This window comes from Gemmiger formicilis, from assembly GCF_900167555.1.
GTDB lineage: Bacteria > Bacillota > Clostridia > Oscillospirales > Ruminococcaceae > Gemmiger > Gemmiger formicilis.
The window spans coordinates 1-45,995 of record NZ_FUYF01000017.1 but is presented as its reverse complement, the minus strand read 5'-3'; the positions used below and the strand labels follow the sequence as shown (position 1 = coordinate 45,995).

The following is a 45,995-nucleotide window of genomic DNA, read 5'->3' as shown; positions in this document are numbered from 1 at the left end:
ATCCGGCTCATGCAGAGGCAGGCCGCGAAACGACAGATTAACCAGAAAATCAGCAAATCCGACAGGGTTATAAACTTGGGTACAGCCTGCAAGTCGGAGATACTCATCGCTGGTCCCAGCAAAGAGTGAAGGCCGTAGTCGCGCAGAACCTGCCATAGATGAGGCAAAACAGTTCCGAAAGCTATTACTGCCGCAACCGCGGTGCTTTGCCACAGCTTTGCTTTCACAGTGTATTTCCGGCCCAAAGGGGTGGATGCCAGAATTTCATCCATGCCGCCCTTGCGCTCCATTGCAAATAGACCGCTGAAGCATAGGGCGCACAGCAATCCTGCTAAAAGTGTATCTTGCACATCACTTGTGCCGGTAAAGCCGAACAGCTTCTTGTAGCCGGTCTCATAAACAAGCCACGCACCGGGATTCTCCTTTAGATAGTAGATGTCTCAATTGTTACTGCGCGGCAGTTTGCTTCCCAGTTGCCGTTCGTCCATGCCACATCACTTTCATGGACATACTGTCCGATATTCGTTTCAGAAACACCGTAGTGGGACGATCCTTTTCGACCTTCGCGCTGCCAAAGTGCGCCCAACGCCTCAATCGTCAGAATACTGGCACAATGGTGAATCGTGATTTCGGAAATAGTGCCGCCCTGCGCTTTGCGATTTTTAGTATAGTTATCCTTGTAGGCCGGGATAAATTTGGTAACCAACTTTGAGTCAGACGCGTCAGAGCCAGCGTCACTATCGCTACCATCGCTGCTGGTTCCGGGTTCAAGAATTGTAAACATCTGTTCTTTTTCGCCCGTGTAGGCCGCCCATTTCAGTGCTGTACCGTCCGCTGTTAAATAGGTATCCCGATCCCGCAGTTTAAGATAGTAGGTATCAGTCAGACTCTCTACCTGTACCGCAGTTATAACCGTGTCGATATCGTCTGCCGTGTTCAGATGCCAAACAATACAGTTGGCATTGCGCGTGTTGTAATTCAGCGCGTACCAGCCTTCACCACGCTGCAAAACGATTCGGACATTGCCATTACCGCCGTAATTTTCCAGCGCCCAGCGCTGATCGGGATTGTTGGTGCGGTTAAACAGGTTGACTGTTTCACCATTTTTTACAGTACCATCTTCGTGATTGCCCAGAACATTCACATACTTACCTGTTGCCACATTCTGCAGCTCATAGTAGTGGTTAAATTCGTATGCCATTTGTGATTCTCCTTTTTCACTTTTTGAGCGGCCGCTCAAAAAGTAAAGAGAGCAAATCGTGCAAAATGTAAATTGAGTTTACATTTTGCGGAATTTGCTCTCTTTTGATAATAAATCTTATAAAAGGAGAATCCGAAGAATATGCAAACAGATTCTATTGAAAAGGCCGTTGGTATCGGCGCAATCGGCCTATGGGCCGCATTGCATGGATGGCTTGGCTGGCTTGTTGTTCTCTATGCCGTCTGCATGATGCTGGATTGGGTAACCGGCACTGTTCTTGCTATAAAAAATGGTGTTTGGAGTTCCCATAAAGCTAGGCAGGGGTTGTGGCATAAATGCGGAAGTATTATAATGATTTTTGTCAGTGTCTTGACAGATATCCTGCTTGGATTGACATTAAATCATATTTCCGGGCTCACGCTTCCGTTTAATTATGATATGCTGCTCACACCAATTGCTTTGTTTTGGTATATTGTATCCGAATTAGGCAGTATCCTTGAAAATGCCGAAAAGATGGGTGCTCCTATTCCTCCACTACTTAAAAATGTTCTTGAAAAGATGCGTGACAGTAACGATGATAAGAATGCCTCCTCGCTATAGGCGTTCATTTTTTCTCATAAAACGCGCAAATGCCCATCGGCTTTTGAACCGATGGGCATTTGTGCGTTTTATGGCTTTCTATACAATGTACTTTATTTTTCTAGTTCGTGGTTTTATGGTTTGGTCAAAATTCTATTTCTCTGTTGTTTCTACAGTAACACCCGACTCAGACAAAAGATTCCCACATAACATGCCAGATAATAAACTTTTGCTTTGCGAGTAAAATCCCCTATTAAAAATACGTAGACAAAAATTCCATAGCACAGTAACACTATACCGTGAACTGGCAACAATTTTAGTGAACCATCTCCCAGAAACATTTCCGCAACAAAGGCAATAAACATCGGCGGAAGCATTGTCGCACTTATATCAATCAATTCGTGAATCTCAAACTTTTGATTTTTGAAGGATATCTGTTGTAGAATAACATACGCCATAATTCCCATCAAACTTCCCAATGTGTTTACAATAAAATCATCTATATCTACGACACCGGTTTTTAGAATGAACTGCGCACTTTCTATGAAGAATGTTGTCAAGCATGACATTCCAACTGCCTTATATACGCGAAAATGCTTCTGGTAATAGCAGTAAATTATTCCAAACGGTACAAACATTACCATATTATAAAGCATATCCCATGAAATAGGATTGCGACCATATTGCAAGTTCTCTCTAACACTATGGAACGGCAGTAGATTAATTTCTTCCACCCGTGTTAGTTGACCACCCATAATTGTCATAATCACGTTAAAACGAGATACACACATACTAAATACTATCATAAAATATAGTATAGTCATAAACTGGAAGCCATGCTTTCTTCTGCTTTTCATGATCGGTTGCCTCTCCAATCGTTTTAATTTATCATAGCTTTCTTTAAATTTGTTTATCTTTACTGCTGGGCATCATATAGTTCCTTATAGATTCTACATGTATCATATAGTCTATCATGTTTTCCGCGAGAAATCAACTTTCCATCGTCAAATACACAAATTTCTTCGTTTCCTCCAATGAAGTTCACAAAATGTTGTAATAACATCACACATACTTTTCTGTTTGCTTGAGCATTAATTTCATTGTACAACATTCTAAATGTGATTGCATCTAACGCCGCATTTGGTTCATCTAGCAAGAGGATTTCATTATCTCTTGCCATTGTTCTGCAAATTGCAAGCCGTTGCCATTGTCCCCCCGATAACTGCACGCCATTCTCAAACCAATATCCAATTTGCTGCTTTGGGTTATCACAAATCGAATCTGGCATCTTGTACTTTTTCATAAGTATTTTTATTTCTTTTTCACTTTTTTTCGTTCCTGTTTGTCCGATATTTACATTTTCCATTCTCTTGCCCGTTCTGCATCTTCTTCACCAGAGCAGCAGCGGGGTGTGCGCGTGCAGCAACCGGGTCAGCGCGTCATCCACGGCATCGGTATAGCCGCCCTCAGCCAAGCGCTGGGTGCGCAGTTGGTTGAGGGCTGCTTTTGCCAGCCGATACTCTGCCGCCGACATCGTCAGCTTGCCGCCTGCGGGCAGATTGTTCACCCGCAGGATGAGCCGTCCCGTTTCTTCGGCACTGCCGCCGCGGGCGCGCTGGCCGTAGTAGACATCGCCCAGCGCCCGGAGCAGGATGCTTTTGTTGGCACGGTCGAGTTTAACTTTACGTTTCAATTCTTTCTTCAATGCCAATTATATATCGGCAAGCGCTTACGCTTCGCGTTAAAGGCTATTCAATTAAAGAAATTTCAGAAATGACAAAAACCAGTGAAGCCACCGTGAAAAGTCGAATTCACCGTGCGTGGAAGCTTCTGCTTGAATCATTTGATGAATAGCCTCTTGAAGTTCGAATACTTATGCTTTGCCATATAGTTAACGGCCTCGGTAAAATTCCAATTTTGCCTTGCTGAAATATTTCCTTGATCCTTTCAATGTCATTCCTGTATCCAGAAGGACCTTGTAATTAGACATTTGTAGAATATGATCGCCGTTTATAAGGTAACTTTTATGGATTCGTAAGAATGCAGATGAAGCAAATTCATGTTCCGCTTCGTCCAATGTAGCATAGAACGACGGAGAGCCTTCCGGCGTTTGGCGTATGCCATCCAAATGGACAAGGACACAATGGTTTTTGCTTTCCAAATAGATGATGTCACGTTCTTCCTTTTCGTAGTCCGCCAGTATCCCTCTGATGGCTCTCTTTACTTTTTCCTCCTTGCCAGGAATTGCCTTCAAGTACTGCGTCCAAAGGGAACGTGCCGTTTCCCAATAGAGAATATCCCGTACAATGAGAGTGTACCTCGGATCATGTTCAACAAGCGGGAACCGATTATATCCGCAGGATAAACTGCACACTACACTATTGTGGGAATTGCAGTAATTGGGAAAAACAATGCAGTCGAAAGAACTATCTCTGCTGGCATCCAGCAACTGTTCCATATTCCAAAACTCATAAATACGACTGATACGGTCTGAAAGTCCTTTATCATGGTACAATATCGTCTTTATCGCTTCGATAGCAATCCCTTTCGGGTCACAAACTGCGATTATCATAAAAATCCACCTTATCTTACAAATATTATCCGTAAGATAAGGTGGATTGGTTTCATAAATTTGTGGAGTTTTTTTGCTGCCTGCTGAGCATCAGCTTTCCGGCCGCAGCATTGGCGAGCGTTGCGGCAATGAGAAGCCCCAGCGTGTTCCATTTGGCGAGGACATCCTTGGCACAGGGGTTCAGGGAAAAGCCGGTTTCTATGGCTTTGCCCACTGCGGGCAGCAAGCCGCCCCAGTAGGAAAAGTCGCTCCACCGGGCGGGGGTGATCCAGGGCGGGAGCAACCGTAGCAGGGCGGGCAGGACGAGCGCAAGCAGAAAAGCGCCGCCCAAAACAAACCAGCACGTTTCCTTTGGGCACCCCCTGCGCACCCGGCCGCCCAGGGTGCGGGCGGCGGCCAGCAGCACCAGCCCCGCCGGGCAGAGGGCATAGGCCGTCAGGGCGGCCATCCAGGGGAAAGGGAAATAGAGGGTCACCTGCTGTGCGATCCCCGCCGCACGCAAAAGCTGCTGCACCGTCTCCACCGGCGGCGCAGCGTAGCCGCCCCAAAACTCGATGTTGGAAAAGCCATGGTCAAGGCTTTCCCCGCACAGGGCCAGGCTGGCGCTGCTGCGAAAGAGCCCGCACACGCGGTAGATGTCTCCTTCTATCTCCAATTCCTGCCCCAGCACGTCCTCGCTGCCCCAGAGCTGCCACGCGGCAGCGGTTGAGACCGCGCATTTGCCATTCTCCTGCGCAGCGGGGAACCGCCCCTCCAGAAGCACGGCAGGATACACCGCGTCATACTCGCCGCAATATAGAATGGCAGTGATCCCGCAGGTTTCCCAGCGGCTTTCCGCCGATCCCTCTGCCTGGCTCCAAAAAGCGGGAACAAGCGCGCTCGCCCCATCCTCCTGCCGCAAAGCAGACCGCAGCGCTTCCAGCTGCCGCCCCGTGACCGGCACGTCGGAGCGCACCGAAACCAGCGGATAGGCTGCCCACAGCCTCCCCGCAAACCAAACAGCGATCCCCCAGGAAACCGCGCATGCCAAAAGCAGCACCGCCTTTCGAATCTTCATCCCGCTGTACGCACACGTGCGCCCTCCTGCAAGCTCTTCGTTGTGGCGGCCACCACCGGCGCACCGGTCGTATAATTCCGCAGGGCCGCCAGCTCGTTGTTGCGCTCCACGACCTCCACATAAACCTTGCGCACGATGTTTTGCAGCCCCAAAATAGTGTTGCGCTCCTCCACCGAATAGACGAAATCCCCGCCGTTATCACTGTGAAGGGCGCTGACCGGCAGGCAGCAGTCATATTCCGTCTCGGAAAGCCGGATTGTGAGTTCCGCTTTTCCCACCTGCCAATCCGACCCGGTCAGCGCAGCGGAAAGCACCACGCCTCCATCCTGCTGAGAAACGGACGAATTGATTTTCACGCTTTCGGACTTTGCTCCCTGCATGACCGTCACCGTAACGCCGGCGGTATCCTGCACCGCGTCCTCGGCCTCCAGCGCAAATCGGATCTGATACCCTCTTTCGGGGTCGGAAATGCTCCCGCCCACCTGGCCGCTGGTCTGCCCCTGCATAAGCTGCAGAGATTCCACGGTACCCGTCTGCGGCGCACAGAAGACGCCCTCCTGCTCGTCCAATTTTTTCAGCGTCTCCACGCTACTTTCCATTTCCCGGATCTGTTCCGCCAGAACCGTGGCACTGGCCGCATTGGCGGCGGCTGTTTCACTGGCGGCTTCCACGCTTTTCTCGTAGGCGTGCCGGGCGTCGTTTCGGGCCTGCTCCGCCTGTTCGGCGGCCTGCGCAGCCGTGCGAGCCGCTTCTTCCCGTTGGCTTTGGACGCTTTCCAGCGCTGCGTCCGCCTCGTTGAGCCGGGCTTCCGCTTCGGCCAGTGCCTCCCGGTTTTGCGTTTCCTCTGCCGTAAGCTGCGTCAGCTCCGCTTCGATCCGGCTGATGATTTCCTCGTCCGGCGATTCTTCCTGCTGCAGCAACTCCCGCTGTGCCTGCTTCTCTGCGATCTCGCGGGCATATTGGGCGGCCTTTTCCTGCCGCTCGTTCAGTTCGCGCTGCAGGGCATCCCGCTCGCTGCCGGCATTCGCTTCTTTCTCCGCCCAGGCTGCCGCGCTGTTCTCCGCTGCCTGGTAGGCGGCCTGCAGGGCCTGCTGGGCTTTTTCCAGATCATAGCTGTCCGCCGCCACCGGTTTGGTAAGCCGGGCATATTCCGTCTGTTTCTGCGCAAGTTCTGCCTGAAGGCTCCGCAGTTTCTGTTCCACATCCTCCCGGCGGAGGGCCGCTATTTTGTCTCCTTCCTGTACAGCCTCCCCCTCCGAGACAAAAACCGCCTCCACCAGCAGCCCTTCGGGCAGATAGAACAGGCTGCCCGCCGCCCACTGAATGGTTCCTGTCGCCGTTAGGCTCTGGGTGATGGTATTGGGCGCCGGCGTGGAGAGCTGCACCTCTGGCAGCAGCGCGCCGGATGTTCCGCGGGCAAGCAGCGTAAAAGCCAGCATCCACAAAAAGAAAAGCGCGATCTGCCGGGGGCGAATCGAAAACCTGTTTTCCTCCGGCGATACGGCCTGCGGCTGCGCCGGTTCCTGACGAACGGCAGAATCCCTGACGATTTTCACAGAAAATGTCTCCTTCCTTATGCCTTGATGCCTCCGGCCTGGATGCCCAGTTCCAGATAGGTTTGCCCATACAGGAACACCAGCATCGCCGGAATCAGCGAGAGCAGGCTGGCCGCCATGGCGATCCCCAGGTTGTCTGTCACAATATCGTTCATATACATGGAAAGCGGCCAGTTGGATTGGGATTTCAGAAAGAGCAGCGGCTGCTCCACCGCGTTCCACCCTTCGATAAAATTCAGCACCAAGGCGGCAAAGATTCCGGCATATCCCAGCGGAACTCCGATCTTCCAAAAGATCTGCCAGGCCGTTGCGCCGTCCAGCTTGGCCGCCTCGAGGAGTTCATTGGGAACATCCTGAAAGCTGCGGGTCATGATAAAAACCGGGAACGCCGAAAACACCCCTGGCAGGATGACGGACAGCGGCGTATCGTAGATTCCAAGGCGTGTGGCGATCAGGTAGTTGGGTACCATCAGTACCTGAAAGGGCAGCACCATCAGCGCAATGTACCCGAGCAGCAGGAAACGCCTGCCCGCAAAGCGCAGCTTGGCAAACGCCCACGATGCGGGGGCGGCGACCACCAGCTGACCGGCGATCTGTGCAAAGGCCAGCAGGCAGGTGTTCCAGAAGACCGAAAAAAACTGCGGGGTGTCCAGCAGCAGCTCCGCCAGCGGTTGGAGCGTCGGCCAGGAAGGCAGAATCGTCCACACCGCATACCCGCCGTCTGCTGTGTCCAACAGGGCCGGCCCCAGGGCGGCTGTCAATTCGTCCGACGCCATCAGCGCACCGTCGACGGTAAACCACAGCGGCCAAAGGACGGTGAAGGCCAGCAGGCCAAGGATCAGCACCGGCAAAAGAGGCTCCTTTTTTCTCATTCCTGCCCACCACCCCAAAAGTGATACAGTAGATACACGACGCAGCCAAGCCCCAGCGCCAGCAGCACGGCGGCGGCAGACAGCTTGCCGATGTCCAGCGACAGGAACCAGTTGTTGAAGAGGTGCTGCAGCAGATATATGCTTTCCTGCGGGTAGTTGCCTGCCACCAAGTAGGCCTCCCGAAAGACCTTAAAGGAGTTGACCAGGCTCAGTATGGTGGTCAGCACCACCGTTGGCAGCAGATTGGGCAGCGTGATAAAGACAAAGGTCTGAAAAGGGGTGGCTCCATCCACCGCTGCCGCTTCATACAAGGGCCGGGGGATGGTCTCCAGACCCGCCAGCCACAGCAGCATATCGTACCCGTTGTTTCGCCAAAGGTAGGTGAAAATCAGCACCCAAAAGGCCGCGCTGCTGCCCATAAAGTCCACGGGCCGGCACCCCAGCCCCACCAGCAAGCCGTTGACCAGCCCCTTGCCGGAGAAAAGCGCCCTCCATAACACAACGATGCTGGCAACAGGGATCGCATAGGGGAGCAGGAGGACGCTTTTGAAAAAGACCGCCCGCCGTTTTGCCGCGCCAAGCAGCACCGCACAGAGCAGGCTGACGGCCAGCAGCGCCGGGATGCAGATGCAGAGAAAGCGGCAGGTGTTGCGGACAGCCAGACGGAACGCAGTATTTTGAAAGAGCGCCCGGTAGTTCCCCCACCCGACGGCCCGGCTGCGCAGCGGGTCCATAAAGCTGGCCCGAACCGTTTCGGCCAGTGGGAACAGATAGAACAGGCACAGCCCCAACAGGCTGGGCAGCAGAAAAGGCAGTGCCTGCCAGCTCTCCCTCCGGCGCAGGCCAGTGACCTTTGGCCGTTTCATCGCCTTCACCTCCCTGCCTACACTGTAGCACAGGGAACCTGAAAAAAACCTGAATACCTTTCTGCCAAAACAGCTTTTAGGTCTCATCCAATTGCGCCAAATGGTCGATTGGTTCGATCTGCGCTTTGATTAATTCTGAATAATACTTCCCAGCTTTCTGCAGTTCCTGATGGGAACCGGATTCGACTAATTCGCCATCTTTTAATACCAGAATGAAATCCGCCAATCGAAGGCTGGAGTATCGATGTGTTATAAAAATGGTAATAGACATTTTTGTTTTCAAGTTAAGCCGCTTAATAATGTGCTGCTCTGAAATAGCATCTAACGCCGAAAAAGGTTCATCAAACAGGTACACATCCATTTAATCCCCGGCGCAGTGTAGGTTCATCAACGATAATGCGATTGTTGATTTTAACCAAGTCGTCAAAGATCGAATGGTAATATATGTTTCTGGCTTTGTAGGCGTCAAGCCCGTCGGTTTCTGCCTTGCGCTGTTGCCATATCATAAGGGGGTTGCACATACCATGAAGAGCATACTTGGGATTGCCGGTGATTTTGTCGTAATACTCATCCAAGCCAGGACAAGTTCCATACGATGGATAAGTAATATTTACATGGCAGGTTGCCGGAAGCCAGTCCAGCGATTCGAAGTATGCATTTACCTGCTCCAACTTTTCAAATCCAAATGGAGGTGTCAACACAGCGTTTATATTAACCGGCATGTGGGAACCTGCGTAGGCATCCGCCAAAATTCGAAGACCGCCAATGCTGTCTTCAAACGTGGGGGCATCATTTGCGTACACACGATATGCGTCGTGGACAGTGCGTGGGCCGTCGATACTGGCCATAATATATAAGTTCGGAACTTGAGCCAGATAGGTGGCGATTTCGCGTGTCATGAGCGACATATTGGAAGTAAAGCTATAAACAATCTCTTTGTTCCCTCTCTTGGCCTGAGACCTCTCAATCACAGCTTTCATCAGCTTAAAGTTGAGCAACGGCTCGCCGCCGTAGAAAGTAATTGCCAGTTTAGCGCCGCTGTTTTCCAACGCCCAATCAATTGCCTTAAAGGCAATTTCTGTCGGCATCCGCCGATTCCCAAAATCACGGTTCCCTGAGAAATCCTCTGAGTAGACGCAGTATTTGCAGCGGAAATTACATTGCTCCGTCACTTCAAGAATGATTTGTTCAACTTTCTGCTCCGTATCGGTTACACCCGCCGCAATTTCTTTTCCCATGCTCAAAAGCGGCGGTCGCTGGAACAAGCGCTCTGCGTCAATTGTCTGTAGGAGGTTTTTCACTGCATTAGGATCGACTTTTGTCAGTGATATCAAAAATGTTTCGGCGCTCAACGTGGGGTCAAACAATACGCGGAAAATGTAGCTGGTATCATCGTCCAACACAATTACCTTTCCGGTGCCTGTATCATAGTAGTAGTTGTTTCTCTTGGTGGAAAACAGTACTCCTTCACGCAGAGCAGACTGCGTAGTTTTCATATCATAAAGTCGCTGCAATACCGGTCGAAGAGAAAGAGGAACCATTTCTAATTCTACTATCTGCATATTGGCGATTCACATCCTATTCCGTAAATTGCCCTTGTTATAGCACGGATTTCATATCAAAGTGCTCATTCGAGCGAAAACGCGCGTTTCTTTCATCGAAAATCGACGATGCCGACGAGTGATTTCTTGTTCGGTATGTACACAAAAAGTGCTGTGAGAAAACCAAAAGGCTCTCACAGCACTTTTTACAATGATGCGACAAACGGTTGTGGATTCTGCCAATATCACGCCTGTGGGATCGTGACCTGCAGCGTAGCGCCGCCGCCCGGCGTATCCCGGATCGTGATGCTGCCGTGATGCAGCGCCACAAGCTTCTGCGCGATGCTCAGGCCCAGACCCAGGCTGGCATCGCCGGTTTGCGGGTCTGCGCGATAAAACTTTTGGAAAGCTCGTTCCTTATCCGCAATGCCCGGCCCCGTATCGGCCACCGACAGGCAGACCGTTCGCCCCGCCGCCACGGCGGAAAGTTCGATCTGCGTACCGCTGGGGGTGTGCTGAACGGCGTTGGACAACAGAATGGCCATCACCTGCTTCAGCGCGTCCTCGTCTGCCCGAATGGGCGGCAGCGCGCCGTCCGGCAGGCGGAGGGTCAGCCGGTCACCGGCCTTTGCCGCCACCGGCTGCCATGTCTCGTAAACTTCCCAGAGAAAGGCCTCGGTGTCCAGCTTTGCCGGCATGATCTGACGGGCAGCGGTCTCCAGACGGGAAAGGGATAGAAGCTCCTGCACCAGCTGCGCCATCCGGTGCGCTTCTGACAGAATGTTGGCGCGGTATTTTGCCTCCTCGCCGCCGGAAGGCAGCAGTTCGGCGCTGGTGATGATCACTGCCAGCGGGCTTTTCAACTCGTGGCTGGCCGCCGCCAAAAACTCCCGCTCCATCCGCTCGGCCCGCCGGGCGGGCTGCATGGCCCAGCCGGTCAGCGCAAAGGCCAGCGCCCCCAAAGCCAGCACGCCGCCCGCCGCCACCGCTACGTACAACAGTTGCATCCTGCCCCATTCCTGCCGGAAGGTCGCGGCATCCTGAAACAGGTACATCTCGATCCAATTCCCACTGGCCGTGGGGATTGCACAGTATTCCGCAAACCAGAGGGCACTCCCGTCCCGCAGGGTGTATGCCTGCCGGACAACCGTTTTGGCCCACAGGCCGTTCTGCCCATCCACGCTTTGCCGCGCCTCTTCCAGCATTGGTTCGCTGAGAGTGAGCAGCGGTGCGGCATCATCGCCCTGCAGGTAGGGATTCTCGATGGGGGCTCCCTTCTCGAATAAGGCGGGCACCAGGCGGTTTTCCACCGCGCTGCTGTAGATTGCCTTATGGTCGATGGTCTGTGTCTCCAGGATCGGCTGTTCCAGGGCGGAACAGAGGGAGGCGAAGGCCAGCCTATGCTTCTCCTCCAGGGCGTTCTTTCCCTGCCGGGCGGCCACGAAACAGAGGGTAGCCACCACCATGGCGGCAAACAGGATGTTCACCGCTACGATCTTCCACCGCAGAACGTCCAACGGCGCGGCCGGTTCAGCGGCCTTCTTTTTCTTCCACAAGGGCATACCCAACACCTCGAACGGTCCGCAAGCTCATCTTGGAGTGGATCTGGGCCAGCCGCCGGCGGAAAAAGCCGATGTAATTGTCCAGAATGGCCTCCTCCACGTCGGCGTCCGCGCCCCATACGCGGGCAAACAGGGTGGCTCGTGCCAGCGCCTGACCCTTGCTTTTCATAAACAGTTCAATCATAAGGCCCAGCTTTTTGGAGACCGCGATCTCCTCCCGGCCACAGGCCAGCAGCAGCGCCTTGGTGTCGTACACCAGATCCCCGTACCGCAGCACCACCAGCTCCTCGATGGGGGCCTGCCGCCGCAGGTTGGCCCGGACACGGGCCAACAGCTCCCGGCTGTCAAAGGGTTTACCCAGATAGTCGTCGGCGCCGGCATCCAGGCAGGTCACCTTGTTTTCCACGGCGGTCAGCGCCGTCAGCATCACCACCGGCGTCATGATTCCCTTGCGGCGGCTTTCCCGCAGGATGTCCGGCCCGCTTTCGCCGGGGAGCATCCAGTCCACCAGCGCCAGGTCGTAGGCGTTCTGCTGCAGATAGTAAGCGCCTTCCTCCCCGTCGGTGCAGGCTTTCACCGTGTAGCCCTCTTTTTCAAGGATTTCGCACAGCATCCGGTTCAGTTTCCGGTCATCTTCGATCACTAGCAAGTTCATGTATTCTACCTCCCGGGGCATATCTCGCAGGCCGTATCAAAAGCGGCAGATTATTTAATTTATAGCACAAATTCTCCCGGAGCGCAACCAAGGCCGGAAAGAGCCGCAGGCGCATTCAGGATTTTTTCAGGTTTTGTGTGGTACAGTGGTATTACCAAAATTGCCAGGGCAGCGGCCGCCTGCGCCGCCGCCCCGTCAGGAGGAATTTGTATGAACCGAATTCGATCACGGCTTGCGCCGCTGGCCGCCCTCATGGCTTTGCTGCTGGCGCTGGCAGGGTGTTCCGCCGCTCCTTCAACCGAGGAGCCGGGAACGGCCTCCCAAACGAAGTACGCCACGGGAAAATACACCCAGACGGAGGTCACCCCCGCGGTGGACAGCGGCTTCGCTCCCGCCAAGCTACAGATGCTGGACGGCGTTCCCACGTTATCGCTGTATAATGACGCCCAAAACACCGCAGCGGCGTTTTCCTGGACGGGGGATGGCTGGGAAACCATCGATCCCTCCACCGTACAAGCCTTTCTGGACGGGCTGGACAAAACGCAGGTGGAAACGCTGACCGCCTGTTACGGCGGCAGCGGCCGGTGGTGGGTGGCCGCCGCCGAGACCGGCGGCGCGTTGACGCTCTACCGCGTCGATTCGCAGGGAAGCGTCCGCACAGTGTTGACGGATACGCCGCCTGCCGGCGGCACCGCGCCCTACATCACCGACTTTGCCGCCGCCCCGGGGTATGCGGTCGTCTGCCTGGCGGACGGCGCAGGAAGCTGTGTTCTGCAGATTGTGGACGGGCAGAGCGGGGATATTTCCGCCACGATCCGTCCCAGCGTTGTGGATTATACCTTTGCGGTATCGGGCAACCGGCTGTATCTGCGCAACCGGAATGCCGGAACGATGGATGTCTATGCGCTTCCTTCCGGTGAAAAGGCCGATTCCTTTGCGATTGTTCCTGAGGCACAGGAGGTGGCCGCCTATGCGGTGGACGGCGAGAACCAGCAGATCGTTTTCCTCACCATGGACGGAGTTTTTCAGGCGGGCTTTGGTTCCTCGGTCAAGCAGGCCATGGTGCAGGAAAAAGGCTTTGTCTACGCCGCACCGCAGACCACCGACTATGAGATTCTCCCGCTGGGGGATGCCGCCTTCCTGGTGTCCTGCCTGCAGAACGGCGCGCCGCTGACTGTCCTGATCCGGTTGGACGCCACCCTGCCCACACAGGCAGCGCAAAGCCTGTATATTTGGGCGCTGGAGGACAGCGATGTCATCCGCAGCGCCGCCGCGGTCTTTGCCAACCAGTACCCGGATTGTGACGTTCAGTTGGAATTTGGCCGCGATGCCACCAGCCAGGCCCTTTCCGACGAGGATATCATCAAGAATCTAAACACCCGTCTGCTGGCCGGTGAAGCGCCCGACGTGCTTTTTCTGGACGGCCTGCCCATCCGTTCGCTGATGGAGAAAGGTGTGCTGGCGTCGCTGGATGGTGTTGTTTCGATGGACGGATACTATGAAAACATCCTGACCGCCTACTCGCTGGACGGCAGGCCCTACGCCTATCCGTCGGTGTTCCGCGTGCCGGTTTTTGTAAGCGGCAGCAGCGAGATCAACGTGGATGACTACGCCTCGCTGGCGTCGCTGGCCGCGCTCTATCAGGAGCAAAGCCTGATTTTTAACACCTCCTACGAGGATATTTTTGATTCCTTCTATATTGCCTCCAGCGCCGGGCTCTTCCCGGAGGAGAAGCGCATTGACGAGGACGCGCTGCGCGCATTCCTGCAATCCACCAGAGAGATGATCGATGGCCAGCAGATCACCGCCCAAACCAACGAGTATGTGATGGCCAGCGGCAACGGACAGAGCGTGGCCCAGTCGGAGTTTGCCATGAGCCTGATCAAGGTGGCCGAGGGGAGTTACCCCTGCGGTACCGGCGTTGTAAGCAGCCGTTCCGACGCGCTGAAGCTGTTTTGGAGCTACCCCGCCGTTGCCATCCGGCCGCTGCCCGGCAGCGGCTTTGAGGCCAAAGAGATCGTTTCCATCCCGGCTAACGCCGCCAACCCCACACTGGCAAAAGCTTTTGTCCAAATCATGCTGACAGACCCCGTTGTGCAGTTGAATTCCCTCTACAAGGGCTTCTCGGTACAGCGGGATGTGGAAAACGCCTATCTGGCGCAGACCATCGCGGACGGGGAGCAGACCTACGCCGCCGACCCGCTGACCTGCGATTGGGATTCCCTGATCGAAGAGCTGGGCGCGCCGTCCGTCAGCTCTGCCACGATTTATGATGTAACGCATGAGGCTGCGTTTGACTACTACGGCAACGAGATCGACCTGGACACCGCCGTCCAGCGCATCGAGGAAAACCTGGGACTCTATTTTTCCGAGCAGCAATAAGCAAAGCAGTAGCAGCATCGCCGAATCATTCTACTTGGCATTATAGCGGCGTTGTGTGGATGCTTTTCAAATGGCGATTTTCAAAGTCTTACTGCTATAATTTAATTTCTTTTTTCTTACGTTTACAAACCGTCCGCTGTTTTCTCCTTACCCTTCGGGGTGATAGAAGAAAATGGTCCCGGAAATTTATCAAGGCATTGTTGCATACCAATCCGGTGATTCAACCGCAGCATGGACACTCGTTCAAAAATTCACACCGCTATTGAAGCACTACGCCTTTATTTTACATCGAGAAGATGGTTTTGAGGATTTGCAGTGCTACTTTTTATCATTACTCAAAACTCTATCCCTGGAACGGTTGTCTTCGACGAGTGACGGCGCTATTATAAAATACATTGCGATCTCTATGCACATCTTCGTATTTTCCCTACAAACGTCCTTTTTCCGTTTGTGGTTAGATATTATTGAAGGAGGATTTCGATTATGACTCAGAAAAGCACAAAAGCCATTCTTTCTATTGCATTATGCACTTGCTTACTGTCGGGATGCAGCATTTCTATTACACCTGCATCGTCCTCGGCATCATCCACTCCTTTATCAAATTCAGAAAACAATTCGGACACAAATTCGACGGATACATCCGCTTCAACACCCCCATCTCCAACTCCTGCTGCCACGGCTTCCGTTGATGAACCTGTCGAGTCGGCATCTGGTGATGTGCTTCCGGAGAGTACTCCCGCCCAAAATGAACAAATTTCCGTATTTCCTGATAATGAAGCGCAGAAATCCGATCTTGCTTTATATACCCAAACTTTGGGACGTTTTTTCCATTCCCCTATGCAAAGCACCAAAGATATTCCTTTAGATTATTCTTTGTCATTCTTTTTGCTATACCAGACTTTTGAAAGAAACGGCGAGGGTTCTTCTTATACACAGAATTCCAATTTTTTCTGGGAAATTCCCGAAAGCGATATTCTGCAAACCGCCGATTTATATTTAGGGCTTTCTGATCTTTCTATTTCGAGTATAACCGAGTGGCCCTTTGGTGATCCGCAAAACGGGACTTGCTATTACAGCCAAGAAACCTCTCTCCCCTACGGCGATATTACGGTAACAGATGTAACGTTCGATACGGCGGCTTCTGAAGCTCTAGTTTTTACAGAAACATCTGATAATCAATTTGAGGATTCCTCAAAACAAAAAAGCGCCTTAGTTTATCACTTCACTTACACTGATAATTCTGATGGGAATGTCGTTTATCAACTAGAGTCAATCACTTCCCAATGAATTTCCCATCATCAATCTTGTAAGACCGCTTTATCTTTTAACTGCCATCTAGCATAAGACAAGAGGCATCCCCCTTGTAGGAGAATGCCTCTTGTCTTATGCTAGGGCGTACTTTTCTCTATTAGAAGTACGCCATCGGGTTGATCCAATCACGATCAACATACCGATCAGTGCCCGTTTCAGGGTTCATATCGGTACTGTTAGCCTGCATAGCAAAGTGCAGATGAGCAGCCGAGGAATTGCCCGTATTCCCCATATAGCCAATGATCTGCCCCTTGGTGACATACTGTCCTACGCTTACGAGCGGTGCAGACTGCATGTGCATATAGATGGTTCGCAAATACGAGCCGCCATTGCTAGGTTTCGGGTTTGCGCTCTGGATAAAAACGCAGTTACCCATGGATGCGTTACCGGAGGTACCCTGAGAGGCATTCCAGTTAAATACGCGCTTAACCTTGCCAGAGCAGAATGCATAAATGGGATCACCTTCAACACCAGCAGTCACTGCACCGATATCAATACCGGTATGTCCAGAGGAATAGGACTGTGTGATACGCGTAGACTTCGTCGGCCACACATAATCGCCCGTACTGCCGCCACCGCTGGACTGGGACGCGCAAAGCTGCCAAATCTGATTGTCTGCATTGGATGCATTTTCCCACGTCAGAGCAGCACCGCTCGAATTGGATGCCGGAGTCAGGTACAGGTTTCATGACAGAAAACTTTGATTTAAGAGTCTTTGCTTACAAGGGAAACAAAGTAAGGATTAAACTATCATTAGAACGCACCAATTGCATGTTTGACCACAGATAGAGCAAAAATCGACAACTCAACTAACCATGCGGTTGCAATAGCAAAAATGAGCTTATCTGACAAACTAATAAAAATGATTGAAGGCTTCTTATTTATCTAAGGTAGGCGTTGGATTTACATTTTCTTGATTCAGAGACTCTTCAGCATCATCTGTGTGATCATGAGTCTCTATATACTTTTTGACAAATCGATTATCAGACGAATGTCTTCCGCGAAGGGTACATTGATTGTTTCTATAATATACTGCCATTATAGAATTGATTTCTGAAATAGTTAAGCCCTGCAGATGTGCGGTGAAGAAATTCATAAATCCATCAGCGGAATCAAAACCAGAAAAATTTGGAATCTTTTTGACCATCAAAAGAGAGAATTCGCCAAGATCAAAATCAGGAGAGTCCTTAACGGCATTATATAAAATTTCAGAATCTATAGATTGTTGTATGGCAGGGGCTTCCTTAAAGAATGTATAAACCGATTTTTCGCTTCTTGGATAAAATGTATGATAATATTTTAAATGATGTGGCACACTAAAAAATTGATCTACTATGTATGCAAAGATGTTTTGATTTTCTCTTACAATATCCATTATAATAGGATAATCCATAATAATTTTAATTAATGCATTTTTCCGTGGGGAAGAGTTTTCAAGTGAACTAACCGGGATTCGCAAAAAAGTGTCTAGTATCGAATCTTCTTTAAATACAGCCTGAAAACCGTGTCTTAGTATGTAACCAGTCATTACATAGGCAAACGCATATAAACCGTAGATGTTTTCAATACACTTTTCATCTTCGGATACAAATAGGAGCCGTATAAATGTTTTGTACGATTTCTTTAGTGAATCATACGTCATACGTTTTAGGTATTTATTCTCTATGTTGGCTTTTATAGACTCATCAAACTGGCTATCAGAAATATACGATATAGAATTTGTGTAGTTCTCTACATCTGCTTGAGCAATAGAAAACAGATCCATAATAAACGGGGCTTTAACAGATAAAATATGATCATACATTGAACATATTAACATTCTGGCATGATAGTCACTGGGAATATACAAAGTATTATCATCAACTTTAAGATGAGCACATTTGTTTCTACAAATTTTCAAATAATCTATATCCTCAATAAACCTATTAAAATATAAAGGACAATTATCCTTGAAAAATTGAATGATTTCGTTTTCAACCTTTGAGTACTTTTCGTCATCCGCTATCATCGCATTAATGTCTGTAAGCTTTTTATTAGCTTTGCTATCACCTTCATTTGCCATGGTTTGCAATTTCATAAACAGATCGTAGATAACAAAAGAGTATAACAAAACAATTGTTGCGCGGTAATTTTGACTATAATATGATTGCAGAATTTCTTTGAAATAAGAGCGAGAATCTGGGTTATCAAAGACGCTCAAGTCTTTTTCATCAAAAAGCATATTTTTACCTCATCAAATTATATTGTGTAAAAGAAGAATGGATAGTATGTCTAAAACGCTTATTCCTTAATCATACCATATCCGAATTAGTATCTATATATTACGCTACAAAAAAGGTAGGAAGTTATAAAGAAAAAGCAAGAAGCCACTTTTGAAAGCGGCACAAAAGGGTTCCCCTAATATCGTTCCATGAGTTCCATCTTAACCTTTACCCCTCCGTATATTCGCTTGGTGTCTTCCCATAAAATTCTTTGAACTTCCGCGAGAAGAAGTAGGGGTCATCAAAACCTACGGCGGCAGCTACTTCCTTGACATAGGCCTGCTTATTACTGCGGATCATCTCACCGGCGCGTTTCATGCGCACCTCGTTGATGTACTGGAACAGGCCGATGCCGGTCTCTTTGGAGAACAGGCGGCTCAGATATTCCCGGTTCAGCCCTACATAGTCGGCAATGCCGTCCAGCGTCAGCTTGTCCATATAATGCGCGTTTACATAGATGATGACGGCCTGCACCTCTTTTTTGAATTTGCTCAAGGCAATTTTGCTAAGTCCTATGCGCTCCTGCAAAATCAAGCAGAGCAGTTGTTCAAGAGCCTCCGCAGTGGGGGCTTTTTCTATTTCTTTAAAGGTTTGCTCCAGTGTCTCCTGCGGAATCATATTATCGCCGGGACGCTCCAGCAACAGATGGCAGGCTTCACGGACGCGCTGCGGCGGCATACAGAGTGCCGCACAATTCTGGAAGAAAGTATGAACAGCAATCTGCATCTGCAATTCATCGGCATTTTGCGCTGCTGCTGCGGTGGCCTTGGACAGTTCTGCCTGAGAGACATGGAAGGGTTGGGCGGTAACTGTGTGTGCCGTTGCCTTTATGGGAGCGCTGCACCCCACATAAAAGGCGAGCGCCTTAGAATCCTCACACAGCTGGTAGCCTTGGCGGAGTTCAGCCAGTGAAATGGGCTTGTCGTGGTAGATGATGACTGGCGCATCCAGAAAATATGTTGTGACCTGCCGTTGCAAGCGGGCAAGTTTCTTATCCAGAGTGCGCCCGGAGGCTACAAGGCTTTCATTGCTGATCAGCCCGCAGATTTCATCCTCATGGGTGTGCAGAAATACTTTGCCGCTGATTTCATCGAAAACCTCGGTAATTAAGTCGGTCACAGCATCCAGCGCGGGCATAGGATGAGTTTTTGCGGGAATTAAAGTGACGGTAAACAGCCGGATAGGAAAGGACAGCGGCTCCGGCAGCATGGAAAACGGATTAGAAGCAGGGGAGGGCTCAGCAGTGGACGTTACCCATTGGGCGCAGTGAATCAGGGCGTTCTCCTTTTTCTGCGCTTCAATGGCAAAGGATCGGTGGTCCTCCTCCGTCTGGCGCTGCTGCTGGACACGAAGCAAATCGGCCATCTTTTTCAGATGTTCACCGATGCTTTCCCCGTTCATATTGATTTTCAGGAAGTAGTCATAAGCGCCGTCCGTTAGGGCTGTGCGCACGGAATCGAAATCGGAATAGTTGCTCAATACCAAAATCGGGCCGGTAAAGCTGCGCTTTTTCAATTCATGAATGAGTGCAAGCCCATCCATACCGGGCATTTTCAAGTCCGTGATAACCGCATCAATGTGCTGTGTCTCTACAATGTGCAGCGCTTCCTGCCCATTACTGGCTGTTGCCGCCAGCAGGAATCCGTTCTTGCCCCACTCCACGGCGGACTGGAAAGCAACCTTAATCAGTGGCTCATCATCTACAAGCAATAAATTATACATTGTGTTACCTCAACGAATGGCTTCATTTGGAATACGGAGAATGCATTGTGTGCCGATGCCGGGGGCACTTTCAATCGTAAGACCGTATTCATTTCCGTAATGCAGACGCATACGCTCATCTACGTTGCTCAATCCAATGCCGGAGAAGCGCTCAGAATTTTTCTCCTTGATGGCACTGGGGTCAAAACCGCAGCCGGTATCGGAGATATGAATGCTAAGCAGGTTCTCGCTCACAGTGGCGCGGACGGTGATGGTGACAAAATCATCTTCATCCGCCGTGCCGTGCAGGATGGAGTTCTCTACAAGCGGCTGCAAAATAAAGCGCGGTACTGTCCAGTATCCGGCAGCATCTTCAATTTGGTATTCCATCTCAAAGCGCCCTGCGTAGCGCAGCTGCTGAATGTCGCAGTAGTTTTTCAGGTTGCGCAGTTCATCGTCAAACGGAATCAGTTCATCTTTTTTAATAAGGGTGCTTTGCAGCAGGGAAGAGAGGGCATCAATGCCGTGGCTGACCGGGGTGACGTGATTAAGTGTGGCGATCCACTTTAAGGTGTTCAGGGTATTGAACAGGAAGTGCGGGTTGATTTGATATTGCAGGGTCTGCAATTCCAACTCGCGCATTTTGCGCTGATCATCGCTCCAGCGCTGCGCCAGCAGACCAATTTCGTTGACCATGTTGTCGATGGTGCGCGCCAGAAATCCGAGCTCGTCGGGGCTGGTATCATTGATTTTCAGCCCGATTTTCTCATCGCTTTTCGCATTGCAGGCGGCAACCATGTTGTCAATAGGGTGCATAACGCTGCGATAGACAAGCAGTGTCAGGAACAAGCTGACAACGACCAGCACTGCGGCCAGCGCGATGAGCATCATATTGATGGTTTTTGTGCCGTTGGTAATGTAGGCCTGCGGAATTGTGGCTGCCAGATATACATTATAGGTCGTGTTGTATTTGAAAATCGTCAGCGTATCTACGCCGTTCAGCTCACATAAAAAGTTGTTTTCACCCGCCTGACGATGCGCCGTGATCTGCTGGAAAATCGGGTCATCGGCCAAATCTTCTCCCAGCAGTTCCGCGTTCTGAGAAGAAACCACATTGCCGACAGCATCGATCAGCAGGAAGTTGGATCCCTCGCCAAAGGAAACATCGGTAAATATGTAGCGGCTTAGCTGGGATTCGTCAATGTACAGCATGATATACCCCAGCGGCGTGCTGGTGTGGTGCATATCATAGATTTTACGGCCAATGACAATTTTATCGTTGGCGCGGTAAGTGTGGATGTATTGCAGACTATCCTGCGGAGAGGCGGCTTCAATATTATCCAGCAATTCATTAAAACGCTGGGGTGTAATATCGTCATAGCCCAAATCGTAGATGACTGTGCGGTCATTGGAAACGACGCGGATGTTTTTAAGGTGTGTGCTCTGAAAAGGAATTGTGACGATCATTTTACCAATGCCGCTTACAATATCACTCGTAAGGGGGTGCCCATTATTGACAGATGCGACACCATTCTGTACAGTATCAGATACGGAGATGGAACCTATGTAGTCGCTATAAATGCCAAGCTGGGTAGACATATTATTATTGAGTAGTTCGATAGATTGTAAGGCAGCCTGTTTGACCTTTTCGTTCATGGATTGGGTGTATGCATGGTAAGAAAAAATACCAATCGTGATGACGGGAACAAGAGAAATAATCAAAAATGTCACAAACAGACGGGTGCGAAGTTTGATTCGTCGCAACACATTGGGGAAAAACTCACGCGTTTTTTGTGCATTTAGTGACATATATAGGCCTCCGTTTGTGCAAAGTGACTACAATCTATCCATACATTACCTGAATTATAAGGGCAACGACAGAAAAAGTCAATAAAATCCATCTTTAAGTAAAGGGAATACATTTATCAAATCCGGCTTGCCCGATATAATAAGAGTGCAATCAGGGAACGACAGATGAGCCGCATCCCAAACAAAGAAGGAATAATTTTTAGGAGGAAAACTATGAAAAAAGCAATCAGCATGATGCTTGCCACTGCAATGGCAGCTACCTGTCTGGCAGGCTGCGGCAGCGCAGCATCTTCCAGCGCGGCAGCATCCAGTGAGGCCGCTTCTTCCGAAGCAACGTCCGCCGCTACCAGCGAAGCCTCTACCGGTGAGAAGACCTTTGAGAACAATGAACTGAACATCGCGGTGTTCGAGGGCGGCTACGGTTCCGAGTACTGGGACGAAATCATCAAACGCTTTGAGGCCGCTTATCCCGGCGTTACTGTCAATATGCAGATCAGCCCGAAGATCGGCGACATCATCCGCCCGCAGATCGTGGCAGGCAATGTTCCCGACTTCATCTCGATGAACGACAACGACTCCACCGGCCTGATTTCCTCTATGGTCAAGGAGCATGCGCTGATGGATCTGTCCGATGTCTTTGAAGAGGGCGGCATTGATGATGACACCCCGCTGAAGGATCAGGTTATCGATGGTCTGCTGGATTCTGCCAAGTGCTCTCCCTACGGCGATGGCAAAATCTACATTGCCCCGTTTGATGCCAGCCCGATGGGTCTGGTTTACAACAAGACCCTGTTCGAAGAGAACGGCTGGGAAACGCCTGTGACCTGGGATGACTTCTTTGAACTGGGCGAAAAGGCCAAGGAAAAGGGTATCGCGCTGTTTACCTATCAGGGCATCTACCCCGGCTACCTCGAAAGCATGCTGTGGCCCGCGCTGGCTTCTGCCACCGGCATCGACAACATGAAGGCAATCGCCTCCTACACGCCCGGCTCCCTCAGCTCTGATGAGGCCCTCAAGGTCTTCCAGAACATGGCAAAGATCGGCACCGATGGCTACCTGATGGATGGCACCGTTGCTCTGAACCATACCCAGAGCCAGACTGACATGATGATGAACAAGGCTCTGTTCATCCCCAACGGCAACTGGATGGAAGGCGAAATGGCCGATGCTCCCCGTGCTGACGGCTTTGAGTTTGGTCTGACCTGCGCACCCGTTCTGGATGACGGCGAGACCCGCTATGTTATGAGCTCCGTTGAGCAGTTTGAGATTCCTGCCAACGCCAAGAACCCCGAACTGGCAAAAGAGTTCCTGCGCTTCCTGTACACTGAGGATTCCGTTAAGCTGTTCGCAGAAAAAGCCAACGGCATCTACGCTCTGAAGAAGGCCAACGAGATGGTCAAGGGCATCGTTACCGATGGTGTCTACAACATGAACGACATCTATCAGGAAGGCACGTTCATGGTCTTCGGTTGGGATGCAATGCCCGACACCAGCAAGGTCGTTATCGCTGATTCCGTCTTCAATGTTGCCAGTGACGTTATGAATGGTGACATGACTGCCGAGCAGTGGCGTGACGGCATCGAGGCTGCTTTCAAGGAGATTGCTGCTTCCAAGTAAGCTGAATTGCTGAATTTCCACTGACCAAAGTAAGATTGACCCTGCCGAGTAAACGCCATGCGAACTTGGCAGGGTTCTTTTTAAGGGGGAAACTTGTTTGAAAAACCGCCAAAATCGCCAAAAAAAGGCGCAGCCACTTCCTGTACTGTTTGTCTGCATCAGCGTTCTGCCTGCCGTGATCCTAACTCTTATGTTCACGATCTGGCCTACGGCGCAGGCATTATATCTTTCTTTTACCAATGCGACCTCTCTGGGGCTTAACAACAAATTTGTGGGACTGGATAACTATATCTATATGTTCCACGACAAATCTTTCATTCAAGCACTTATAAACACAGCAAAGCTGATGGCGGTTGTTCCCGTTATCACAATTTTCTGTAGTCTGGTGCTGGCATTCGTTTTGAACCAGTGCAAGCTGAAAGAAATGGTCTTGTATCGCACGATTTTCTATTTCCCGAACATCGTTTCTCTGACCGTTGTAGGTATTATCTGGAGTTTTGTGTTCCACCCGAATGTGGGCATCGTCAATAAGATTCTCGGTGCTGTCGGGCTAGAGAGCTTGCAGCGTTCCTGGCTGGGCGACAGCAAGACCGCACTTTGGTGCATCGCGTTCACGCTGCTGTGGCAGGCTGCCGGCTATTACATGGTCATGCATATCGCGGCGATGGACGGCATTTCGCCGGAAATCTACGAGTCCGCAACGCTGGACGGTGCCAGCGCATGGCGCAAGCTCGTCAGTATTACGATGCCTCTGATGAAAGATATTATCGGCATCACCTTTGTTCTGGCGCTTTCCGGCACCATCAACCTGAGCTTTGTTCTCTCGCAGGTCATGACCGGCGGCGGTCCTAACGGTGCATCCAGCGTTCTGCTGCAATATATGTACACGCAGGGCTTTGTCAACGGCAACTTTGGCTATGCCATGGCCATCACGGTCTTTACGCTTGCTATCTCCGTGGCGCTGTCCATGCTGTCCCGCAAATTGACCGATGCTTCCGAAGGAGGTCAGTAATATGACACAAAATGAAAAAAGCAAAATCAGAGCAAAGGTCATCAAGTGGGTGACGCGCCTGTTCCTGATTTTGGTTGCCATTATCATGCTGTACCCTCTGGCGTGGAACGTCGTTTCTTCGTTCAAAACCAGCACTGAATTTCTGACGGATCCCTTTGCATGGCCGCAGGGCTTCGCGTGGGATAACTACGCCCGCGCTTATGAAAAGTCTAACCTTGCTGCCAATATCGGCAACTCGATTTATGTCGTGCTGGAAACGCTGGTCATTATTGTAGTCTGCGTTGTGCCGTGCTCCTACTGCCTTGTGCGGTATAAGTTCCCCGGCGCGAAGTTGATTTTGAACATCTACATGGCGGCCATCTTCATTCAGGCTACTTATATTATGATCCCGCTGTTCTTGCAGATGAACAAGCTGAACCTGCTCAACAGCCTGACGGCGCTGGGTGTGCTGTATGCAACCATGCAGTTCCCGTTCGCAATCTTCCTGTTGACCGGCTTCCTTCGCAGCATCCCGCGCGATTACGAGGAAGCTGCCATGATCGACGGCTGCGGTCCGTTCCGCATTCTGACGAGCATTATCATTCCTATGTGCAAACCCGGCATCGTGACGGTCTGCATGATCTCCGCTATGGCTGCATGGAACGAGTACCCGGTGGCTCTCGTTATGGTTACCGATCCGACCAAGGCTACGCTGCCTGTCGGCCTTGCCAACCTGTATGAGATCCAGCGCTACGCTACCGACTGGGGCGCGCTGTTCGCAGCCCTCGTGTTGGCACTGATTCCCACTGTCATCCTCTTCATCGTCGGCCAGAAGCAGCTCGTGCAGGGCTTGAGCGTCGGCGGCGTTAAGGGCTAAACAAAATCGAATAGGTTAGGAGAACCGATATGCTGCCCCCGAAACATTGCAACATCAATTTGACCGGCCCAATACCCCGCTGGGATGAAGCAATTCCACTGGGGAACGGCATACTCGGTTCTCTTTTTTGGGGGCCGATGGAGCACCTGCGCATTTCCGTGGACATTGCCGGACTGTGGCTGCGCCGCCGCCCGGAGGAAAAACTCGATAAAGAATTTACTTATGCAAAACTGGTAGAGCTTGCACGGAAAGGCGATGTGGCAGAAACACGCCGTATCTTTGATACGCCCTATGCCCGCCCGACACCTACAAAAATCCCCGCGGGACACTTGTTCTTGGATGGACTGCCGCAGGGCAGCTATCAGGCAAGCCTTGATTTGGGTACAGCGGTGGCATCCTTTTCGCAAAAGGGTACAACCATTCTGCGTGCTTTCCTCTGTATGGGGCGGCCTGTTGGGGTACTGATGCTGCCGGAGGCGTACCGGGATGCAGAGCTCACGGTGGAGCGCCTCTCTTTCGGGAATGGCACGCAGGCAGCCGAAGCGGGCAACAGCGTGTCTCCCGGCAGCTTGCAGCAGCTCGCCCTGCCGGATGCTATCCCCGAAACAGAGGATGGCATGATTGGCTTTTCCCAAAAGGTCGATGATCGGACTGCCTATACGCTGCTCTGCAAAAAATTCGGCACAACGCTGTATTATACCGCCGTGCAGGCAGAAAACGTAGAAAAAGCAAGCCGACTGGCGAAGCTGGAACTATGTGCAGCAGAAGATATGGGCGCCGAGAAGTTGCTGCAACAGCATAAACGCTGGTGGCAGCAATACTGGGGGAAAAGCAGTTTGCAGCTGTCGGATGAAACACTCGAACAGCTTTGGTACCGCGCCAATTACTTTTTGGCAGCTGGTTCCGAGCCGGGCAATGCCCCGATGCCGCTGCAAGGGGTATGGTGCGCGGATGACAATCAGCTCCCACCGTGGAAAGGGGATTACCACAACGACCTCAACACCCAATTCACCTACTGTCACTATCTGACTGCCAACCACCCGGAGCAGGGAAAGGTTTTTCTCGACTATCTCTGGTCGCTGCGCCCGCAGGCGGCAAAGTTTTCCCGTGCATTTTACGGCACAGCAGGGGAGTGCCTGCCCAGTGTCATGGACATTGACGGCGGAGCGCTCGGCGGCTGGCCGATGTATTCCCTGTCACCGACCAATCAAATCTGGCTCTGCCAGATGTTTTATGAATACTACCGCCTGACGGGGGATAAAGAGTTTCTGCGTACCCGCGTGGAGCCTTACTTTACCGCCACGGCAGCCTGCCTGGAAGAACTCCTCCAAGAAGGCCCGGACGGAAAGCTGGTTTTACCGGTCTCGTCCTCACCGGAAATTCACGATGATGAGGCAGCCTCATGGCTGACTCCTAACAGCAACTATGATCTAGCGCTGCTGCACTATCTGTTCCACACTCTGGTACAGATCGAGTACCAGCTTGGCAACCCCCGCGGCTATTGGCATGCAATGGAGGCCAAACTTGCTCCGTTGAGCGTAGATACAGAAACCGGGCTGATGCTTTCACCTGATGAAACCTTGCAGGAAACGCACCGCCATTTTTCTCACGCTATGGCAATCGAACCGCTGTGTATGCTGAGCTATGAAAACCCGCAGGATCGAAGCGTAATAGATGCAACGGTAGACCATCTTGTACATCTCGGCAGCGGGCAGTGGGTAGGATTCTCCTTCGGCTGGATGGCACTTTTGCAAATCGCCCGCAGCGATGGAAATGGTGCTTTGTATGAACTGCACCGCTTCGCAGAGCATTTCCTGAGCCCGAACGGATTCCATTTGAACGGCGACTACAAAAACAGCGGCGTTTGTGATTTCCACTATCGCCCCTTTACGCTGGAAGCGGATTTTCTGGCGGCACACGCCGTACAGAAAATGCTGTTGCGTTCCGAAAAGAATCATATCGAGGTTTTACCGGCCTGCCCGCAGGGCTGGAAAAATGAACCTGTTGCATTTCAGAATTTGCGGGCAGAAAATGGTCTGCTGATTTCTTATCAGCGGACAGCAGACGGCAAGCACAGCCTTACCGTAAAAGCAACACAGGACGGAAGCTGGTATCTTTGCAACACGCATTGCTGGGTCACCTTGCAGGCCGGACAAGCTCAATCTTACCAATGGACGGAGGAAAATAAGAAATGAATACCAAAGGTCGTGTAACGATTCCCACCGATATGGACGCAGTACCCGAAACCCTTGACCTGCTCAAGCGCTGGGGCGCGGATGCCATCCGCGACTGCGACGGCACCGAATTCCCGCAGGAGCTGAAGGACACCGGAGCCAAGATCTACGCCACCTATTACACCACCCGCAAGGACAACGCCTGGGCGAAGGCGAACCCCGATGAAACGCAGCAGTGCTACATTATGACCCCGTTCTACACCGCCGAGGACGGCGCGCTGACCATCCCTCTGATGACCGGCATCAGCCGTGAGCTGATGAAGGTCAACGACCACGATGATATTGCCCGCTGGTGGGAGGTCATAGATCGCACGACGGGTGAGCCTGTCCCCACCGCCGACTGGCACTATGATGCCGCCAGCGAAAGCGTTGCCATCGATGCCCCCGCTGCCTACCATGAGTACACGGTCAGCTTTTTGGCGTACCTGATCTGGGACCCCGTCCACATGTACAACTCGGTCATCAATGACTGGAAGGATGTCGAACACCAGATCCCGTTCGATGTGCGCCAGCCCAAGACCCACGCCTACACGATGCGCCGCCTGCGCGAATATCTCGAAAGCCACCCCTATGTCAATGTCGTTCGCTTTACGACCTTCTTCCACTTGTTCACGCTGGTGTTTGACGAGCTGCGCCGCGAGAAGTATGTGGACTGGTACGGCTATTCTGCCTCCGTTTCTCCCTACATTCTGGAACAGTTTGAAAAAGAAGTCGGCTACAAATTTCGCCCCGAGTTCATCATCGACCAGGGCTACTATAACAACCAGTACCGCGTGCCCAGCAAGGAATACAAGGATTTTCAGGCATTCCAGCGCCGCGAGGTCGCCGGGCTGATGAAGGAAATGACCGACATCGTCCACGCCTACGGCAAGGAAGCCATGATGTTCCTGGGCGACCACTGGATTGGCTGCGAGCCGTTCATGCCCGAATTCCAGAAGTCCGGCGTGGATGCCATTGTCGGCAGTGTCGGCAACGGCAGCACCCTGCGCCTGATTTCCGACATCCCCGGTGTCAAGTACACCGAGGGCCGCTTCCTGCCCTACTTCTTCCCCGATACCTTCCACGAGGGCGGCGACCCTGTGCGCGAGGCCAAGGAAAACTGGGTCACCGCGCGCCGCGCCATCCTGCGCAAGCCCATTGACCGCATCGGCTACGGCGGTTACCTGAAGCTGGCCTGCGAGTTCCCGGAATTTCTCGATTATGTCGAGAGCGTCTGCAACGAGTTCCGCGAGCTGTACGAGAACATCAAGGGTACCACGCCCTACTGCGTCAAGACCGTGGCTGTTCTGAACAGCTGGGGGCAGCAGCGCGCCTGGGGCTGCCACATGGTCCACCATGCGCTGTACCAGAAGCAGAATTACAGCTATGCGGGCGTTATCGAGGCGCTGTCCGGTGCGCCGTTTGATGTGAAGTTCATCAGCTTTGACGACATCAAGGCTGACCCGAAGGTGCTGGACGGCATTGACGTCCTCATCAACGTCGGTGACGGCGACACCGCCCACACCGGCGGCAAGGTTTGGGAGGATCCGGATGTTTCCGCTACCGTCAAGGGCTTTGTCCATCGCGGCGGCGGTCTGATCGGTGTCGGCGAGCCGGGCGGCCATCAGTATCAGGGCCGTTATTTGCAGCTGGCCGCGCCGCTTGGCGTGGAGAAGGAAACCGGCTTTACCTTGAACTACGACAAGTACAACTGGGACGAGCACCGCGACCACTTTATTCTGGCCGACTGCCCCGACCATGACGTGGACTTTGGCGAGGGCAAAAAGAGTATCTTCGCGCTGGAAGGCACCGAAATCCTCATTCAGCGTGACAAAGAAGTCCAGATGGCCGCCCACGAATACGGCCAGGGCCGCGGCGTCTATATCAGCGGTCTGCCCTACAGCTTCGTGAACAACCGCGTGCTGTACCGCGCCATTCTGTGGGCCGCCCACGATGAAGCTGACCTGCACAAGTGGTTCAGCACGAACTACAACGTGGAAGTTCATGCCTACGTCAAGAACGGCAAGTACTGTGTGGTCAACAACACCTACGAGCCGCAGGATACCACGGTTTACACCGGCGACGGCAGCAGTTTTGACCTGCATCTGGACGCCAACGAGATCAAGTGGTACAGCATTGAGGGGTAATAGAATGAGAACACCCGAAGAACAGATCCGCTATGCAGCCTCTATCACGCCAAGCCTGCGCCAGTTGGCATGGCAGCAGCTTGAATTTTACGCCTTTACCCATTTCGGCATGAATACCTTCACGAACCGCGAGTGGGGCGACGGCACCGAAGACCCGGCGCTGTTCAACCCCGATGCGCTGGATGCCGACCAGTGGGTTGCCGCAGTCAAAAGTGCCGGCATGAAGGCGCTAATTTTGACCTGTAAGCACCATGACGGCTTCTGCCTGTGGCCGAGCGCCTACACGGAGCATAGCGTCAAGAACAGCCCGTGGAAAGACGGTAAGGGCGATGTTGTGCGCGAAGTCTCGGATGCCTGTCGGCGCGGAGGTATCAAGTTTGGCGTCTATCTCTCCCCGTGGGATCGCCACGATGCACGCTATGGGCAGGGAAAACCGTATGATGATTATTTCGTTTCCCAGCTGACCGAGCTTTCAACAAACTATGGTGATATTTTCTGCTTCTGGTTTGACGGGGCCTGCGGCGAGGGCAAAAACGGCAAAAAGCAAATTTACGATTGGGAACGCTACTATGCAGTGCTGCGTAAATTGCAACCGAATGCGGTTTTGAATGTCTGCGGCCCCGATGTGCGCTGGTGCGGCAACGAGGCAGGGCATTGCCGGAAAGCTGAATGGAGCGTGGTTCCCGCAGAGCTGCGGGATGCAGAGCGCACGGCATCCAAATCGCAGCAGGCGGATGACGGAAAATTTTCCCGTAAAATTGACTCTCAGGACGAGGACATCGGCAGCAGAGCGGTTATCCGCAATGCAAGAGAACTTGTCTGGTATCCGTCCGAGGTGGATACCTCCATCCGAACAGGTTGGTTTTACCACCCGGAGGAGGACACTGACGTGCGCACGGCAGGCGAATTGCTGGACATCTATCTGGATGCCGTCGGTGCGAACGCCAGCCTGCTGCTGAACATTCCGCCTGATACGCATGGGCGTATTGCCGCGGCGGACTGCGCCAGCCTTGCGGAGCTGGGTGCTAAAATCCGGCAGATTTTTGCCGACAACGTAACAGAAAAGGCGGAAATTACGGCAGATTCTGCGATTGCGCAGCACCCCATCACACAGGCTGTGGACGGTATGGCAAATACCTATTGGCAGGCTGCCTACGGACAAGAATCCGATACGATTACTTTGAAATTCCCGGAGCTGCAGAAGGTTTCCTGTGTTGTGCTGGGCGAGCATCTTCCAACGGGACAGCGCATAGAAAGCGGCGAGATTTGGGCAGACGGAAGCAAGGCTGCCGAATTTACGGTAGTGGGACATAAGCGTATCTGCCGCTTTACCCCCGTGGATGTGCAGACGCTTACCATAAAGATCACCGCTTCTCGCACGGAACCAACTCTGCGGCTGCTGGAAGTCTATCAGTAAGGATGCAGGCAAAAGAGGCGTGCTGCGTTGCTGCGGCACGCCTTTCCCTGCCAAAATATAGATGAGGGGTTGGTATGGATAAACGCCCTAATATTATCCTGCTTATGGCAGACCAGATGCGCGGCGATTGCCTTGGTATTGCCGGACACCCGGATGTAAAAACACCGTTTCTCGATGCACTGACCGCAGAGGGCGTGCGCTATGAAAACGCCTATTCTGCCTGTCCGACCTGTGTTCCCGCGCGGGCCTCTCTTTATACAGGTATGTCACAGGAACACACCGGCCGCGTCGGGTATGAGGATTTAGTGCCGTGGAACTATACCCACACGCTGGCTGGGGAACTGAGCAAGGCGGGCTATTATACGCAGTGCGTCGGTAAAATGCACGTCCACCCGCTGCGCAATAATTTGGGATTCAACGATGTACGGCTGCATGATGGCTATCTCCATGCCTACCGCCGCCCCACTACGCCCAGTTATGAAGACCAGCGTGTGGCCGATGACTATTATTGGTGGCTCAAGCAGCAGCTTGGTGTGGATGCAGACCCCGTAGATACTGGCTTGGACTGCAACAGCTGGGTGGTTCGTCCGTGGATTTACGAAGAAAAGTACCATCCCACCAACTGGGTCGCCAGTGAGTGCCGGGATTTTCTGCGCCGCCGTGACCGTTCTAAACCTTTTTTCTTGATGGCCAGCTTCGTGCGGCCACATCCGCCGCTGGACGCCCCGGAATATTATTTGAATTTGTACAAAGATAAGCCGCTGGCCGAACCTTGGCACGGAGACTGGAACGACTGCGTCCGCTGGGAGCGCGACGGTCACAGTTACCATGCCCAGACTGCACCCTCGGATGAAAGCTATATTCAGCAGCTGCGGGCGGGCTATTATGCTGCCATCACCCATATGGATCATCAAATCGGACGCTTGATTTCCGCGCTGGTGGAAGAACAGATTACGGATAGCACCGTGATTTTGTTTGTCTCCGACCACGGTGAAATGCTGGGCGACCATTTGATGTTCCAGAAAGCAAAGCCATTCCAAGGCAGTATCCATGTACCACTGTTTATCTCCGGGCCGGAGCGTTACATCGGAAAGTGCGGCACGGTTCGCACCGACTTGGTCGAGCTGCGCGACGTTATGCCCACACTGCTGGAACTGGCGGGCGCACCCATTCCAGAAACCGTGGACGGCACGAGCCTATTGCACCCCGTCGAACGCGAATACCTGCACGGGGAACACACGCTGGGTGAAGATTCCATGCACTTTATCCTGACAAAAGAGGACAAATATATCTGGTACTCGCAGACCGGGCGGGAACTGTACTTCTACCTGCGCGATGACCCGCACGAAACAAAAAATGTACTGGACGAAAACCCGGAGCGTGTGGCCGAACTGCGTGCCCTGCTGATCGACGCCTTAAAGAACCGCGAAGAACAGTACACAGACGGTCATACCTTGTTTGTGGGCAAAACGCCCCTGACCGTATTGCAGAACACCGAGGTGTTATGAAGCAGCTTCAATTTCTGATAAAACCCGCAGCCGGATTTTGCAATATGCGCTGCCACTATTGCTTTTATCGGGATGAGCAGCAAAACCGCAGCACTTCCGAAGATTGCATGATGACCTTGCAGACAGCCGAGATATTGATACGGCGCTGTTTTGCGGAACTTGACCAAGGCGGCTTTGTTTCGTTTGCCTTTCAAGGCGGAGAACCAACCTTAGCAGGGCTGGATTTCTTTCGGTTCTTTACGCAGACAGTGCGAAAGTACAACCAAAAGCGTGTAACGGTGCAGTACGCCATCCAGACAAACGGCCTTGCTGTTGCCGAAGAATGGGCGAGATTTTTCCGCGAAGAGAACTTCCTTGTTGGTATCAGCTTAGACGGTACGCCAGATGTACATGATGCTTTGCGCCCGGATGCTTCCGGCGACGGAACATGGGCAAGGGTCATGCAGACGATCGAACTGCTGCATCGATACGGCGTGGAGTGCAATCTTTTATGTGTCGTCACCAAACAGTTGGCAAAAAAAGCGGAGCGCGTGTATAAGTCCATGAAGGCTACAGGGGTGCGCTATTTGCAGTTCATTCCTTGTCTGGACCCGCTGGGCATGCCGCAGGGGCAGCAGAACTACTCCCTCACGCCAGAGCTGTACGCGCGGTTCCTGTGCGCCCTGTTTGATGCCTGGTATCGAGACTGGAAAACCAGCACCTATGTCAGCGTCCGCCTGTTTGAGGATTATATCCATTTGCTCATGGGTGGCCCGGCGGTGACCTGTTCCACGACCGGCCGCTGCGGCGGCTATATGGTCGTGGAGGGTAGCGGTGTGGTGTACCCGTGCGACTTTTTCTGCCTGGATGCCTACAAACTCGGAACCGTGCAAGCCGACACCCTGCATTCGCTGCTTGCCAGTGAAAAAATGCGGGTGTTTATCGCTGACGGCTGGCAGATCCCCGCAGAATGTCAGCCATGCAGATGGGTACACCTGTGCCGCGGCGGCTGCAAGCGTGACTGTGATCCCGCCGACAAAGCGCAGCGCAGCTACTACTGCAAAGCCCTGCAAAAGTTTTTCGCCTATGCGGAACTGCGCCTGTGCGAGATGGCCCGCGCCGTGCAGATGTATCGCTGAAAAAGGAGACCGATTCTATTGCACAAGAAAAATAAATACTGGCAGCTGTTTCTATCGACCTTTAAATTGAGTGCCTGCACCTTCGGCGGTGGGTTTGTCATTATCCCGTTGATGCGGGAACGCTTCGTGAAAGAACTGCACTGGATCGAGGAAGAGGAAACGCTGGACCTGACGGCGATTGCCCAATCAAGCCCCGGATCTATTGCCATCAACGCCTCGATTCTGATGGGCTACCATGTAGCAGGCATCCCCGGCGCACTGATTACTGTGGTGGGCGCGGCGCTGCCACCGCTGATTATCATCTCCATCATCTCCGCGTTCTATCAGGCGTTCCGCTCCAACAAGTATGTGAGCATGGCAATGGCCGGTATGCTGGCCGGTGTGGCAGCGGTCATCTTTGATGTGGTCATCAACATGGCGTGGCCCATCCTGAAAAAGAAGCGCTGGCTGCCCATCGCGGTTATGCTGGCAGCTTTTGCGGCGACCCGTTTCTTCTCGGTGAACATCATTTTGATTATCCTCGTCTGCGGCGTCATCGGCGCGCTGGATACCATGTATCTACAAAAGCGGGAGGGTAGCAAATGATCTACCTTGAATTATTCTGGAGCTTTTTCCAAGTTGGCCTGTTCAGCATCGGCGGCGGGTATGCAGCCATGCCTTTGATTCAGGACCAGGCCGTGGAGATTCACCCCTGGCTGACGATGACGGGATTTGCGGATATTATGGCAATCGCCGAAATGACCCCGGGGCCTATCGCCCTTAACGCGGCAACCTTTGTGGGGATTCAGGTGGCGGGGCTGCCTGGGGCACTGATTGCCACGATTGGCTGTATTTTCCCGTCCTGCGTCATCGTCATGGCGCTGGCCTACATGTATTACCGTTTCCGCGGCCTTAGCGTTATGCAGGGTATCTTGGCCGGGCTGCGCCCCGCTGTTATTGCCATGATTGCTTCTGCTGGCATTTCCCTGTTGTGCATGGCCCTGTACAGGCAGCGCACTTTCCCGGCGGATCTGGGCAGCATGGATCTGATTGCACTGGCAATTTTCCTCATGGGCTTTTTTGTTCTACGTAAATGGAAGCCCAGCCCTATCAAGGTCATGGCGGGGGCTGCCGTGGCCGGTGTCGCGCTGTACAGTATCGCGGCATAAACAAAACCAGAGAGGATGTATATACAAATGAAGGATATTTTAACTGCATGGAAATGGAATGGCTCAGTATCAGAGCCGATTCCCTATGGCGAAGGGCATATCAACCAGACGTATGCCATCACGGTAACGTCAGTGCAGGGGGCAAAACGCTACATCCTGCAAAAAATCAATACCAATACATTCAAAGACCCGGCCGGTTTGATGGAAAACGTCTGCGGTGTTACAGATTTTTTGCGCGAAAAGGCTAAGCAGCGCGGGGCTGACCCGGCGCGTGCTACGCTCCATGTGGTGCCTACCAAAGAGGAAAAGCCCTATTATCAGGCTACTGATGGTAGCTGCTGGCGTATCTATGAATTTGTAGAGAACACTGTCTGTTTGCAGCAGGTGCAGTCGGCTGAGGATTTTTACCAGAGCGCTGTTGCATTTGGCAATTTCCAGCATCAGTTGGCTGAATATCCGGCACACACCCTGCATGAGACGATCCCGCACTTCCACGATACGCCCAAGCGCTTCGCTGACTTCCAGCGCGCCGTGGCTGAGGACCGCATGGGTCGTGCCGCACAGGTGCAGCGCGAAATTGAGTTTGTCCGCGCCCGCGAAGCAGAGTATCACGTTATGGTGGATCTGCTGGCGGCGGGTAAGCTGCCGCTGCGCGTCACCCACAACGACACCAAGCTGAACAATATCCTGTTCGACAAAACAACCGGCGAGGGCCTTTGCGTTATCGACCTTGATACCGTCATGCCGGGCTTGGCCGCCAACGATTTCGGTGATTCCATCCGCTTCGGTGCCAACCACTGCGCCGAGGACGAAGCTGACCTCTCGAAAGTCAATTTCAGCATGGAACTGTTTGAAATTTACACCAAGGGCTTCTTGCAGGCAGCAGGAGAAGCGTTCACCCCGCTGGAAAAGCAGACCCTGCCGTGGGGTGCCAAGCTGATGACGATGGAATGTGGTATGCGCTTCCTCGCTGATTATCTGGAGGGAGATCACTACTTCCACATTAACTACGAAACCCAAAACCTCAACCGCGCCCGCACCCAGTTCAAGTTGACTGCCGATATGGAACGGAACTGGGATGCCATGCAAAAAGTAATTGAAAAATACTGCTGATACCACTAATCTGCTTTTTCATTTTGCGGTTTGTGTTTTGCAGTAGAATGCATCATGCAAAATCGTGTTTTCTCCTTCCTTAACTCCCGCGCCTAATGGCCGGGGGGCATAAGAAAGTAATATTGCTTTTTGCAGGAACGGCATGGCTTTGGTCATGCCGTTTCCTCTTTCATCAGTTCATTCAGCGGGATAAAACCCACAAGATCATAGGAAATGCGGATGTTCTGTCGCCGCTTGCCGCTGCTCTTGTTGGGTGCTTCAATATAAACTCCTTTGACAAGCTCACGCAGAGCATACGGGGTAAGCTCGTCCAAGTCCTTGTATTTGTGTGCCCTCTGGATAAACTGCTCCAAATTTTCAATCTGTCGTTCCTGTACTTCAATATCCTGCTGCAAGGTCTGGATTTCCACTTTAGTCGCTGTCCTCGCCGTAGTATTCGCTGTGCAGCTTTTCGCCGGAGCGATAGGCGGCAGACGCAATAGCGGATTGTCCTGCACTGCGCTTGATTTGTGTGACATGAAAATGATATAGAGCGATACTCAACACCTCTCTTTCTGTTCTGCCCGGTTGTGTTCGTTGACCGCTTCCATAAGCAAGCCTTTGACCTCCGGGACGGCAAGAGCTTTTTCAGCAAAGGCATAAAACTCGGTTTCGGTCAAAACCTTTGTCAGCGGTGCAACGCTTTCGATGGCTGCGCCACGGGTGATAAGGTGGTGCGCTCGCTTGTGCCGACCTCCTTTTTCGTAATAGGTGATACGGTTTTCAATCTGTTGCTTTTTGTGTTGGAGCTGCGAGAGCTTGCGTTCATTTTCCGATTTCTCGGCTTCCAGTTCGGGAATAGTTTTCTGTTTTGCCATAGTGTATGACCTCCTTGTTTTTTGGTGGGGATATAAAAAGGCCGCCTACCGAAGATCGGTAAACGGTCTATTTCTAAACGGTACTGTTATTTAGCTTCTTAATTCATCAACGTTTCGTCAGATCCTAAAGTACCTCGATATTTTAGATAGATTTTTTGATTCTCTCCAATTCCCTTCTGTTGAACAAAAGCATACCCAGCAATTTTCGAATAACGTTGTCCAGTTCACAGCAAACATGCTGCACAGCCCAGTTCTTACGACTGTACTCAGAATAGTCAAATGCGAACCGCCCATCCATGAACTCGGAAGCATATGTTTCGATTACTGTTTCAAAGGCTAAGAAATCGCCGTGCGCAATTTTGTTTCTCATTTTTCTAAAGAGTTCAGCCTGCCGCTTTGTATCACTTTCTGGACCAAGCAGCTCAAAAAACTGCGGCAATTTAGCGTCGAGTTCACTTTCTTTGTGCCTTTCGAGAAAAAGCTGGCACAACGAAAAGGCTTTAATCAAATGATTCTCATTGTACTCGTTATCCTTGTGGATGGTATTGACCAAGTAATCGAAAAGCAAATAGTCATTCCTTGAGCATAAGAAGCTGTCAAAGAGCTTTCCCCACTCCTGCAAGGCCAAAATGTACTCAGCGGATTCCTCACCACCCCAGAAAATACGCCAATAGTCAATTCCGTCGTGGTTTGAGGAGAACGTCCATTGCGGTACAGGCTTCGGGATTGCATAGTCGGGTTGGTCTGAATGGGCCATGAAGTTAATGAAGTCTATGATTTTCTCGGAATAATCTTCTTCACACAACCGCCCATCAAAACAATTGGTGTCCCAACCACCAAGAGGCATGTCCGTATAATCATAATCTTGATAGATGAAGATCATTTGATCTGCAATTTTTATATAGTGCTCTTGCTCAAACTCTCCTGGAAGGAGCTCATCTGGAAACAGTGTTTGATATAAATTGATTATCCCGCAGGGATAGTTCGTCCCAAGTTTTTCTTGATAGATTTTGTTTGCCTTTACAGCCAGTTCGAGTTCTTCGGCCAGAGCGTTTCTCCATTCATTGTATTCTTCGTTGGGAAGATTGGCGATGTATAACCCAAGTTTTTCTGATATGCAAATTGGTTCAATTTTTCCGTAAAAGTTTAATACAACCATTTTTCCTCCCGAAAACTAATGAGCAGCCTATCGTTTTCCACGTTCTTTGCGACTGAAAACATAATCGTCAGCTTTGGGATCATAATGAGATGACATTCCTACGATATCGTCTGACGCTATGTAGTCCATATATTCCATCCAAGCATCTAATGGTATGCGATAAAGAACTTTATTGCGATCAAAGTCAGAGGTTACACTGAAGCTATCGATTATGCCGTCTTCATTGAATACAACAAAAAACATATAGGAATGTATCAGCCAATTGCATACGTTCTTTCCCGTAACTACAACTTCTTTCTCGTTTTCCCAGTCATGACTATCTTCCTCTGGCCATCGATGGAGCCGATCAACGGGCTTAAGTGGCTGAACCGAACAGACTTTCAGTGAATAGTTTTCAGATTCGTCGCTGAGTTTTCCTCCGCAATCAATCAGTTTGCGAATAATGAACGCAGAATAGAAAATTGCCTTTTCGATGACCGTATATGTGGTGTCATCATTCTTCTCGAAGTGTTCTGCTGTATTGTATTTGATAATCAGATTTTTACGTCTACGCAAATCCTGTTTCCATGGAAAACTTTCAAAAATCATGATGACACCTCAAATCATTTGCTAATCAGATCCGGTATGTTGTCAGTGTTGGGAGTAGTTTCATAGCCGGGGAAGCGCAAATCAACAAGCCACTATTTATATGACCGTTGTACCGCTTCCTCCAGTAGCTTAATCTGCTTCTGGTTATTTTCAGTCAAAGCATCATAAGAAGAAAGAACTTCTACAATTCTATGTTGTGTCGTAATATTGGACAGACTGATTTCAAGCATTTTAATACTCCAGCATAACATCGGATATTCAATTTTCGGCAAGGTCAAATGCAAGCGCTCAAGCCGTAAATTTCTTGACTCTACAGGCTTTTCTGGTGTTTGTCCATAAATAACGCCCGCATTTGCAAAGCCGTCTGTTAACAGTAAGTACACTGTGGATAGCCGCATAACGGCGCAAGGGGTGCTGACCCTTGTTCGGAACGAAGTGACGCAAAACAACCTGGACTTCAATCGTCCTCCGGGCTGCCTGCCTCGCAGAGCGCACATACAGGGCTTGCCCCTGTATAGAAGTGCGCCCTTTGTTCCAAAGGGATTTCTTCGTAGCTGCTAATTAGATGTTAATTCTCATATTCTGCAACTTAAACATATCGTCACATACAATGTGGTCATACTTGTCCATCCGTAAGACCTCATAGGGGCAGCGGGGCAGATCATAGGCGGGTTTCCACTTTTCTGCAAGCTCTCTCGGCAAGCTGTAAAACAAGGTCAGCCATGATTTGTCGCTGTTCTGTGGTATTTCGATGATTTCACCGGGCAGCACTACAATGAAAGCATTCGGGCTTTTCCGCTTCTCCATAAGCGTCACCTCCAATCGTTTTGAAATAGCCCTCTACTATATATGGCATGAGAAAGGCTGAATTGTTCCAATGTTTCCAAAAAATTTTGATATTTTTTGAAAAAATCTCGGAATGGATGGGATAGGATGATTATAGCTTCATTATACTCGAACCCTGTGAATAAATCTATTGCTTTCAGTTAAGGGCAAAAAAATAACGGGTACTCGGCTTTCACCGAATACCCGTTATCTCATTTGCCAACCCCGTCTGACAGATGCCATAATCGTAATTTCTTGAATTACTTTCTTATGAGCCCCCGTGTAACAAGCGCGGGAGTTTTCTGTGATGCAGCAAGTTGTATGTCCGCTGTGAGGCTAATAAGGTCGTGTGTTGCAATTGGTTTTATGATGTTGGAAACTCAGAACGGTTGATACCAAATGCGAATTGTTGACTAAAAATCGCGCCGACAATGCACTGTCGGCGCGATTTTATATGCTATGCAGTTTTCGATATTTACCCGGAGCTTCAGCCTTATAGCGGCGGAACATCCGGTTAAAGTAGCTGGAATCACTAAAGCCGCAGCTATACGCAATCTCCGTGATGGGATCTTCGGTGGAGCATAACAGCTCGGCAGCACATTCTACCCGGTAGTAATTCAAGTAGTCAATAGGGGAGCGCCCGGTTATGCTGTGAAAGACCCTGCAAAAGTGTTCGGGGGTCATTTCTGCTGTGGAGGCGAGATCTTCCAAGGTGATGCGGCTGGCGTAATTCTTTCGGATGCGCTCTAAGGCCGCTTTCATTTGGGCTGTGCTGCGGTCATTCCGCTTGTTCTCAGAAGTGGATACTGTGTACGAATGCTGCAAAAGGATTTGACCGAACAACTGCCACATCAGACCAATCGTCACAAATTCATATCCCTCCGGCTCTTTTTCCATTGCCTCAAAGAGTCTGTCAATCAGTTGGCAGGTTACGGAGCCGGCCGGTTGATACGGCTCAATTTGTGCGCCGCGTTCAAAAAGCGCATTGTATTTTGCCTGACATACGGAACCACTGCCGAGGAAGCGGTTCATGTCAAAGACAACACACTCGTAAACGCAGTCGCTGGGGGTTCCGCCGTGAACGGCCCCGGCTGAAATGATGGCGGCATCTCCCTTGTGTAAAAGGTAAGAGCGTCCATCAGTCATCAGAAAAAACTCCCCGCTCAGAACCAGCATAAGTTCAAATTCCATGTGCCAGTGAAACGGCATTTCATAGCGCGGGTGCATTTTATCTACATAATAAAGCTCAATGGGAAAGTCAAAAGTGCCGCGCGTACTGCTTTCATGGGAAGCCAGAAACTTCATGGCAGGCATCTCCTAAAATATCAATATCGTCCAATATAATATCATTATACGCAAAGACGAGGGAAAATTGCAACAGTATAATACAAATAAAGGACAAAATCCACTTTAGGAGGTACAAACTGTGCAAATCGAAGAAATCAAAGACCAGATCTGCGATGTCTGCCATAAAATGTGGCAGCTTGGCTGGGTCGCCGCTAACGACGGCAATGTCTCGGTGCGGTTGGAGGACGGAACTTTCCTTGCAACGCCTACGGGCATGAGCAAGAGCTTCATCACGCCGGACAAGCTGCTGCGTATTGATGCAAAGGGCAATGTGCTGGAAGGGGCAGAGGGCCTGCGCCCGTCCAGCGAAATCAAGATGCACCTGCGCTGCTACGAAAAGCGCGCCGATGTAAATGCTGTTGTCCATGCCCATCCGCCGGCAGCCACCGGCTTTGCCGTGGCACATCGCCCGATGGATATGTACAACATGATTGAGGATGTGGCAGCCATCGGCGCTGTGCCGCTGACTCCGTATGGAACCCCCAGCACGACGGAGGTGCCGGACGCAATCGAGCCGTATCTCAACGACCACGATGTTATGCTGCTGGAAAACCACGGCGCGCTGACGGTGGGCAGCGATGTCATCACCGCCTATTACCGCATGGAGAGTCTGGAACTGTGGGCAAAAATCACGATCAACGCAATCATTCTCGGCGGCAGCTATGATATTGACCGCAAGAACATTGATAAGCTCATCAATCTCCGCTCCTACTACAAAATTACCGGCAAACACCCCGGCTATCGCAAATTTGAGCGACGCGAAAAAGGTGAGCCGACGGACAAATAAGGAGACACCGTATGCTGAAGAACATTCCGCCTATCCTTAGCCCGGAACTTCTGAAAGTCCTCTGCGAGATGGGACATGGCGACGAAATCATTCTCGCAGACGGAAACTTCCCGGCTGAAAGCATCGGCAAAGATGCCATTGTGATTCGTGCAGACGGGCACGGAACCGTAGAACTGCTGGAGGCCATCCTGCAATTTCTGCCGTTGGATCAGTATGTGGAAAAGCCTGTCGCGCTGATGAAAGTGGTAGATGGCGATCCGTGCAAGCCGACTATCTGGGATAGCTATAAACAGAAGTTGAACGAGAGCGGCAATGACCCGGCTAAAATTGAAATGGTGGAGCGCTTTGCGTTTTATGAGCGCGCACATCATGCCTATGCGATTATCGCCACCGGGGAAAGCGCAATCTATGCCAACGTACTTTTGAAGAAGGGCGTGGTGCAATGAGTAACACAGCAACTGTGCTGGCCTTCGACTTTGGCGCTTCCAGTGGACGTGCGATTCGAGCCGTGTACGATGGCCAAAACCTCACCTACGAGGAAATCCATCGTTTTGAAAATGTCCCCATCGAAAAGGACGGTCACCTCTGCTGGGATGTGGAAACACTGCTGAAAGAAATTCACACGGCCATTCAAAAGGCGGGTACATTTGACAGCTTAGGATTTGATACATGGGGTGTAGATTTCGGCTTACTGGATACGGACGGTCATCTGCTGGCAAACCCTGTTCATTACCGCGATGTCCGAACGAATGGCAAACTGGAACAGGCCGCTGCCCGTATGCCTGCAGAAGAATTGTATGCCCATACCGGCAATCAAATCATGGCAATCAATACTTTGTTCCAGCTGCTGGCTCTGCGTGAGCAGGACCCGGAACTGCTGCAAAAGGCCGAGCAGATCCTTTTTATGCCGGATTTGTTTGCGGCTCTGTTGGGGGCCGAGCCGGTCTGTGAGCGCAGCATTGCGTCCACCAGTCAGATGCTGGACCCCCGCACGGGGCAGTGGAGCAGGGAAGTGCTGGCCGCCTACGGCTTGAACGCAAACCGCTTCGCGCCCCTTGTTGCCAGCGGCACGGTGACAGGCACACTTGCAAACGGTGCGAAAATCATTGCGGTGGCAGGGCATGATACACAATGCGCCTCGGCTGCTATGCCGTGTGCCGAGGAAGATGCCGAACATACGGCATTTCTCTCCTGCGGCACATGGAGCCTGCTGGGAACGGAACTGGATGCTCCGATTCTGACGGCGGACAGCTGCCAAAGCGGGCTGTCCAATGAACTAGGTGCAAACGGAAAAATCAACTACCTGAAAAATATCATCGGTCTTTGGCTGATCCAGGAAAGCCGCCGTGAGTACAAGCGCCGTGGACAGGCATATTCTTTCGCGGAGCTGGAGCAACAGGCACTTGCCGCCGAACCGCTGCGCAGCTTTATTGACCCGGATGCGCCGGAATTTGTTGCCCCTGGCGACCTGCCGAGCAGAATACAGGAATTTTGCCGCAAAACCGGTCAGCCCATCCCGGAAACAGCGGGCGCTGTGATGCGCTGCATTTATGAAAGCCTTGCGCTGAAATATCGCTACGCGATAGAGCAGCTTTCCGCTGTAACAGGTCGAGCATTTACGACCCTGCACGTTTTGGGCGGCGGCACAAAAGACCGTCTGCTTTGCCAGATGACGGCAGACTGCTGCGGCCTTACAGTAAAGGCAGGCCCGGTGGAAGCTACGGCGCTCGGCAACATTATGATTCAGCTGAAAGCCTTGGGAGTGCTGGACTCCATCACACAAGGACGCCGGCTGATTGCGGAGACAGAGGTCATTAAAACATATACCCCAAGCACACAGAACTATGCGGAATGGAACGCCGCTTATGATCGTTTCAAAACCCTATTATAATAAGGAAGGTGCAACTATGCTGTATCCTAAAATTGGTATTCGCCCTGTCATTGATGGACGCTGGGGCGGTGTCCGTGAAAGCCTGGAAAATCAGACGATGCGCATGGCAGAAAATGCCGCCAAGCTGATTTCGGAGAACCTCAAGTACCCCGATGGTACGCCGGTGCAGTGCGTGATTGGCTGTACGACGATTGGCGGCGGTGCCGAGGCTGCCCGTGTGGCAGAGCAGTTCTCTACCCAGAATGTTACGGCAACGCTGTCCGTGACGCCCTGCTGGTGCTACGGCACCGAGACGTTCGACATGGACCCCAACACCATCAAGGCAGTTTGGGGCTTCAACGGCACCGAGCGCCCCGGCGCGGTGTATCTGGCTGCGGTTCTGGCCGCACACGCCCAGCGCGGTCTGCCTGCTTTCTCCATTTATGGCCATGACGTGCAGGAAGCCAACGATGATACGATTCCCGATGACGTGGCCGAGAAAATTCTGCGTTTCACCCGCTGTGCTGTTGCCGCAGGCTGGATGAAGAACAAAGCTTACGTCAATATTGGCGCTGTGGCGATGGGCATTGCGGGCAGCTTCTGCGATGCGGGTGTTCTGCAAAAATATTTTGGCATCCGCGCCGAGTGGGTGGATGAGGTCGAGATCCTGCGCCGTATTTCCATCGGCATCTATGACCACGACGAATATGAAAAGGCGCTGGCATGGGTGCGCGAGAACTGCAAAGAGGGCTTTGATAAGAACCTCGGCAAGAATCTGCCGCCCGTCATTACGAAGTCGAAGATCGTTCCGGCTGACAAGGATTGGGAGTTTATCGTCAAGATGACCCTGATCATCCGCGACATTCTGTACGGCAATCCGCGTCTGGACGAGATGGGCTGGCATGAAGAAGCACTGGGCCGCAACGCCGTGGTCGGCGGCTTCCAGGGCCAGCGCCAGTGGACGGACTGGCTGCCGAATGCTGACTTCACCGAGGCCATTATGGCTTCTACCTTTGACTGGAACGGCCCGAAGGCCCCGACTCCGTTCGCCACTGAGAACGACACCTGCAACGGCATTGCCATGATGCTGGGCAGCCTTGTCTCCGGTTCTGCACCGTGCTTCCATGATGTGCGTACCTACTGGAGTCCCGAAGCCTGCGAGCGTGTGACCGGGCAGAAGCCTGACGGCGTTGCCGCCAACGGCTTTATTCACCTCATCAATTCCGGCGCAACGGCCCTGGACGGTTCCGGTGCCTGCGTAGATGCCAAGGGTAATCATGTGATGAAACCGTTCTGGGAGATGACCGATGCGGACATCAAGGCGTGCCTGAACGCCACCGATTGGTGCCGTGCGGACTATGAGTACTTCCGCGGCGGTGGATATTCCAGCCACTTCCGCTGCAAGGCAGAGATGCCTGTTACGATGCTGCGTTTCAACATTGTGGAGGGCATTGGCCCCGTCCTGCAAATTGCCGAGGGTTGGACGGCTGATCTGCCCGACGAGATCCACAACACCATCGACAAGCGCACCGACCCGACCTGGCCGACCACGTGGTTCTGCCCGCGCCTGACCGGACAGGGTGCGTTCACCGATGTGTACAGCGTTATGGCAAACTGGGGTGCCAACCATGGCGTGACCGTTTACGGCCATGTGGGTGCTGACCTCATTACACTGGCCAGCATGTTGCGCATCCCTGTTACGATGCACAATGTCCCTGCCGAGAAGGTTTATCGCCCCCACGCATGGGCCAGTTTCGGCACACAGGATCAGCAGGCTGCGGATTATGCTGCGTGCAAGCAGTATGGGCCGCTGTATCGGTAAGTTACCTGTCGTAAATATTCTGCCGGAAAGATTTTGACATAGCCCTTAATACCAGTTAAGGAGAGGTTTCCTTGGAAGCCTCTCCTTGTTTTTTTCATTTGGAGGTATACAATAAATTCAAAAGATAAAAAGTACCTTGAGGCCTCTTTTCTCAAAGTGCGGTTATAAGCCATTGCCTATAACTTAATAGGCTTTTCCTCTATACGGAGAACCGCATTATGAGTTTGTCGAATGAATAACTCTGGCAATTCCACGCGAAAAACGAAATGGAGTTACCACTGCCATATGCGAATCCTGACGGTACATGCTCCACACAGGTGGACATATACTGAAGAATTTGCGTGTGTCAATTTTCAATTCGACAAGATTCTTTGTCGCTGTCGTTCACCACCAGTATTCCCATCGAAGAAAAAATGATGGGAGTACAGAAATGATAAAAAAGAACGATGGCATATCCAAAGATGATATATGCCAAAACCAATTCACTGCTTATGTGGTTTTGGCAGTAAAACGAAAACGCCAATCTTACATAAAGAAGAAACAGAGAGAGCATGAAAAAGAAACCAGAACTAAAAAGGAGGCAGAACAATCCGAATTTAGAACCGCCGGGTATGATATGTGGAGCAGAATGGAGCCGCAAAATGAAAAACTGATGGCTGCTATGCA

Annotated in this window: 47 protein-coding genes and 1 pseudogene; 21 read left to right on the top strand and 27 right to left on the bottom strand. The window is 51.7% G+C overall.

All coding sequences use genetic code 11. The features are described from left to right. Both B5D32_RS14995 and B5D32_RS11675 read right to left on the bottom strand, forming a co-directional pair. Nucleotides 1-272 (bottom strand): hypothetical protein (locus tag B5D32_RS14995; protein ID WP_143402748.1); only part of this gene is annotated, 272 nt, incomplete at its 3' end. A gap of 152 nt (nt 273-424) precedes the next feature. Continuing rightward, a complete protein-coding gene (locus B5D32_RS11675; protein WP_078785205.1) occupies nt 425-1,201 on the bottom strand; it encodes an RICIN domain-containing protein in 777 nt (258 codons plus the stop codon). A 141-nt stretch (nt 1,202-1,342) separates the two neighbouring features. On the opposite strand from B5D32_RS11675, the gene B5D32_RS11670 reads away from it, so the two are divergent. Beyond that, nucleotides 1,343-1,801, top strand: a complete 459-nt coding sequence (locus tag B5D32_RS11670; RefSeq protein WP_078785204.1) for a phage holin family protein — start codon at nt 1,343-1,345, stop codon at nt 1,799-1,801. A 149-nt stretch (nt 1,802-1,950) separates the two neighbouring features. Here the strand turns inward: B5D32_RS11670 and B5D32_RS11665 are convergent, their stop codons facing one another. The 3 genes from B5D32_RS11665 to B5D32_RS11655 are packed head-to-tail and all read right to left on the bottom strand — an operon-like array spanning nt 1,951 to nt 3,473. After that, complete coding sequence (locus B5D32_RS11665; protein ID WP_078785203.1) at nt 1,951-2,637, bottom strand: VanZ family protein; 687 nt, start codon at nt 2,635-2,637, stop codon at nt 1,951-1,953. A gap of 59 nt (nt 2,638-2,696) precedes the next feature. After that, nucleotides 2,697-3,146, bottom strand: coding sequence for an ATP-binding cassette domain-containing protein (locus B5D32_RS11660; RefSeq protein WP_078785202.1), 450 nt, complete (start codon nt 3,144-3,146; stop codon nt 2,697-2,699). Nucleotides 3,147-3,170: 24 nt separating this feature from the next. Next, the gene (locus tag B5D32_RS11655) at nt 3,171-3,473 is read right to left on the bottom strand and encodes a hypothetical protein (RefSeq protein WP_078785201.1); all 303 of its coding nucleotides are present in this window, start codon (nt 3,471-3,473) and stop codon (nt 3,171-3,173) included. Nucleotides 3,474-3,484: 11 nt separating this feature from the next. Between B5D32_RS11655 and B5D32_RS15765 the strand changes: the two genes are divergently transcribed. Continuing rightward, complete coding sequence (locus B5D32_RS15765) at nt 3,485-3,634, top strand: RNA polymerase sigma factor (RefSeq protein ID WP_078785200.1); 150 nt, start codon at nt 3,485-3,487, stop codon at nt 3,632-3,634. A gap of 37 nt (nt 3,635-3,671) precedes the next feature. Here the strand turns inward: B5D32_RS15765 and B5D32_RS11645 are convergent, their stop codons facing one another. The 9 genes from B5D32_RS11645 to B5D32_RS11605 form a co-directional block, all read right to left on the bottom strand. Continuing rightward, nucleotides 3,672-4,352 (bottom strand): LytTR family DNA-binding domain-containing protein, encoded by a 681-nt coding sequence (locus tag B5D32_RS11645; RefSeq protein WP_078785199.1) that lies wholly within the window; start codon nt 4,350-4,352, stop codon nt 3,672-3,674. Between the two features lie 52 nt (nt 4,353-4,404). After that, nucleotides 4,405-5,409, bottom strand: a complete 1,005-nt coding sequence (locus B5D32_RS11640) for an ABC transporter permease (protein WP_078785198.1) — start codon at nt 5,407-5,409, stop codon at nt 4,405-4,407. Then, nucleotides 5,406-6,965: a coiled-coil domain-containing protein gene (locus B5D32_RS11635; protein WP_078785197.1), complete on the bottom strand. Its 1,560-nt coding sequence runs from the start codon at nt 6,963-6,965 to the stop codon at nt 5,406-5,408. The genes B5D32_RS11640 and B5D32_RS11635 overlap by 4 nt, the downstream gene beginning before the upstream one ends. Before the next feature lie 17 nt (nt 6,966-6,982). Beyond that, nucleotides 6,983-7,837, bottom strand: coding sequence for a carbohydrate ABC transporter permease (locus B5D32_RS11630; RefSeq protein WP_078785196.1), 855 nt, complete (start codon nt 7,835-7,837; stop codon nt 6,983-6,985). Continuing rightward, nucleotides 7,834-8,703, bottom strand: coding sequence for a carbohydrate ABC transporter permease (locus B5D32_RS11625; RefSeq protein WP_078785195.1), 870 nt, complete (start codon nt 8,701-8,703; stop codon nt 7,834-7,836). Before B5D32_RS11625 ends, B5D32_RS11630 begins: the two co-directional genes overlap by 4 nt. 76 nt (nt 8,704-8,779) lie before the next feature. Next, nucleotides 8,780-9,058 (bottom strand): ABC transporter ATP-binding protein/permease, encoded by a 279-nt coding sequence (locus tag B5D32_RS11620; RefSeq protein ID WP_143402747.1) that lies wholly within the window; start codon nt 9,056-9,058, stop codon nt 8,780-8,782. Further along, nucleotides 9,045-10,265, bottom strand: coding sequence for a radical SAM protein (locus tag B5D32_RS11615; protein WP_078785193.1), 1,221 nt, complete (start codon nt 10,263-10,265; stop codon nt 9,045-9,047). The genes B5D32_RS11620 and B5D32_RS11615 overlap by 14 nt, the downstream gene beginning before the upstream one ends. A 224-nt stretch (nt 10,266-10,489) precedes the next feature. After that, complete coding sequence (locus B5D32_RS11610; protein ID WP_078785192.1) at nt 10,490-11,806, bottom strand: sensor histidine kinase; 1,317 nt, start codon at nt 11,804-11,806, stop codon at nt 10,490-10,492. Continuing rightward, nucleotides 11,775-12,461 carry a response regulator transcription factor gene (locus tag B5D32_RS11605; RefSeq protein ID WP_159447036.1) on the bottom strand — a complete coding sequence of 229 codons (687 nt, stop codon included), beginning with the start codon at nt 12,459-12,461 and terminating at the stop codon, nt 11,775-11,777. The genes B5D32_RS11610 and B5D32_RS11605 overlap by 32 nt, the downstream gene beginning before the upstream one ends. A gap of 210 nt (nt 12,462-12,671) precedes the next feature. Here B5D32_RS11605 and B5D32_RS11600 point away from each other — a divergent pair, with 210 nt between their 5' ends. The 3 genes from B5D32_RS11600 (at nt 12,672) to B5D32_RS14985 (ending at nt 16,130) form a co-directional block, all read left to right on the top strand. Then, nucleotides 12,672-14,843, top strand: coding sequence for an extracellular solute-binding protein (locus B5D32_RS11600; protein ID WP_078785190.1), 2,172 nt, complete (start codon nt 12,672-12,674; stop codon nt 14,841-14,843). 172 nt (nt 14,844-15,015) lie between these two features. Beyond that, nucleotides 15,016-15,330, top strand: coding sequence for a hypothetical protein (locus B5D32_RS14990; protein ID WP_143402746.1), 315 nt, complete (start codon nt 15,016-15,018; stop codon nt 15,328-15,330). Next, entirely contained in the window at nt 15,327-16,130 is an 804-nt protein-coding gene (locus B5D32_RS14985) for a hypothetical protein (RefSeq protein ID WP_143402745.1), read from the top strand. The genes B5D32_RS14990 and B5D32_RS14985 overlap by 4 nt, the downstream gene beginning before the upstream one ends. A gap of 121 nt (nt 16,131-16,251) precedes the next feature. Here the strand turns inward: B5D32_RS14985 and B5D32_RS15685 are convergent, their stop codons facing one another. The 4 genes from B5D32_RS15685 to B5D32_RS11575 all read right to left on the bottom strand — a co-directional run bounded on the left by B5D32_RS15685 (nt 16,252) and on the right by B5D32_RS11575 (nt 21,583). Then, nucleotides 16,252-16,707 (bottom strand): M23 family metallopeptidase, encoded by a 456-nt coding sequence (locus tag B5D32_RS15685; protein WP_159447035.1) that lies wholly within the window; start codon nt 16,705-16,707, stop codon nt 16,252-16,254. Between the two features lie 324 nt (nt 16,708-17,031). Further along, on the bottom strand, nt 17,032-18,375 hold the full coding sequence (locus tag B5D32_RS11585) for a hypothetical protein (RefSeq protein ID WP_078785187.1): 1,344 nt from the start codon (nt 18,373-18,375) through the stop codon (nt 17,032-17,034). 208 nt (nt 18,376-18,583) lie between these two features. Next, the gene (locus B5D32_RS11580; protein ID WP_078785186.1) at nt 18,584-20,137 is read right to left on the bottom strand and encodes a response regulator; all 1,554 of its coding nucleotides are present in this window, start codon (nt 20,135-20,137) and stop codon (nt 18,584-18,586) included. A 9-nt stretch (nt 20,138-20,146) separates the two neighbouring features. Then, nucleotides 20,147-21,583 (bottom strand): sensor histidine kinase, encoded by a 1,437-nt coding sequence (locus B5D32_RS11575; protein WP_242943455.1) that lies wholly within the window; start codon nt 21,581-21,583, stop codon nt 20,147-20,149. 555 nt (nt 21,584-22,138) lie between these two features. On the opposite strand from B5D32_RS11575, the gene B5D32_RS11570 reads away from it, so the two are divergent. The 11 genes from B5D32_RS11570 (at nt 22,139) to B5D32_RS11520 (ending at nt 36,074) form a co-directional block, all read left to right on the top strand. Beyond that, nucleotides 22,139-23,542 (top strand): carbohydrate ABC transporter substrate-binding protein, encoded by a 1,404-nt coding sequence (locus B5D32_RS11570; protein ID WP_078785184.1) that lies wholly within the window; start codon nt 22,139-22,141, stop codon nt 23,540-23,542. Between the two features lie 97 nt (nt 23,543-23,639). Next, nucleotides 23,640-24,554: a carbohydrate ABC transporter permease gene (locus B5D32_RS11565; RefSeq protein ID WP_242943454.1), complete on the top strand. Its 915-nt coding sequence runs from the start codon at nt 23,640-23,642 to the stop codon at nt 24,552-24,554. Nucleotide 24,555: 1 nt separating this feature from the next. Beyond that, the gene (locus B5D32_RS11560) at nt 24,556-25,410 is read left to right on the top strand and encodes a carbohydrate ABC transporter permease (RefSeq protein WP_078785183.1); all 855 of its coding nucleotides are present in this window, start codon (nt 24,556-24,558) and stop codon (nt 25,408-25,410) included. A gap of 29 nt (nt 25,411-25,439) precedes the next feature. Further along, a complete protein-coding gene (locus B5D32_RS11555; RefSeq protein WP_078785182.1) occupies nt 25,440-27,605 on the top strand; it encodes a glycosyl hydrolase family 95 catalytic domain-containing protein in 2,166 nt (721 codons plus the stop codon). Continuing rightward, complete coding sequence (gene gnpA / locus B5D32_RS11550) at nt 27,602-29,770, top strand: 1,3-beta-galactosyl-N-acetylhexosamine phosphorylase (protein WP_078785181.1); 2,169 nt, start codon at nt 27,602-27,604, stop codon at nt 29,768-29,770. The genes B5D32_RS11555 and gnpA overlap by 4 nt, the downstream gene beginning before the upstream one ends. 4 nt (nt 29,771-29,774) lie before the next feature. Continuing rightward, nucleotides 29,775-31,187: an alpha-L-fucosidase gene (locus B5D32_RS11545; RefSeq protein WP_078785180.1), complete on the top strand. Its 1,413-nt coding sequence runs from the start codon at nt 29,775-29,777 to the stop codon at nt 31,185-31,187. 74 nt (nt 31,188-31,261) lie between these two features. Beyond that, a complete protein-coding gene (locus B5D32_RS11540; protein ID WP_078785179.1) occupies nt 31,262-32,695 on the top strand; it encodes an arylsulfatase in 1,434 nt (477 codons plus the stop codon). Beyond that, nucleotides 32,692-33,813, top strand: coding sequence for an anaerobic sulfatase maturase (locus B5D32_RS11535; protein WP_078785178.1), 1,122 nt, complete (start codon nt 32,692-32,694; stop codon nt 33,811-33,813). The genes B5D32_RS11540 and B5D32_RS11535 overlap by 4 nt, the downstream gene beginning before the upstream one ends. Before the next feature lie 18 nt (nt 33,814-33,831). Next, a complete protein-coding gene (locus tag B5D32_RS11530; protein ID WP_078785177.1) occupies nt 33,832-34,398 on the top strand; it encodes a chromate transporter in 567 nt (188 codons plus the stop codon). Beyond that, complete coding sequence (locus B5D32_RS11525; RefSeq protein ID WP_078785176.1) at nt 34,395-34,961, top strand: chromate transporter; 567 nt, start codon at nt 34,395-34,397, stop codon at nt 34,959-34,961. The genes B5D32_RS11530 and B5D32_RS11525 overlap by 4 nt, the downstream gene beginning before the upstream one ends. Before the next feature lie 27 nt (nt 34,962-34,988). Further along, entirely contained in the window at nt 34,989-36,074 is a 1,086-nt protein-coding gene (locus B5D32_RS11520) for a phosphotransferase enzyme family protein (RefSeq protein WP_242943453.1), read from the top strand. Nucleotides 36,075-36,092: 18 nt separating this feature from the next. On the opposite strand, the gene B5D32_RS15230 is transcribed toward B5D32_RS11520, so the two are convergent. From B5D32_RS15230 to B5D32_RS11490, 9 genes and pseudogenes are all read right to left on the bottom strand, one after another. After that, a complete protein-coding gene (locus B5D32_RS15230; RefSeq protein ID WP_159447034.1) occupies nt 36,093-36,230 on the bottom strand; it encodes a hypothetical protein in 138 nt (45 codons plus the stop codon). Beyond that, nucleotides 36,227-36,484 (bottom strand): DUF4368 domain-containing protein, encoded by a 258-nt coding sequence (locus B5D32_RS11515; protein ID WP_242943452.1) that lies wholly within the window; start codon nt 36,482-36,484, stop codon nt 36,227-36,229. The genes B5D32_RS15230 and B5D32_RS11515 overlap by 4 nt, the downstream gene beginning before the upstream one ends. A 4-nt stretch (nt 36,485-36,488) precedes the next feature. Then, nucleotides 36,489-36,611, bottom strand: a pseudogene (locus B5D32_RS15600) (MobQ family relaxase); the annotation flags it as partial. Between the two features lie 2 nt (nt 36,612-36,613). Next, entirely contained in the window at nt 36,614-36,931 is a 318-nt protein-coding gene (locus B5D32_RS11510; protein WP_078785173.1) for a DUF3847 domain-containing protein, read from the bottom strand. Between the two features lie 142 nt (nt 36,932-37,073). Next, a complete protein-coding gene (locus tag B5D32_RS11505; protein WP_078785172.1) occupies nt 37,074-38,090 on the bottom strand; it encodes a hypothetical protein in 1,017 nt (338 codons plus the stop codon). 27 nt (nt 38,091-38,117) lie between these two features. Further along, nucleotides 38,118-38,678, bottom strand: coding sequence for a hypothetical protein (locus tag B5D32_RS11500; protein WP_078785171.1), 561 nt, complete (start codon nt 38,676-38,678; stop codon nt 38,118-38,120). A gap of 92 nt (nt 38,679-38,770) precedes the next feature. Continuing rightward, the gene (locus B5D32_RS15595; protein WP_242943451.1) at nt 38,771-39,061 is read right to left on the bottom strand and encodes a restriction endonuclease subunit S domain-containing protein; all 291 of its coding nucleotides are present in this window, start codon (nt 39,059-39,061) and stop codon (nt 38,771-38,773) included. Nucleotides 39,062-39,239: 178 nt separating this feature from the next. Beyond that, on the bottom strand, nt 39,240-39,485 hold the full coding sequence (locus B5D32_RS11495; RefSeq protein ID WP_078785170.1) for a hypothetical protein: 246 nt from the start codon (nt 39,483-39,485) through the stop codon (nt 39,240-39,242). A gap of 468 nt (nt 39,486-39,953) precedes the next feature. Then, nucleotides 39,954-40,808, bottom strand: coding sequence for a helix-turn-helix transcriptional regulator (locus B5D32_RS11490; protein WP_159447033.1), 855 nt, complete (start codon nt 40,806-40,808; stop codon nt 39,954-39,956). A 121-nt stretch (nt 40,809-40,929) separates the two neighbouring features. Between B5D32_RS11490 and B5D32_RS11485 the strand changes: the two genes are divergently transcribed. From B5D32_RS11485 to B5D32_RS11465, 5 genes are all read left to right on the top strand, one after another. Continuing rightward, a complete protein-coding gene (locus B5D32_RS11485) occupies nt 40,930-41,637 on the top strand; it encodes a class II aldolase/adducin family protein (protein ID WP_078785168.1) in 708 nt (235 codons plus the stop codon). Between the two features lie 11 nt (nt 41,638-41,648). Continuing rightward, nucleotides 41,649-42,083 (top strand): L-fucose mutarotase, encoded by a 435-nt coding sequence (gene fucU, locus B5D32_RS11480; RefSeq protein ID WP_078785167.1) that lies wholly within the window; start codon nt 41,649-41,651, stop codon nt 42,081-42,083. Next, nucleotides 42,080-43,528: a rhamnulokinase gene (locus B5D32_RS11475; RefSeq protein ID WP_078785166.1), complete on the top strand. Its 1,449-nt coding sequence runs from the start codon at nt 42,080-42,082 to the stop codon at nt 43,526-43,528. Before fucU ends, B5D32_RS11475 begins: the two co-directional genes overlap by 4 nt. Before the next feature lie 16 nt (nt 43,529-43,544). Continuing rightward, complete coding sequence (locus tag B5D32_RS11470; RefSeq protein WP_078785165.1) at nt 43,545-45,329, top strand: L-fucose isomerase; 1,785 nt, start codon at nt 43,545-43,547, stop codon at nt 45,327-45,329. 430 nt (nt 45,330-45,759) lie between these two features. After that, nucleotides 45,760-45,995: hypothetical protein (locus tag B5D32_RS11465; RefSeq protein WP_478292486.1), on the top strand; the 236-nt coding region annotated here is incomplete at its 3' end.

Coding starts and splice junctions, on each gene's coding strand:
- B5D32_RS11675 (WP_078785205.1), bottom strand. CDS start 1,201: ATGGCATACGAATTTAACCACTACTATGAGCTGCAGAATGTGGCAACA.
- B5D32_RS11670 (WP_078785204.1), top strand. CDS start 1,343: ATGCAAACAGATTCTATTGAAAAGGCCGTTGGTATCGGCGCAATCGGC.
- B5D32_RS11665 (WP_078785203.1), bottom strand. CDS start 2,637: ATGAAAAGCAGAAGAAAGCATGGCTTCCAGTTTATGACTATACTATAT.
- B5D32_RS11660 (WP_078785202.1), bottom strand. CDS start 3,146: ATGGAAAATGTAAATATCGGACAAACAGGAACGAAAAAAAGTGAAAAA.
- B5D32_RS15765 (WP_078785200.1), top strand. CDS start 3,485: ATGCCAATTATATATCGGCAAGCGCTTACGCTTCGCGTTAAAGGCTAT.
- B5D32_RS11645 (WP_078785199.1), bottom strand. CDS start 4,352: ATGATAATCGCAGTTTGTGACCCGAAAGGGATTGCTATCGAAGCGATA.
- B5D32_RS11640 (WP_078785198.1), bottom strand. CDS start 5,409: ATGAAGATTCGAAAGGCGGTGCTGCTTTTGGCATGCGCGGTTTCCTGG.
- B5D32_RS11630 (WP_078785196.1), bottom strand. CDS start 7,837: ATGAGAAAAAAGGAGCCTCTTTTGCCGGTGCTGATCCTTGGCCTGCTG.
- B5D32_RS11625 (WP_078785195.1), bottom strand. CDS start 8,703: ATGAAACGGCCAAAGGTCACTGGCCTGCGCCGGAGGGAGAGCTGGCAG.
- B5D32_RS11615 (WP_078785193.1), bottom strand. CDS start 10,265: ATGCAGATAGTAGAATTAGAAATGGTTCCTCTTTCTCTTCGACCGGTA.
- B5D32_RS11610 (WP_078785192.1), bottom strand. CDS start 11,806: ATGCCCTTGTGGAAGAAAAAGAAGGCCGCTGAACCGGCCGCGCCGTTG.
- B5D32_RS11605 (WP_159447036.1), bottom strand. CDS start 12,461: ATGAACTTGCTAGTGATCGAAGATGACCGGAAACTGAACCGGATGCTG.
- B5D32_RS11600 (WP_078785190.1), top strand. CDS start 12,672: ATGAACCGAATTCGATCACGGCTTGCGCCGCTGGCCGCCCTCATGGCT.
- B5D32_RS14990 (WP_143402746.1), top strand. CDS start 15,016: ATGGTCCCGGAAATTTATCAAGGCATTGTTGCATACCAATCCGGTGAT.
- B5D32_RS14985 (WP_143402745.1), top strand. CDS start 15,327: ATGACTCAGAAAAGCACAAAAGCCATTCTTTCTATTGCATTATGCACT.
- B5D32_RS11585 (WP_078785187.1), bottom strand. CDS start 18,375: ATGCTTTTTGATGAAAAAGACTTGAGCGTCTTTGATAACCCAGATTCT.
- B5D32_RS11580 (WP_078785186.1), bottom strand. CDS start 20,137: ATGTATAATTTATTGCTTGTAGATGATGAGCCACTGATTAAGGTTGCT.
- B5D32_RS11575 (WP_242943455.1), bottom strand. CDS start 21,583: ATGATCGTCACAATTCCTTTTCAGAGCACACACCTTAAAAACATCCGC.
- B5D32_RS11570 (WP_078785184.1), top strand. CDS start 22,139: ATGAAAAAAGCAATCAGCATGATGCTTGCCACTGCAATGGCAGCTACC.
- B5D32_RS11560 (WP_078785183.1), top strand. CDS start 24,556: ATGACACAAAATGAAAAAAGCAAAATCAGAGCAAAGGTCATCAAGTGG.
- B5D32_RS11555 (WP_078785182.1), top strand. CDS start 25,440: ATGCTGCCCCCGAAACATTGCAACATCAATTTGACCGGCCCAATACCC.
- gnpA (WP_078785181.1), top strand. CDS start 27,602: ATGAATACCAAAGGTCGTGTAACGATTCCCACCGATATGGACGCAGTA.
- B5D32_RS11545 (WP_078785180.1), top strand. CDS start 29,775: ATGAGAACACCCGAAGAACAGATCCGCTATGCAGCCTCTATCACGCCA.
- B5D32_RS11540 (WP_078785179.1), top strand. CDS start 31,262: ATGGATAAACGCCCTAATATTATCCTGCTTATGGCAGACCAGATGCGC.
- B5D32_RS11535 (WP_078785178.1), top strand. CDS start 32,692: ATGAAGCAGCTTCAATTTCTGATAAAACCCGCAGCCGGATTTTGCAAT.
- B5D32_RS11525 (WP_078785176.1), top strand. CDS start 34,395: ATGATCTACCTTGAATTATTCTGGAGCTTTTTCCAAGTTGGCCTGTTC.
- B5D32_RS11520 (WP_242943453.1), top strand. CDS start 34,989: ATGAAGGATATTTTAACTGCATGGAAATGGAATGGCTCAGTATCAGAG.
- B5D32_RS15230 (WP_159447034.1), bottom strand. CDS start 36,230: ATGACCAAAGCCATGCCGTTCCTGCAAAAAGCAATATTACTTTCTTAT.
- B5D32_RS11510 (WP_078785173.1), bottom strand. CDS start 36,931: ATGGCAAAACAGAAAACTATTCCCGAACTGGAAGCCGAGAAATCGGAA.
- B5D32_RS11505 (WP_078785172.1), bottom strand. CDS start 38,090: ATGGTTGTATTAAACTTTTACGGAAAAATTGAACCAATTTGCATATCA.
- B5D32_RS11500 (WP_078785171.1), bottom strand. CDS start 38,678: ATGATTTTTGAAAGTTTTCCATGGAAACAGGATTTGCGTAGACGTAAA.
- B5D32_RS11495 (WP_078785170.1), bottom strand. CDS start 39,485: ATGGAGAAGCGGAAAAGCCCGAATGCTTTCATTGTAGTGCTGCCCGGT.
- B5D32_RS11490 (WP_159447033.1), bottom strand. CDS start 40,808: ATGAAGTTTCTGGCTTCCCATGAAAGCAGTACGCGCGGCACTTTTGAC.
- fucU (WP_078785167.1), top strand. CDS start 41,649: ATGCTGAAGAACATTCCGCCTATCCTTAGCCCGGAACTTCTGAAAGTC.
- B5D32_RS11475 (WP_078785166.1), top strand. CDS start 42,080: ATGAGTAACACAGCAACTGTGCTGGCCTTCGACTTTGGCGCTTCCAGT.
- B5D32_RS11470 (WP_078785165.1), top strand. CDS start 43,545: ATGCTGTATCCTAAAATTGGTATTCGCCCTGTCATTGATGGACGCTGG.